This is a genomic window from Pseudomonas sp. RW3S2, assembly GCF_014268955.1.
Classification (GTDB): domain Bacteria; phylum Pseudomonadota; class Gammaproteobacteria; order Pseudomonadales; family Pseudomonadaceae; genus Aquipseudomonas; species Aquipseudomonas wayambapalatensis.
In genome coordinates this window covers 1-57671 of the sequence record NZ_JABWRM010000004.1, presented here as the reverse complement: position 1 = coordinate 57671, position 57671 = coordinate 1, and the positions used below count along the sequence as shown (strand labels likewise).

General features: G+C 61.3%; 45 protein-coding genes and 2 tRNA genes (1 of these 47 running past the window's edge). 12 read left to right on the top strand and 35 right to left on the bottom strand.

What is annotated here, in order from left to right; translation table 11 throughout:
* The 23 genes from HU748_RS07215 to flgB form a co-directional block, all read right to left on the bottom strand.
* Positions 1 to 54, bottom strand: the 5' end (the start) of a protein-coding gene (locus tag HU748_RS07215; RefSeq protein WP_186666434.1) for an ATP-binding protein. It extends 1164 nt beyond the left edge of the window; only the first 54 of its 1218 coding nucleotides appear in the window; it begins with the start codon at positions 52 to 54; its stop codon lies off the left edge, out of view.
* A 143-nt stretch (positions 55 to 197) separates the two neighbouring features.
* A complete protein-coding gene (gene fleQ / locus HU748_RS07210) occupies positions 198 to 1673 on the bottom strand; it encodes a transcriptional regulator FleQ (protein ID WP_186666436.1) in 1476 nt (491 codons plus the stop codon).
* 168 nt (positions 1674 to 1841) lie between these two features.
* Positions 1842 to 2138, bottom strand: a complete 297-nt coding sequence (gene fliT, locus HU748_RS07205) for a flagellar protein FliT (RefSeq protein ID WP_186666437.1) — start codon at positions 2136 to 2138, stop codon at positions 1842 to 1844.
* 15 nt (positions 2139 to 2153) lie between these two features.
* Positions 2154 to 2549 (bottom strand): flagellar export chaperone FliS, encoded by a 396-nt coding sequence (fliS, locus tag HU748_RS07200; protein ID WP_054891888.1) that lies wholly within the window; start codon positions 2547 to 2549, stop codon positions 2154 to 2156.
* Between the two features lie 132 nt (positions 2550 to 2681).
* Positions 2682 to 4088 carry a flagellar filament capping protein FliD gene (gene fliD, locus HU748_RS07195; protein WP_186719845.1) on the bottom strand — a complete coding sequence of 469 codons (1407 nt, stop codon included), beginning with the start codon at positions 4086 to 4088 and terminating at the stop codon, positions 2682 to 2684.
* A 79-nt stretch (positions 4089 to 4167) separates the two neighbouring features.
* Positions 4168 to 4524, bottom strand: a complete 357-nt coding sequence (locus HU748_RS07190; RefSeq protein ID WP_186666439.1) for a flagellar protein FlaG — start codon at positions 4522 to 4524, stop codon at positions 4168 to 4170.
* A gap of 72 nt (positions 4525 to 4596) precedes the next feature.
* A complete protein-coding gene (locus HU748_RS07185; RefSeq protein WP_186666440.1) occupies positions 4597 to 5457 on the bottom strand; it encodes a flagellin domain-containing protein in 861 nt (286 codons plus the stop codon).
* A 280-nt stretch (positions 5458 to 5737) separates the two neighbouring features.
* Positions 5738 to 6673, bottom strand: coding sequence for a ketoacyl-ACP synthase III (locus HU748_RS07180; protein ID WP_186666441.1), 936 nt, complete (start codon positions 6671 to 6673; stop codon positions 5738 to 5740).
* Between the two features lie 220 nt (positions 6674 to 6893).
* Entirely contained in the window at positions 6894 to 10430 is a 3537-nt protein-coding gene (locus tag HU748_RS07175; protein ID WP_186719843.1) for a glycosyltransferase, read from the bottom strand.
* Between the two features lie 123 nt (positions 10431 to 10553).
* Complete coding sequence (locus tag HU748_RS07170) at positions 10554 to 13274, bottom strand: glycosyl transferase (protein WP_186719841.1); 2721 nt, start codon at positions 13272 to 13274, stop codon at positions 10554 to 10556.
* Between the two features lie 56 nt (positions 13275 to 13330).
* Entirely contained in the window at positions 13331 to 16906 is a 3576-nt protein-coding gene (locus HU748_RS07165) for a glycosyltransferase (protein WP_186719839.1), read from the bottom strand.
* A 116-nt stretch (positions 16907 to 17022) separates the two neighbouring features.
* Positions 17023 to 18585 (bottom strand): flagellar hook-associated protein 3, encoded by a 1563-nt coding sequence (locus HU748_RS07160; RefSeq protein ID WP_186666446.1) that lies wholly within the window; start codon positions 18583 to 18585, stop codon positions 17023 to 17025.
* A gap of 13 nt (positions 18586 to 18598) precedes the next feature.
* Positions 18599 to 20644, bottom strand: a complete 2046-nt coding sequence (gene flgK / locus HU748_RS07155) for a flagellar hook-associated protein FlgK (protein ID WP_186711015.1) — start codon at positions 20642 to 20644, stop codon at positions 18599 to 18601.
* 12 nt (positions 20645 to 20656) lie between these two features.
* The gene (gene flgJ, locus HU748_RS07150; protein WP_186719837.1) at positions 20657 to 21850 is read right to left on the bottom strand and encodes a flagellar assembly peptidoglycan hydrolase FlgJ; all 1194 of its coding nucleotides are present in this window, start codon (positions 21848 to 21850) and stop codon (positions 20657 to 20659) included.
* Positions 21851 to 21861: 11 nt separating this feature from the next.
* Positions 21862 to 22977 (bottom strand): flagellar basal body P-ring protein FlgI, encoded by a 1116-nt coding sequence (locus tag HU748_RS07145; protein ID WP_186719835.1) that lies wholly within the window; start codon positions 22975 to 22977, stop codon positions 21862 to 21864.
* Positions 22978 to 22983: 6 nt separating this feature from the next.
* Positions 22984 to 23679, bottom strand: coding sequence for a flagellar basal body L-ring protein FlgH (flgH, locus tag HU748_RS07140; protein WP_054891899.1), 696 nt, complete (start codon positions 23677 to 23679; stop codon positions 22984 to 22986).
* Between the two features lie 60 nt (positions 23680 to 23739).
* Positions 23740 to 24525: a flagellar basal-body rod protein FlgG gene (gene flgG / locus HU748_RS07135; protein WP_063545695.1), complete on the bottom strand. Its 786-nt coding sequence runs from the start codon at positions 24523 to 24525 to the stop codon at positions 23740 to 23742.
* Between the two features lie 48 nt (positions 24526 to 24573).
* Positions 24574 to 25314, bottom strand: a complete 741-nt coding sequence (locus HU748_RS07130; protein ID WP_054891901.1) for a flagellar basal body rod protein FlgF — start codon at positions 25312 to 25314, stop codon at positions 24574 to 24576.
* Between the two features lie 209 nt (positions 25315 to 25523).
* Entirely contained in the window at positions 25524 to 25706 is a 183-nt protein-coding gene (locus HU748_RS07125; protein WP_186666449.1) for a hypothetical protein, read from the bottom strand.
* Positions 25707 to 25778: 72 nt separating this feature from the next.
* Positions 25779 to 27137 carry a flagellar hook protein FlgE gene (flgE, locus tag HU748_RS07120; protein WP_186711013.1) on the bottom strand — a complete coding sequence of 453 codons (1359 nt, stop codon included), beginning with the start codon at positions 27135 to 27137 and terminating at the stop codon, positions 25779 to 25781.
* A gap of 30 nt (positions 27138 to 27167) precedes the next feature.
* A complete protein-coding gene (gene flgD / locus HU748_RS07115) occupies positions 27168 to 27854 on the bottom strand; it encodes a flagellar hook assembly protein FlgD (protein WP_186666453.1) in 687 nt (228 codons plus the stop codon).
* 16 nt (positions 27855 to 27870) lie between these two features.
* Complete coding sequence (flgC, locus tag HU748_RS07110; protein WP_054891905.1) at positions 27871 to 28314, bottom strand: flagellar basal body rod protein FlgC; 444 nt, start codon at positions 28312 to 28314, stop codon at positions 27871 to 27873.
* Between the two features lie 2 nt (positions 28315 to 28316).
* Positions 28317 to 28724, bottom strand: a complete 408-nt coding sequence (flgB, locus tag HU748_RS07105; RefSeq protein WP_186719833.1) for a flagellar basal body rod protein FlgB — start codon at positions 28722 to 28724, stop codon at positions 28317 to 28319.
* Positions 28725 to 29065: 341 nt separating this feature from the next.
* Here flgB and HU748_RS07100 point away from each other — a divergent pair, with 341 nt between their 5' ends.
* Complete coding sequence (locus HU748_RS07100; protein WP_186719831.1) at positions 29066 to 31675, top strand: autotransporter domain-containing protein; 2610 nt, start codon at positions 29066 to 29068, stop codon at positions 31673 to 31675.
* A 109-nt stretch (positions 31676 to 31784) separates the two neighbouring features.
* Here the strand turns inward: HU748_RS07100 and cheR are convergent, their stop codons facing one another.
* Positions 31785 to 32612, bottom strand: a complete 828-nt coding sequence (gene cheR, locus HU748_RS07095) for a protein-glutamate O-methyltransferase CheR (RefSeq protein ID WP_186666457.1) — start codon at positions 32610 to 32612, stop codon at positions 31785 to 31787.
* 49 nt (positions 32613 to 32661) lie between these two features.
* Positions 32662 to 33591 carry a chemotaxis protein CheV gene (locus tag HU748_RS07090; protein ID WP_063545699.1) on the bottom strand — a complete coding sequence of 310 codons (930 nt, stop codon included), beginning with the start codon at positions 33589 to 33591 and terminating at the stop codon, positions 32662 to 32664.
* A 67-nt stretch (positions 33592 to 33658) separates the two neighbouring features.
* Here HU748_RS07090 and flgA point away from each other — a divergent pair, with 67 nt between their 5' ends.
* From flgA to HU748_RS07065, 5 genes are all read left to right on the top strand, one after another.
* Complete coding sequence (flgA, locus tag HU748_RS07085; RefSeq protein WP_186666458.1) at positions 33659 to 34411, top strand: flagellar basal body P-ring formation chaperone FlgA; 753 nt, start codon at positions 33659 to 33661, stop codon at positions 34409 to 34411.
* Positions 34412 to 34617: 206 nt separating this feature from the next.
* The gene (gene flgM, locus HU748_RS07080) at positions 34618 to 34932 is read left to right on the top strand and encodes a flagellar biosynthesis anti-sigma factor FlgM (protein ID WP_186720073.1); all 315 of its coding nucleotides are present in this window, start codon (positions 34618 to 34620) and stop codon (positions 34930 to 34932) included.
* Positions 34933 to 34978: 46 nt separating this feature from the next.
* Complete coding sequence (locus HU748_RS07075; protein ID WP_054891911.1) at positions 34979 to 35446, top strand: flagellar protein FlgN; 468 nt, start codon at positions 34979 to 34981, stop codon at positions 35444 to 35446.
* Positions 35447 to 35527: 81 nt separating this feature from the next.
* The gene (locus HU748_RS07070; RefSeq protein ID WP_186666459.1) at positions 35528 to 36271 is read left to right on the top strand and encodes a flagellar brake protein; all 744 of its coding nucleotides are present in this window, start codon (positions 35528 to 35530) and stop codon (positions 36269 to 36271) included.
* Between the two features lie 159 nt (positions 36272 to 36430).
* Entirely contained in the window at positions 36431 to 36997 is a 567-nt protein-coding gene (locus tag HU748_RS07065) for a hypothetical protein (RefSeq protein ID WP_186666460.1), read from the top strand.
* A gap of 56 nt (positions 36998 to 37053) precedes the next feature.
* On the opposite strand, the gene HU748_RS07060 is transcribed toward HU748_RS07065, so the two are convergent.
* The 3 genes from HU748_RS07060 to bkdR form a co-directional block, all read right to left on the bottom strand.
* Positions 37054 to 38391 carry an MFS transporter gene (locus tag HU748_RS07060; protein WP_186666461.1) on the bottom strand — a complete coding sequence of 446 codons (1338 nt, stop codon included), beginning with the start codon at positions 38389 to 38391 and terminating at the stop codon, positions 37054 to 37056.
* A gap of 126 nt (positions 38392 to 38517) precedes the next feature.
* The gene (locus HU748_RS07055; protein WP_186666674.1) at positions 38518 to 39759 is read right to left on the bottom strand and encodes a glutamine synthetase family protein; all 1242 of its coding nucleotides are present in this window, start codon (positions 39757 to 39759) and stop codon (positions 38518 to 38520) included.
* A 204-nt stretch (positions 39760 to 39963) separates the two neighbouring features.
* Positions 39964 to 40449, bottom strand: a complete 486-nt coding sequence (bkdR, locus tag HU748_RS07050; protein WP_027593063.1) for a Bkd operon transcriptional regulator BkdR — start codon at positions 40447 to 40449, stop codon at positions 39964 to 39966.
* A 197-nt stretch (positions 40450 to 40646) separates the two neighbouring features.
* On the opposite strand from bkdR, the gene HU748_RS07045 reads away from it, so the two are divergent.
* The 5 genes from HU748_RS07045 (at position 40647) to HU748_RS07025 (ending at position 46414) form a co-directional block, all read left to right on the top strand.
* Complete coding sequence (locus HU748_RS07045) at positions 40647 to 41879, top strand: 3-methyl-2-oxobutanoate dehydrogenase (2-methylpropanoyl-transferring) subunit alpha (RefSeq protein WP_186719827.1); 1233 nt, start codon at positions 40647 to 40649, stop codon at positions 41877 to 41879.
* 1 nt (position 41880) lies between these two features.
* Positions 41881 to 42939 carry an alpha-ketoacid dehydrogenase subunit beta gene (locus HU748_RS07040; protein WP_186666465.1) on the top strand — a complete coding sequence of 353 codons (1059 nt, stop codon included), beginning with the start codon at positions 41881 to 41883 and terminating at the stop codon, positions 42937 to 42939.
* Entirely contained in the window at positions 42940 to 44214 is a 1275-nt protein-coding gene (locus HU748_RS07035) for a dihydrolipoamide acetyltransferase family protein (RefSeq protein WP_186666467.1), read from the top strand. It begins immediately after the preceding gene.
* Positions 44215 to 44216: 2 nt separating this feature from the next.
* Positions 44217 to 45596, top strand: coding sequence for a dihydrolipoyl dehydrogenase (gene lpdA / locus HU748_RS07030; RefSeq protein ID WP_186711687.1), 1380 nt, complete (start codon positions 44217 to 44219; stop codon positions 45594 to 45596).
* A 254-nt stretch (positions 45597 to 45850) separates the two neighbouring features.
* Positions 45851 to 46414 carry a hypothetical protein gene (locus HU748_RS07025; protein ID WP_238343306.1) on the top strand — a complete coding sequence of 188 codons (564 nt, stop codon included), beginning with the start codon at positions 45851 to 45853 and terminating at the stop codon, positions 46412 to 46414.
* A 388-nt stretch (positions 46415 to 46802) separates the two neighbouring features.
* Here HU748_RS07025 and HU748_RS07020 read toward each other — a convergent pair whose 3' ends face one another.
* From HU748_RS07020 to HU748_RS07000, 5 genes are all read right to left on the bottom strand, one after another.
* The gene (locus tag HU748_RS07020; RefSeq protein WP_186719826.1) at positions 46803 to 47453 is read right to left on the bottom strand and encodes a hypothetical protein; all 651 of its coding nucleotides are present in this window, start codon (positions 47451 to 47453) and stop codon (positions 46803 to 46805) included.
* A 215-nt stretch (positions 47454 to 47668) separates the two neighbouring features.
* Positions 47669 to 51817 (bottom strand): ATP-binding protein, encoded by a 4149-nt coding sequence (locus HU748_RS07015; RefSeq protein WP_186719825.1) that lies wholly within the window; start codon positions 51815 to 51817, stop codon positions 47669 to 47671.
* A gap of 100 nt (positions 51818 to 51917) precedes the next feature.
* Positions 51918 to 53114 (bottom strand): IS256 family transposase, encoded by a 1197-nt coding sequence (locus HU748_RS07010; RefSeq protein ID WP_186720072.1) that lies wholly within the window; start codon positions 53112 to 53114, stop codon positions 51918 to 51920.
* A 150-nt stretch (positions 53115 to 53264) separates the two neighbouring features.
* Positions 53265 to 54116 (bottom strand): DUF2971 domain-containing protein, encoded by an 852-nt coding sequence (locus tag HU748_RS07005; RefSeq protein ID WP_186719824.1) that lies wholly within the window; start codon positions 54114 to 54116, stop codon positions 53265 to 53267.
* A 256-nt stretch (positions 54117 to 54372) separates the two neighbouring features.
* Positions 54373 to 54447, bottom strand: a tRNA-Arg gene (locus HU748_RS07000).
* Positions 54448 to 55223: 776 nt separating this feature from the next.
* Here HU748_RS07000 and HU748_RS06995 point away from each other — a divergent pair.
* A complete protein-coding gene (locus HU748_RS06995) occupies positions 55224 to 55550 on the top strand; it encodes an Arc family DNA-binding protein (protein WP_029613963.1) in 327 nt (108 codons plus the stop codon).
* An 88-nt stretch (positions 55551 to 55638) separates the two neighbouring features.
* On the opposite strand, the gene mgtE is transcribed toward HU748_RS06995, so the two are convergent.
* Together mgtE and HU748_RS06985 are read right to left on the bottom strand one after the other, a co-directional pair.
* On the bottom strand, positions 55639 to 57081 hold the full coding sequence (gene mgtE, locus HU748_RS06990) for a magnesium transporter (protein WP_186666469.1): 1443 nt from the start codon (positions 57079 to 57081) through the stop codon (positions 55639 to 55641).
* A 364-nt stretch (positions 57082 to 57445) separates the two neighbouring features.
* Positions 57446 to 57522: transfer RNA gene (locus tag HU748_RS06985), tRNA-Arg, on the bottom strand.
* Positions 57523 to 57671: the final 149 nt, after the last annotated feature.

Below are 57671 nucleotides of genomic sequence, written 5' to 3'. Positions count from 1 at the left end.
CGGGGTGCGTCCCTGCTGCTCAGGGGCTCGGGAGATGTGGGCGGCCTGGGGCATCGTGCTCTCTCGCATGGCTGACCGTCATAAAAACGGTACTTTGCCTGCGGTGTAGCAATAGCCGTGCCGGGGATGGGGTTTCTGAACGAACGCCGGCCCCTTGCAGGCGCGACACGAGGTTGCACCTGCAAGGGGCCGGGCCTTCAGTCTTCGGCCTGGTCTTCGCCGCCCTGGCGGCTCATGCCGTACTTGCGCATCTTCTCCACAAGCGTGGTTCGACGGATGCGCAGGCGTTCGGCGGCACGAGCAACGATACCGTTGGCATCGTCCAGGGCTTGCTGGATCAGCCCCTGCTCAAGGCTGCCGAGGTAGTCCTTCAGGTCCAGGCCTTCCGGCGGCAGCATGGCGTGGCTGGAGAAGTTCGGCGCATGACCGTTGATCGCCACGCGCTCTTCGAGATCGCTGCGCAGGCTGTCGACCAACTGCTCGTCTTCGTCATCGACGTAGCGGAATTTCTTCGGCAGCTCGGCAACACCGATCACCCCGTACGGGTGCATGATCGCCATGCGCTCGACCAGGTTGGCCAGCTCACGGACGTTGCCCGGCCAGCCATGCCGGCACAGCGACATGATCGAGGCCGAGTTGAAACGGATAGAGCCGCGCTTCTCGTGCTCCATGCGCGAGATCAGCTCGTTCATCAGCAGCGGGATGTCCTCGACACGCTCGCGCAGCGGTGCCATTTCGATAGGGAAGACGTTCAGGCGATAGTACAGGTCTTCGCGGAAGGTCCCCTCCTCGATCATGCTCTCGAGGTTCTTGTGGGTCGCCGCGATAATGCGCACATCGATGCTCTGGGTCTTGTTGCTGCCAACCCGCTCGAAAGTGCGCTCCTGCAGTACACGCAACAGCTTGACCTGCATCGGCAACGGCATGTCGCCGATCTCGTCGAGGAACAGGGTGCCGCCGTTGGCCAGCTCGAAACGCCCCGCACGGCTGGTGATCGCCCCGGTGAAGGCGCCCTTCTCATGCCCGAACAGCTCGCTTTCGAGCAACTCGGCCGGAATCGCCCCGCAATTGACCGGCACGAACGGCGCTTCACGGCGCTTGGAGTGGTAGTGCAGGTTGCGCGCCACCACTTCCTTGCCCGTGCCGGACTCACCGAGGATCAGCACGCTGGCATCGGTGTCGGCCACCTGCTGCATCATCTGCCGCACATGCTGGATCGCACGACTGGTTCCAACCAGGCTGCGGAAAAGGTTGGGTTCGCGCTGACGACCGCGCTCGCGGGCCTGGTCGTACATTTCACGATAGACCTGGGCGCGGTGCAGCGAGTCGAGCAACTGGCTGTAGCTCGGCGGCATCTCCAGGTTGGACAGCACGCGCCGGCGCAAGTCTTCAGGGAACTCGGCGGAAGAAATTTCGCCCAGAAGCAGAACCGGAAGGAACTCATCCCACGCAGCCACTGTCTTAAGCAGGCCCAGGACACTTGCCGGAGCATTTACCGCCCCGATCAGCACACACAGGACTTCCCTGCTCGAAGACAACGCCTCTACCGACTGCTGCCAGTCCGCACTGGAGCAGGAAAGGTTCTCTTCGCCGAGAAAATTCAGGACCACCGCCAGATCGCGGCGGCGTTCGCTGTCGTCATCGATCAGGAGGATCTTGGTTTCACGCCACATTCAATACTAACTTCCCTAGTCATATCGGCGCCCGAGGGCGTGCTCGACATCATTCCGACTGAATGGTCAGTGTTCGGACGTCTGAAATTTCGAAAACAGCCACTAGTTAAGTCAAAAAACAGCACACAGTCAAATTTATGGCGCGCAGCTTCTTGCATTGCCCAGCGATCAGCTGAACAGATGGTATACCTTTGTCGCGTTTTTTGCCTGACGGATCTGCGCCATCTCGTCGACTATTGATTGACGTTCACCACTTGCAACTTCAATCAATTGGCGATAGACCGTCAGCAATTCATCCAGGCTGCTCCTGACCTGCGCATCGTTTTCCCGCGCTTCGGCCAGGATATCCTCGACGCACACGCGACATGCCAGGTCGAGCTTGCCCACCGCATCCCAGTCGCGTTCAGCGAACGCTGCCAGCAAGGCATCGCGGGTCTCTTCGATACGTGCAATCACTTCGCTCATGTGCGCCTCCTGAAATTACTCTGCCGGCACCTGTTCGCCGATGGCGTCCCAGCCTTCCTTGACCGTGATCAGCAGGCGCGCCACTTCGTCGATGATCGCCGGGTCGCTGTGGACGTTGGCTTCGATCAGGCGACGGCTCATGTACTGGTACAGGTTGTCGAGGTCGGTCAGGCTGTCGGCGTGATTCTCCAGATCCAGCCCTTCGCGCAGGCCACCAATGATGTCGATGGCCTTGCCGATCAGAATGCCCTTCTGGGCGACGTCCTTGCGCGCGATGGCGCCCTTGGCCTGGGCCATCCGGTCAAGACCGCCCTGCATCAGCATCTGCACCAGACGGTGCGGACTGGCTTCGGAAGTCTGTGCAGCACCGTTGACTTTCTGGTACTGCCGAAGGGCCAACATCGGGTTCATGGAACTACCTCATTGCAGCGAAAAGGTTGCGTATACCTGCTGTATCGCCAGCTCGTCAAAAAACTTTAGCCATGAAACACAAAGCCCGGGACACCTGCAAGGTGTCACCGGGCTTTTGTCGCCGCTTAGCGATCAGCCTTTCTTGGCCTGGGCATTCATCGCATCGAAGATCGAGACGATCTGCTCGCCCTGCTTCTTCATCAGGCCCAGGACGGTGTCGAGCGCTGCGTACTTCTTGGTCAGCGAGGTGGTCAGCAGCTCGGTACGGCGGTCCAGCGCAGCCTGCTGATCCTGCAGGTTCTTGGTCACCTTGTCGAGCGCCGTCTTGCGCGAATCCAGCGAACCGCCGGTCTTGACGTAGGGATCGAGGGCCTTGGTCATCCGGTCGAAAACGCCACCGTCGGCAGTGAACAGCCCCTGAATCTCCGAGCCAAGCTTCTTGTCGTTCAGTGCAGCGGTGAACTTGGTGCTGTTGAACTCAAGCGTGCCGTCTTTCTGGGTGTTGATACCCAGCTGGCTGAGGGTATTGAGCTGGGTGCCCGAACCGGCTTCGGCGATCACCTTGCCGATGTCGCTCAACAACGAGCGCGTGGTCGGATCGTTGGTCAACGGGCCCAGGCTGGTCACGTTACCGGAAGAGTCCTTGGTCGGTGTCGTCAGGGCGGTAACAGCCTTGCGCAGGGTGTTGTAAGCATCGACAAACGACTGAACCGATTTTTTCAGGCCATCGTTATCGAGCGTCACACTCACCTTGACCCCGGTCGTGGCAGTGGGCGAAGTGGTGCCGGTAAGCTCGAGGCTCAGGCCACTGACCGCGTTGTCGACGACGTTCTTGGAGCTGGTCAGTTTCAAACCGTCGACGGAGAACTCGGCATCCTGTGCCAGGGCGTCGATAAAGCCGCCCCCCGTACCCACCATCTTCTGCGTGCCATCGATGGTGAGCTCAGGGATACCGCCGACGGAAATGTCACTGCCCTTGCCGGTCGTGGTAGAGCCGAATACCAGCCGCGAACCGCCCGCCTCGTTGACGACGTTGGCGGTGATACCTTCCTTGCCCAGCTCCTTATTGATCTGGTCGCGCACGCTTTGCAGCGTGGAACCGGCAGCAACATTGACCTTGTAGGTCTTGCCGTTCTGGCTGATGGTCAGCTCACCCTCGCTAATCGCAGAGCTTCCCCCCCCGGCGAACTGCTGGCTGGCGACCTTGGAGCCAGTGGCCAGTTGGCTTACACGGATATCGTAGGTACCGGCAACTGCACTGTTGGTGGTCTTGATCTTGACCACGCTTTCGTTGGCGGAAGTACCGGCAAAGGCGTTGAAGGAAGGCGCATCCTTGTCGTTGAGCTTCTTCATGGCATCCTGGAACGCCGTCAGGGCGCTGCGCAGGGAACCAATGCCCGAGAGGATCGCCGAGTTATTGCTCGACTGCCGAGCAATCTGGTTGGACTTGGCGGAAGTATCTGCCTTCACCAATGCATCGACGATCTTGCTGATCTCGAGGCCGTAGCCCACGCCTGTGCTAGGAGTAATTGTCGCCATGTCCTGCCCCTCTCTTCAACGCGCCCGCCCTGCTCCTGCAAGGCCGGCATGATTCGTGTCGCGTAGTGCTCGCCGCCGGTCAGACCTTGGCGTTGAACAGTACACTTTTGACATCGCGCAGGCTTTCGGCGATCCGCAGGGCCTCCTCGGAGGGAATCTGACGGATCAGCTCGCCGGTTTCGCTGGCGATGACCTTGACGACAATCTTGCCGGATTCTTCATCCGTGGAAAACTCAAGATTACGTCGGGTTTCTTTCAGGAATTGCTCGATCTGCGACACGGCGTTCTTGACGTTGTCGGTGTCGTGCACCTTGACTGCGCCCTGCTTGTCGCCCTCAGCGGATGTTTCCAACGGCCGCGAGACCGGCTTGTCGGTAACCTGCTCGGCCGAGCGTGCGGCCGGATAAGACAGGTTCAGCTTGACGCTCATGTCCATGTCCACCACCTCGTAATGAAAAGGCGGGGGAGCGCCGCAAGTGCACTCCCCCGCCAGCAGCTATCAGGCAGATTAGCCCAGCAGCTTCAGAACTGCCGACGGCAGCTGGTTGGCCTGGGCCAGAACCGAGGTCGAAGCTTGCTGCAGGGTCTGCTGCTTGGTCAGCTGGGCAGTTTCGGCAGCGAAGTCGGTGTCCTGTACACGGCCACGAGCAGCTTCGGCGTTCTCGTTGATGTTCTGCAGGTTGTTGATGGTGCTGGTCAGACGGTTCTGGGCGGCACCCAGGTCAGCACGGTTGGTGTTGATTGCCTGCAGGGCCTCGTCGATGGCGCTGATGGCGGCGGTGAAGGTGGCTTCGGCGGCGGTGCTGTTGGCACCGGTGATGCTCTTGCCAGCCAGGGCGGTCAGCGCAGCGCCAGTACCGGTGGTTTTCATCGCGGCACTGAGAGTCACGGTGATCTGGTTGGCGGTGCCGGTGTTGGAGCCGACCTGGAAGGTCATGACGCCAGCAGTACCGTCCAGCAGGTTCTTGCCGTTCAGCTGGGTGGAGTCGGCGATACGGTCGATTTCCGACAGCATCGACTGGAACTCTTTGTCCAGCGCGTCACGGTCTTGCTCGCTGTTGGAGTCGTTTCGGGACTGGACGGCCAGTTCACGCATACGCTGCAGGATGTTGGTCTGCTCTTGCATCGCGCCTTCAGCGGTCTGGGCGATGGAGATACCGTCGTTGGCGTTCTTGATAGCCATGGTCTGACCGCGGATCTGCGAGGTCATGCGGGTAGCGATCTGCAGGCCGGCGGCGTCGTCTTTGGCGCTGTTGATTTTCAGGCCGGACGACAGACGGGTCATCGAGGTGCTCAGAGCGTCGGAAGCACGGCTCAGGTTTTTCTGAACGCCCAGAGAGGTGGTGTTGGTGTTAACGGTCAAAGCCATGACGAATTCCTCGTTGGATTGGGTACTGCGGCTTCCGGCCCTGGCGTTTGCCGGGTGTGTGGCCTAGAGAACCTTCGTAATGGTTATCGTCGTCGTGGCGGTTTGCTTTAGGGGGTTTTGCGAATTTTTTTAGTGGCACGCTGCCACCCCAATGAAATCAAGGGTTTGACGCCAGAAATACAGCGTCCGGCGGCGTGCGCAGAACGGCTGATAGACAGCAGAAATGCAAAAGCGCCGAACGGTCACCCGTTCGGCGCTTTTGCAGATACCGCGACAACGCTCAATCAGTGCGTTCGATGATCGCCGAGCCCCACGACAGGCCGACGCCAAAACCACTGAGGGCAACGCGCTTGTGGGTCGAACCCAGCACATGCTTCTCCAGCAGCAACGGAATGCTGGAAGAAACGGTGTTGCCGGTCTCGACCATGTCCTTGACGAACTTGCCCTTGTGCTCGCCCTCATCGAAGCGCGCCGACACCGCATCGACGATAGCTGCGCTGCCTTGATGCAGGCAATACAGGTCGATGTCGTCAGCCTTCAGCTGGCTGGCTTCGAGCAACTGGTTCAGGTGCGCTGGCACCTTGACCAGGGCGAAGTTGTAGACCTGACGACCGTTCATGAAGAACTTGCCATCGGTGGTGCGCAGGTGCTCAGCCCCGCCACCGTCACTGCCAAACAGCGACTTGCCCAGTTGCCAGGCGGCGTTCTCGCCCATCCAGGTCGCGGTGGCGGCATCGCCGAACAGCATGGTGGTGTTGCGGTCTTCTGGGTCGACGATCTTCGAATACGGATCGGCGGTGATCAGCAGGCCATTCTTCAAGCCCGCAGCTTCCATGAAGCCTTTCATCGCGTACAGGCCGTAGACATAGCCCGAGCACCCCAGCGAAACGTCGAACGCCGCGACATGGGTCGAAAGCCCCAGCTTGTGCTGGACGATCGCTGCGGTGTGCGGCAGCCCCTCGGCGTCGCCATTCTGGGTGACGACGATCACTGCATCGATGCTGGCAGGGTCGAGCGAAGGATTGGCGGCGAACAGATTGCGTGCAGCCTCGACGCACAGGTCGGAGGTTTCCTGCTCGCTGTCCTTGCGCGGCAAGAAGGTGGAACCGATCTTGCCGAAGATGAAATCCTGGTCCTTGCCGAATTTTGCGCCCTGGGCGTAGTTGTCTACCCCTTGAGTCGGCAGGTAACTGGCGATGCTTTTAATGCCAATCATGTGGCTTCCCGTTCAATAACAGCGAAGTAGCCCACGGCGTACGCAACGACGAAACGCCAGGAAACACGGGACGCCCCTGTTCCTGACCACGTTTATGGCTGCGCTACGGCGGCTCCTAGTTCGGACAATATACAGTGAAGATGCGCGAAGTGACTCTCAAGTCACGCGTTTTTTGTCGAATGGACACGACAGCGTCACATCCTCACTGCAGACCACCCCTTCAATCGGGTAACCAGGCCCGGCACCAGCTCTCCAGCCGCGCACCTTCGAGCAGCCACTGCCCACGCACAGCCGCCTGCAGCGCATCGCCCAGTGCCGCCGAAGCGTCACGGTCCGACAGGTGCAGACGGATCGCCTGCAGCCATTCGTCGGGCTGGTTACCCGCGCGCGACAGCGGCAAGGCATCGCCTGCGGCAAAGCCCGGCACTCGGCTGCAGATCACCGGATGAGCACAGGCCGCGTGCTGCAACACGCGCAGGTCACCGGAACAGGCGTTTTCCAGGGAATCGGCCATGGGCACCAGCGCCAGATCGAGGTTCAACGCCGCCAGGGCCTCGCCCAGATGCCCAGGCTCGACCGCTGGGTGCGACTCGCTGACGAACGGCCTCAAGCTACCGGCACACTCACCCAGCACCACCCACTCGACTTCACCCGACAAGGCCGGTACTACCTGCTCGAGCAACTCGTCGTCCTTGCCGGCGATCCAGCCAAGACGTGGCAAGGCCCCTGCCTGCCGCTCGCCCTTAAGGCGGCCCCAGCCGACCGGCAAGGCGTTCTCCAGCACCCGGATATCCTGGTGCAGCCCCTGCAGCCACTCGGCCAACGCAGGCGTCGGCACCAGCACGCGGTCAGCCTGCATCAACGCGGCCTGCAGGCGTTGCAGCAGATCCTCGCCGGACTCGAACTGCGCAGGTTCGGGATAACCGTCAAGCGTCACTACCTTCAGCGCTTGGGAGAATGCACTCAGCCGCCGCAAGGCCAGCAGCCCTGCATCATCCAACGGTCGCTGCAGGATCACGCTGGTCGGGGCAAAACGCTCCAGCTCCACCGGCGACAGCAGCCCCACGGTTGCCGCGCCGTCGAGCAACGCGTTTTCGCACAGCGCCCCCAACGGATGGACCAGACGCGACAATGCCCGGTCATCCTGCTCGGCAATGCAAGCCAATACCCGCGGCACCTTGCCCAGCAAGGGTCGCCAGCTCAGGTCATTGCTTTGCAGCATGAAGCCTTGCCCGTCACGCAGCGAGAAATTGCCGTTGTAGGCCGGGTCGTGCGCCAGACGCGGCAACCAGCGCGCATACAACGCATCGTGCTGCTCTTCGCTGGCCAGCACATCGCGTGGCGCATCCAGCAGCAGGCGCGCATGCGGCGTCCAGACATTCAGATAGCCCGCCTGGTGCAGCTTCAGGCACAGGTCGACATCGGCCCAGGGCGCCAGCAACTCGCTGGCATCGAAGCCGCCGGCCTCGAGGAACAGCGCGCGCCGCAGCATCAGGCACTCGCCACCGACCGCAGCGAAGTTCTGCTCCAGCGCCAGGCGCGCCATGTAGCCTGTCGACTGCGCAGGCAGACCGGCGAACGCCGCGCCCACCGAACCGTCGATCCCCAGCAGCAGGCCAGCCTGGCGTACCGTGCCGTCACCGGCCAGCAACTTGCCGCCGACTGCACCGACTTCAGGGCGCTGGGCGTGATTGAGCAGCGCCGGCAACCAGTGGCCATCGAGTACCGCGGCGCGGCCGTCGAGCCAGAGCAGATAATCACCCCGCGCCTCCTGCGCAGCCGCGTTGCACAACGCAGCCCATGGCTGGCCAGGCATATAGCGCAGCACCTGGAAACGCCCCTCACCGATCTGCCCGACCATGTCCAGCCATTCGAGCAACGCAGGGTCTTCGCTGCCCGCCTCGATCAGCAACACCTCGAACTGCTCATGGGCGGTGTGCGTCAACAGGGTTTCCAGGCAGCGCTGGAAATCGACCAGTTGCCCGCGCAACGGCACCATGATGCTGACCGAAGCGACATGCGCATGACCGTAGTCGATGCGATAACCGCCCGGCACGTCATCAAGGGCAAAGACCTGCGCCTGCTCATAGCCGCGCAGGCGCAGATGATGCGCGATGACCGCCTGCTCGTCGGCACAGGCCGCCAGCGGCCCACCCTTGCCGATCAATAGCGGCTCGGCGACATGCATGACACTGCCCAGCCCGCGTTCGAGCAGCAAGCCCAACTGAAGGCCGAGCTCGAAGGCTCGCCCGCAGTCGCCGGCGAACCCTGCTGCCAGCGCCTCGCGCCGATAGACCCAGTGTCGCGACAGGCTGCCCGGCAGTGCCAGCAGCAGGTCCAGGTTAAGGTCCGGGCGCAGCGCCAGCTCGACATCCCCTCCCTCGCGGCGCAGGCCTTCGTCGGCGTACACCGCCAGGCATTCCTCGGGCGCATCGAGCAAACGCACCGCCAGCGCCAGCAACCCGCTGGCGACGAAAGTCTCGCCAGCCTCGACCAGCAAGTACCAGTCACTTGCGCAATCGCTCAGCAGCGCATTGATCGTCGCCACCGGCTCACGTGGGTCGCACGCCTGCCATTGCACACCGACGCGCTGCGGGTCGCACTCGCCCAGCACATGCACCTGCACCTGCACCTGTCGATACAGGCCACGGTCAACACTCTCCAGGGTCCGCAACAGCGCCTGACGGTCGCCGTGATCGCGCACCAGCACGGCAAGCTTCGGCGCCTGCGGCCCGGACAGCTCCTGCTGCAGACGTTGCACTTGCTTGGGCAATGGATAGCGCTGACGCAACCAGTCGAGCATGCCGTGCCGGTTGCCCGAGGCTTCAGCCACGGCTGCGTCCTGGGTCTTGGCGATGAAGGTGTCCAGTTGCTGCCAGAACGATGCGGTGCGCTGCACATAGCGCTGCAGACCATCGCCAACGGTAGCCCGGGCCTGTTCGAGGGCGCGGGGCTGGTCGGCCATGGCAAAGCCGACGCAACCGAAGAAGCTGTTGTCGAGCACCTGCTGGTCAACGCCATGTCCCGGCATGAACAGCACAGGGCAACCACACAGCACTGCGATCACACAGGTCATCGACCATTCGTAGGTGTACAGCACCTCGGCATGGCGCAACACTTCGGCCAAGTCCGCCAGGCTCAGGGCATTGGCCACGCTGAGCAGGCGAATGCCGGCAGGCAACTGGTCGTAGTCGATCTGCTCCAGCGGGTGACGGTTCTGGTAGAGGCAGGCACCTTCGCGCACGCAATCGGCAGCGCCCGCAGCGAACAGCTCGATGTCGATGGTGGGCAGGCACAGCAGGTCGACGTTGACATCGCCACGGGCCTCGGCAAGGCGCTCGGCGTAGTAGAAGATCAGGTCGGTCGCCGCCGCGTTCATGCTCTTGCCGCTGATGAAACTCTCGAAGTTGAGCATGTAGCGCGCCACCACCGGACACTCCAGCGGGTTGCCGCTGACCACTTCGGGATAGACCGCGATCGGCACCTTGCCCTCGGCCAGGTGGCGACGGGCGATGGCCGGGTCGAACAACGGCGTCTTGAGATCGGGATTGACCACGTCGGTGCCGTAGATGTACGCCTCGCGCCCGTTGAGGTTGAGCATGTGGCAGAGGTAGTGCATCGAAACGATACCGGACGAGGTATCACGGTAGGCAGGTGCCAGCAGGTAGTAGGGATGCCCCGGCTTGGTGAACATCAGGCGCAGGCGCGTCAGCGCCTGTTCGAGCGAAAGAGCATCCAGCTGCGCAGCGGTCGACATTGGGGGGCGAACTCCAGGATCAGGGCAGGCCACTAACCATCGCGGTGGCAGCCTGTCAATAATTTGCCAGCGGGCATGAAAAAGCCGGGCTTAACCCGGCTTTTTTTGCAATTAGCGCGCCAGTCATCCCAGCTGTGCTAGCCACTGCGGTGCACCCGCGGCGCCCTGGGCGTCGAGTCGCGCACGCCCCTGGAACGCGCCAGGCCATTGCTCGGCCAGCGCCTGCACAGCCTGCCCGGCGGGCACCACCAGTTCGTTGCCCATCAGCCTGGCACGCGGCGTCCACACCACCATCAGGCCGTTGCTGCGTACCGCCAGGCACAGGGCCAGGTCTGCCGCACCTGTTGCCGGCAGGCCACCGCACTGCTCGAAGGTTTCGCGGCTGATCATCAGGCAGTCGCCGGACACCGCCGGGCAGTCGCGTACCGACAGCGGCCAGCGCGCCGCAGCGCTGCGTGCCGCCGAGGTGCCGGCCCAGGGTGCATTGACCTGTCCGCCGTCGAGCAGCTCGTAGCCTGCATGCAGCAGGATTTCGCCACGACCCCACAAGCTGGCCCCGACAATCCCCACCTCGGGGCGCTGGGCCTCGTTGAGCAGCGATTCGATCCAGGCCGGCGTAATCACATGGCAGCGCTCGGAGAGCAGCACCAGGTAATCGCCGCGCGCCTGCCCGGCGGCCAGCGCCAGCAGTTGCTCGCGCGAGGCATGGGCCTCACCGGCAATCAGCCGCACGCGCGTGCCGAAGGCCTGGGCAATCGCCGCCTGTCCTGCGCTGTCGTGCCCCGGCAAGGCCACCACCACTTCGAAGCGCGGGTAACGGGTGCGCTGGAAGATCCCGGTCAGCGATACCTGCAACTGTGCGGTATCGCCCTCGCCTGCCAGCAGGATGCTGACCAGCGGCGTGGCGGTATGACGGAAATCGACGGTCAGGCCTGCGCTGCCTTGGTCACTGATCTGGGCGCGGTAGCCCAGTTCGGTCAGGTGACGGTTGAGGACCTTGGCCGCTTCGTCTGTCAGAGCCTGCTCGGGCTGCTGGCCGATGACCAGGTAGTCATCCATGTGCGCCAGGCAGCCAACACCCTGCTGCTGGACCAGGCGCAGCAACAGGTCGTATTCCTGCGCATGACGGTAGGACTCGCTGTAGCCACCCAGATCGAGCACGGCCTGGCGACGTACCAGCCAGTGCCGCGACATCAGCCCCGGCTGGCTACGCAGCAGGTCCAGGTCGCTGCCCGGACGGATCACGTCGAGCAGGCGGCCATCGCTGTCACGCTGCACTTCGTCAGCAGCGATTGCCTGGCACCCCGGCGCCTGGGTCAACTCCACCGCCAGACGCAGCAGGCCACCGGCCAGCAGCACGTCGCCGGCATCGAGCAGCAGCAGCCACTCGCTGGAAAGCTGTTTCACCACCTGGTTCAGGTGGGTCGCCCAGTTGCCGTCGTTGACCTGGATGAAGTGCAGGGTGTCGCGCGCAGTGGTAATCGCCGGAGGCTTGCCGCCCTTGAGCACCACCAGCTTGAAGTTGCGCAGGCCGCTGGCCAGCAGGCTGTCGAAGGTGGCCTGCAGTGCCTGGTCGTCATTCTCCAGGTCCAGCACCACGAAGGCGATCTGCGCAGCCGGGTGGCGCGCCAGGTAGGCCTGCGCGCGGGCGCGGTCGGCCTCGGCCGGGGTCGCGGCGGCAATCGCGGCCAGCAACTTGCCGGACGGCGTCGTCTCGAGCAATGCGCGGGCATCGGGTGCCGGAACGCTGCCCAGGCGGATCAGCCAGTCCTGCATTTCGCGAACATGGTGGACGTCCTTGGCACCGGCCAACAGCGGCATCAGGCGCTGGCATACGTCCCGGTTGAACAGGCCCAGGCCCAGCGCGTGCAGGTAGCGCTGCTGCAGGCTGTCGTTGGTGTCGTTCGGATGTACTTGCAGCAAGTCGTGCTGGCGCACCCAGGCGCCTTCGAGCGCATGCAGGTGACGCTCGCCGGTCGGCCAGGCATGGCAGAGGAACTCGATTTCGCTCAGGCGCTGGAACAGCTTGCCGTTGTAGTACGGCAGCTCGACATACTGGCGCGGCTCGAAGGTCTGCTCAGGGTCGTCAATCACGCTGGCCCAGTCGGAGCTGAACAGCAGCGGCGTCTCGCCCTGATCGTAGCTGCTGCGCACGAAGCGGTTGAGCACCACGAAACCTTCTTCGCCGGCACACACACCCGCCGCCTCATCCCACTGGCGCAGGCTGCGTACGGTCTGGGTCAGGCGCTCCTCGCGGGCGGCTGCGCCCAGGTCGTTGTCCAGCAGTTCGCAGACCACATCGGTCTGCTCGAGGCTGCCGATCTCGCCTTGCAGCAGGATCGCGTAGCCCAGCGCCACACGCCAGCCCGCGGCATCCAGCTCTTGCGGCAGGCCTGCCAACGCGGTCTGCAGGGTAGCCACACGCAGTACGGCACGCCAGGCCTGCTGGCCGCTGTGGCCATAACGACGCAGGCGCGCCAGAGCGTCTTCTGCGGCCTGGGGCGCGACGAATGCACCGAGCTTGTGGTAGCTCAGCTTGCAGTTGCCCGCCGCATAGGCCAGGGCATGCCCCTGCACCCCCTTCACCTGCGGCTGTGCAAGCAGATGGGCGGCAGCCTTGCCCAGCGCATCGGCGAGCACGAAGTCGGCATCCAGCGCCAGGCAGACGAAAGGCGTGTTCACCTGCTCGAGCAGTGCACCGAGTTGGCCTGCCGGCTCCAGCGCCAGGCATGGAACGCCCTGGCTGGCGTAGTAGTGGAGTGCGCGGGCGCGGTGATCCGCCTGGTCATGCCCAAGCAGGACAACGGTCACTTCAGTGTGCGAGCCAGTTGCGGTATCGATCATAAGGCACCTGTTCAAGAGTTCGGTTCTGCGCAGGGCCTGCGCCCTGCGCCTGGATTTCAGTCAGCCAGCCAGGCGTTGGCCCAGTGCTGCAGATGGTGTTCGGTAAGGACATAGTCGCTCAGTACCGCCTCGCGCAACGCATCGCCCTGGCGGTAGCTGGCGGCCGGGTCGTCGAGGTGCATGCGAATCGCTTCCAGCCACTGCGCCGTGGTGTTGTCGGCCACCCGGGTGCACGGCAGGTAGCCGGCATAGGCCTTGGTGTCGGTGCAGATGACCGGGAAGCCGCAGGCGCCATACTCGAGTAGCCGCAGGTTGCTCTTGCAGTCGTTGAACAGGTTCTGCTCCAACGGTGCCAGGGCCAGATCAAGGTTGAGGCTGGCCAGCTTGCGCGGGTAGTCACCGAACGAAATGGCCGGGTGAAACTCCTTCACGTAAGGCAGCAGCATCTCGGGGCACATGCCGAAGAACACCCAGTCGACTTCGTCGGCCAGTGTGCGCACCACCTCCAGCAGCAACTCCAGGTCGCCTCGGTGACTGGTGCCGCCCGCCCAGCCTACACGTGGCCGCGCGCTGGTCTGACGCTCACTGCGAAGGCCCGTCCACAAGGAGGCGGCGAGCATGTTGGGGACCACGCGGATGTCGCTGTGCATGCTCGACAGGGCATCGGCCAGCGGTTCGGTAGAGACCACCACGCGATCGCACAAGCCGATGGCTTCGCTGACCAGCTCGCGCATGTTGCGCGGCAGGTTGCGAGCGTGATCGTTCTTCTTCGGCGGATCGATGATGTAGTCGTCCAGCTCGTAGATGCGCCGGGTGTTGGAGAAGCGCTTGAAGCGGGCGATATCGCGCAGGCTGGCCGGGGTGTAGCGGCACTGCAGGATCACCACATCAGGTTTTTCCCGCTCCAGCTCGATCAGGCTCGGTGCGCTGTAGTCGATGCGCCCCTGGATCCAGCCGGCCTTTTCCAGCTCGGCGAACGGTTGCGATACACGGTAGTGACCGATGGCCGAGGTGCTGCTGGGCAGCCCCATCACCGACGGCATGGCGCGTGCGATGAACGGATCCCAGCCACCGCGCAGGCCCGGCTCAAAGTTGAAGTTCGGCAGCTTCAGGCTGAGGTTGCGATTGTAGGCGGGATCGAAAGCAACCCATGCCAGCCAGCGCTCATACAGCCGCTCCTGATCGGCCAGCAGGCTTTGCGGTGCGGGCTGTTCCTGAGCGAGCACCGGCACCTGGGCGACCCGCGAGAACGGCGTCCACACCGACAGGTAGCCTGCTTCGCGCGCCCGCAGGCAGAAATCGGCATCGAACAGCGACACCTCGAATGCCGCAGTATCCAGCCCACCCAGCTCGGCGAACAGCGCGGCGCGCACCAGCAGGCAGTCAAGGCTCAGCGCGCTCCAGTTCTGTACCAGGCTCAGGCGGTTCATGTAGCCGTCGGCATTCACCGCGCAGCTCAGGAACGGCGTGCCGGCAGTGCCATTCATGCCCATCACCAGGCCGGCCGAGAGCACCGAGCCATTGTTGTCGAACAGCTTGGGGCCAACCAGGCCGACTTCCGGGCGCTGCCCCAGTTGCATCAATTCCTGCAGCCATCGGCCGTCGAACAGCACACAGGCAGCATCGAGCAGCAGCAGGTAGTCGCCACGCGCCTGACGGCTGGCTTCGTTGAAGCTCTGCGCCCGCCCGGTGGCATCCGCCTGGCACACGCGTAACTGGTCACTGCCCAGCCCCTGCAGGCCGCCCAGCCAATCGCGCACCTCGGAGGATGTCTCGCCGCTGGCCACCAGCAGTACTTCGAAATCGGCGTAGGCGGTATGGGCGAACAGCGATTCGACGCAGCGCATCAGCACCGCCAGCTCGCCTGCGGCGTGGATGAGGATCGAGACACTGGCGGCTTGCGGGTGCAGGTAGGTGACTCGCGTCATCATGCTGCCTTCGATACCCGTGACCTGCGCCTGTACGCCCAGACGCTCGAAGTGCGCTTGCAGCACGCGAGGGGCCTGCACATGCGCCTGCGCATCGTTGAGCCAGTCGGCATAGCGGTGGTGACACTGCACCAGCACTTCGGCGATATGCTCGACAACCTGCAGGCCGTGGACCTCGACCATGCGCCAGAGCAGGTCGTGGGGGGCGAGCGTGGCGAAGCTGGCGTCGAAGCCGCCCAGTTCGCGCAGCGCCTTGGCATCGAAGGCGAGCAGCCGACCGACATAGGGCAGGCTGCGCATCAGATCGAGGTTGAAGTCGGGTTTGAAGATCGGACACGACGGCGCCAGGTTGTCGTTGGCGCCTTCGTCGATGTACAGGCACAGGCTATCGCCGCGAAGGGCCACGCGCTCGGCCATGATCACCAGCGCATGAGGGTGCGCGCGATCACCGGCGCGCAGCAGCAACAGCCAGTCGATGTCCTGCGCGGTGGCCAGCCACTGGCCAAGCTCGACAAAGTGATCACCCTGGCTGTGCAGGTGACGGGCCTCGCCCTGTACCTGGGCAGCCAGCGCCGCCGGGCCCAGCACCAAGGTATGGCGGGCTGGATAGGACTGCCCCTGCAGGCTCTGCAAGGTGGTGCGCAAGACCTTCTCATCGCCCGCCTCGGCCAGCACCGCCACCGCGATACGCGGCTGGCGCGGCCACTGCTCGATGCGCTTGGGCAGCAGGCTGACCTGGCCCGCCGACAATTGGCGCGACTCCAACCATTCGGCATACAGCTCGTCGAAGCTGATGCTGTCGGTACCGATCTGCTGGCCGAGGTTGGCCATCTGCCCGGAGTAGAAACGGCGCAGGTCCATTTCCTCCCAGACCTGATCGGCTGCCCCGGTGTATTCGGCCAGCGGCAGCGTACGCACCCAACCATCGGCCGGCGCTGGCTCGCCGGTGGACTCGGCGAGCATCTGCAGCAGCCATTCGGATTCAGTCTTGGCAGCTTCGACCATGCTGCCCTGGTGGCTCAGGCGTCCGGCATGCACGCGCTCGAGGCTCAGCACCTGATCCAGGCTGCACAGGTGGCCACGGCGCAGCAGGCAGGCGTACAAGGCCAGGTCCAGGCGTGCGGCAAAGCCCTGCCCTTCCCCGACCAGCGCCGGCAGGTAGGCCTGCACCTCGTCACGGCGCAGCAGCGCATGGCTGATCCCACCGAACAGATTGGGCACGCCGTCGGCGACGCTTTCGAGCAGGTCGGTGCCATTGATCACGGCACTGTTCAGGGAAATGACGAAGTTCAGCGAACGCGCCGGCAGCAGCACATCGTCGGCAGCGCACAGCAGGCGCTGGCAGATGACCATGCTGACCTGGGAGTGATCGCTGAGTACTCTGGCCTGCTGGCTGATGCAGGTGCCGAACAGCACGTCGTCGTCGCAGAGAAACTTGATCAGCTCGCCCGAAGACTGCTCCAGGCAACGCTGCAGGTTGCGGGCAAACCCCAGGCGCTCGGGGTTGCGCACATGACGCAAGGGCACTGCGCAACCGGCACGCAGCTCGTCGCAGATCGCTGCGATCTGGTCACCGCGACTGTCGTCGCAGACCACGATCTCCAGGTTCGGGTAATCCTGGCCGATGGCGCTGGCCAGCGTGGCGCGAAAGAACTCGGGATTGAACGCGGGGATGGCGATGCTGACGAGGGGATGTGCGTTCACTAGGACTCACTCAAGCGATTGAACCGCGGGACCGGCTGCCACCCAGTCCGGCGCTGACCGGCGGGTGGCGAGGCAGGCTCGTGGGACGATCACCCCGCGATCACCCGCACCTGGGTTCAGATGTAGTTGACCAGCGACAGGCCGGCGATCTTGGCATAGGACTGCAGCGAGGCCTGGAGCATGTTGGTCTGCATTTGCAGGCGCAGCATCACCGTGGCCGGGTCGCTTTCGCGGATCGAGCTCTGGGTCTTGCTGTTTTCATTGCCCAGTGCTTCGTTGGTTTCGGCCTGGACATCCAGCGCCGCGCCGCGACCACCGATGGCGCTGATCGAGGAGCTCACCTGGTTGGTGGCGCTGGCGATGTTGCCGATTGCCGAGTCCAGCGAGGCGAGGAAGTTCTGGCGCGCCTTGGGATCATTGTCCATCGGCACGCTCAACGCGGTGCGCAGTTGGCCAATGGTGTTGAGCATGTTCTGATTCTGGTGGGTGTCGACCTTGATCGCGAACGAGTCACCAGCATTGGGTGCACCGGACAACTGGAAGCTCACGCCCGAGGCCGTGGCAGTGTTGCCCGCCAGGGTGCCGGTGGAGATCGGCCGGCTGTTGTCGGTGAGCGGCGCTGCATACAGCTCGAAGTCGGTAGCGCTGGTGAACTTGAGCACCGCGCCGCCACCTGGGAACGAGGCGTTGTACTGCGCCTGGTTGCTGATGGTGGCGTTGTTGACCTGGGTGCCGGAGGTGTTGCCTGGGCTACGCGAGCCAGCGATGGCATCGGGCTTGGAGCTCAGGTTGAAGGTGTGGCCGGCAATCGCGGTGTCCGGGTTGTCACCCGGCTGCAGGGTGATCTTCAGGCGCAGGTCGACACCGCGGAAGGAGATCGTGCCATTCTCGGCATTCGGGTTATAGGTCCCGCCCTGCGAGGCTTCCAGGGTCACGTCGTTGTTGCCCGAATCGAGGATGCGGTACTGGGTGCTGCTGAGGAACTCGATACGGTACGGCTCGCCACTGCGGAAGCGGTCGTTGAACGTCGCGCTGCCGGATACCTGGCCATTGGACAGGCTGACCCGACCATCGTCCACCGCCGGAGCGGTCAGGGTGGTCTGGCTGCGGCTGGTGTTGAGCGCCTGCTCGAAGGCGTCGAAACCGGTCTCGTTGGCCGCCAGGCTGAGCATGTCGCCCACCTGCAGTTTCAACTGGCCCTGGTCGCCCTGATAGCTGTAGGTGCCGTCGGCGTTGCGCACGTAGGGCGGGGTGTCGCCCTTGGAACCGGAGAACAGGTACTTGCCGTTCTCGTCCTTGCTGTTCATCAGCGAGAACAACTGCTCTTCCAGCGAGCCCAGCTCGTCGGCGTTGGCCTTGCGGTCGGCGTCGGTAAAACCGGCGTTGCCCGAGCTGATCGCCAGCTCGTTGACCCGCTGCAGCACCTTGCCGATGGCATCGAGGGTGCTTTCGGAGGTGCTCAGCGAGTTGCGCACATTGGTGATGTTGCTCTTGTACTGGTCGAGCATGTTCTGTTGCTGCTCGAGCTGCAGCAGGCGCGAGGCGCCCACCGGATCGTCGGCCGCAGTACGCACGCGGATGCCATCGCTGGATTCCTGCTGGGTTTTCACCACGTTGCTGAAGCCGCGCTGATAGTTGGCGCTGCTGGTGTTGTAGAACTGCGAAGTGGAAATGCGCACGGTCTACGGCTCCTTAAAGGCTGTTGATCAAGGTGGCGAAGGTTTCCTGGGCCGCCTTGATGATCTGCGACGACGCGGTGTAGTACTGCTGGAACTTGATGAGGTTGCCGGTCTCTTCGTCGATCGACACCCCGGAGACGGCGTTGCGGCCATCGAGCGCCGACTTCTGCAGGGCATTGGTGGCGTCGGAGTCCATGCTCGCCTGGCCAGCCTTGCCGCCGACGTTGGACACAAGCTTGGCGTAGGCATCGGTCAGGCTGATGCCCTTGCCGTCGGCGCCGACTTCCACGGTGGACTTGGTCTGCAGGTCGATCACCGACTTGGCGTTGCGGTTGTCGGAAGAGCCTGCACCGGTCAGCGAGACGGTGAAGCTGTCACCGTTCTTCGGTGCACCGGCCACTTCCATCTCGAAGGTGAACGAACGCTGGGTGGCGCCATCCATGATCGGGTTGCCGGCGCCATCGACCATCGGCACCGAGAGCTGCAGCTTGTTGCTCTGGCCGGGCACGATGGTGCCGGTGCCGATGGAGTTGCCCTTGGCGTCGTACAGGGTGTAGCCCTGCGGAGACGCGCTGTCGTCGCCGAACACCAGCTTGACCGGGGTCGAATATTTCAGGCCGGTCTGCAACTGAGTGCGATCGGTGGCGTTGTAGATGTCCAGCTTGGAGGTCAGGTTCGGCTGGGTGATCTGCCCGGTGCCCTTGTTGCCCGAGCCGCTCACTGCACCCAACGGCGCGGATAGCGCCAGGCGCTTGGGATCGGTGAGCACCGACTCGATACCGGCAGCGGCGTTGCGGGTCGGGGTGATCTTGAAGCTGTCGCCAGCGGCAACGGCGCCACCATTGAGCGAGAGGCTGAAGCCATCGATCACTTTCGGTGGGTTGTCGTTGAGGTCGAAGTTGCCCATGTCGGTGCCTTCGGGCAGCTTGCGCACGTTGTAGCCGGTGGCACTGGTGAAGGTCACCTGGTAGTCGCTGGTGCCGAGCTTACCGGTGTCCTTGATGGTCACATCGAGGTTGCCGGAGCCTGCACTGTTGCCCTGGCGGGCGATGCTGCGCTCGCTGATGGCCTTGGCGCTGTTGATGTCGCCGAACAGCAGCGCGCCGAATTCACCATTCTTGTCGACGCCCTGGCCGAGCTGGCTGTTGATCGCATCGGACACCACCAGTGCCACCCGGCCCAGCTCGTTGAGCGCAGGATCCAGGGTGTCCTTGCGGTAGCGCAGCAGGCCACCGAGCTCGCCACCGGTGGTGGTGTCGGTGATGTCCATCTTGGTGCTGCCGCGGTTGATCATCAGGCTCATGCGCGTCGGATCGTTGCGGTTTGGCGCGACCTCGAGGGTCTGGGTGGTCTTGCCCAGTACCAGTGCCTGGCCGTTGGGCAGGTAGATGTCGTAGTTGCCTTCGCGCTCCACCACCTGGCTGCCGATCAGCTTGTTCAGTTCGCGCACGGCGCCGTCGCGCTGGTCGAGCAGATCGTTCGGCTGGCCCTGGATCGCCGACACGCGCGCGATCTGGTCGTTGTACTGGGCGATGGTCGAGGTGAGCTGGTTCACCTGGTCGGCGATCGACGCCATGTTGGCGTTGATGTTGCTGTTCTGCTGGTTGAGCTGCGTCGACAGGCTGTTGAAACGCTTGGCCAGCGATTGCGCGCTGGTCAGCAGCAACTGGCGAGAGGCATCTTCGTTGGGCTTGGCCGCCGCGTCCTGCATGGCGGTGAAGAAGCCTTTCAGGGCAGCCGTGATACCGGTGTCAGCGCTCGACAGGGCAGTGTCGAGCGGATTGATCTGGTTCAGGTACGAGTTGGCATCGCTGGACAGCGAGGTGGTGGTGCGCAGTTGGTTCTCGAGGAACGAGTTGTACACTCGACGCACGTCGGCCAGCGTGGTGCCGCTGCCGATGAAGACGTTGCCGTTCTGCTGCGAGCCCTTGGTCTTCTGCACGTTCTGCTGGCGCGAGTAACTGTCCACATCGGCGTTGGCGATGTTGTTACCCAGGGTGTACATCCCCGACTGCGCGGCGCCCAGCCCCGACATGCCAATATTGATCAAGCTCGCCATGATTCGCTGCCCTTAAAGTTGCGTGGTGGTCCCGAGCATTGCGTAGCTCGTGTCCGACTTCATCTGTCTTGCGATCTGCGAGATCTTGCTGGCGTAGTTCGGGTCGGTGGCATACCCGGCCTTCTGCAGCTCTCGCACAAACTGCTCTGGGTTATCGGCAGACTTCACCGCATCTTGATAGCGCGCATTGTTCTGCAGCAGGCTGACCAAGTCGTGGAAGCTGTCCTGGTAGGAGTCGTAGGAACGGAACGCTGCCGTTTCCTTGACGAACTGACCGTTGCGGAACTCGCTGGTGATCGCCCTCGCCTCGCCGCCCTGCCAATTGCCGGTGGCCTTGATGCCGAACAGGTTGTGGCTGCTGCTGCCATCGGTGTTGCGCATGACCGATTTGCCCCATCCGGTTTCGAGGGCAGCCTGGGCGACCAGGTAACGCGGGTCGATACCGATGCGCTTGGCGGCCTGCTCGGCCATCGGCAGCATGGTGGCGACGAACTCGTCGCTGTCGGCGAAGGCTTTCTTCGGCGCCAGCGGCGGCTGGGCCACGGCGCGCCCGAGAATCTGCATGCCATGCCCCGGTGCGGCGAAGGCCTGGGCCGGCTCCCAGTCGCCGGTGGCCACGCCACCGGGCGGAATATCGCCACGACCCGGCAATGCCGAGGTGTTGGTCGCAGCCGGATTGCCGGCCGACGGCACGATGCCGGCGAGCAGACGGTCGGTGAGCTTGCCCGGCAGCGCCAGACGCCGCGCATTGAGCGCTGCAACGTCGTTGCGGGTAGACGCCGATTCGGCGGTCAGGGCCGGTGCGACCACTTTCGTGCCCCACAACGCCGGCGCATTGCCGTCGATACGCGGGAACGGGCTGGTGTTCGGGCGCACGGCCTTATTCTTGGACAACTGGCGCACCAGCACGTCCTGCAGGCCGATACCGCCGCCTTCGCGGGACATGCTCACGGCCAACTGCTGGTCGTACATGTCGCGGTACTGCTTGACCGTCTCGGTGTTCATCGGATCGTCGGCAGCCAGCACATCGCCGGCCTTGCGCGAGGCCTTGAGCATTTCGCCGATGAACAGCGACTCGAACTCCTGGGCCACCTTGCGGATGTTGGCATCGCTGTCGCGATCCCCGTGCTTGAGCGAGCTCAGGCGGTTGAGGTCGGTGTAGGCGCCGCTGTCGGCGGCACTTGAAACCAGGCTCTTCGGATTCATCGCCAGCGTCCTCAGATCACGATCAGGTCGGCCTGCAAGGCGCCGGCCTGTTTCAGGGCTTCGAGGATCGCCATCAGGTCGCCCGGTGCCGCGCCGACCTGGTTCACCGCACGGACGATTTCATCCAGCGTGGTGCCTGGGCCGAACTTGAACATCGGCTTGGCTTCCTGTTGCGCATTGATCCGCGAACGCGGCACCACGGCAGTCTGGCCATTGGAGAACGCCCCCGGCTGGCTGACGATCGGGTCTTCGGTGATGGTCACGGTCAGGCTGCCGTGGGTGACGGCGGCCGGCGATACCTTGACGTTCTGGCCAATGACGATGGTGCCGGTACGCGAGTTGATGATGACCTTGGCCACGGCCTGGCCAGGATCGATCTCCAGGTTCTCGAGGATCGACAGGTAGTCGACCCGCTGGCTCGGGTCCATGGGCGCGGTGACGCGCACCGAACCGCCGTCCAGCGCCTGGGCAACACCCGGGCCGAGCAGTTCGTTGACCTTGTCGACGATGCGCTTGGCGGTGGTGAAGTCCGGGCGATTGAGGTTCAGGGTCAGGCTGTTGCCCTGGTTGAAGCCGCTCGGCACCGCGCGCTCGACCGAAGCACCGCCAGGGATGCGACCGGCCGACGGCACGTTGACGGTGATCTTCGAGCCATCGCGACCTTCGGCATCGAAACCACCGACCACCAGGTTGCCCTGGGCAATGGCGTAGACGTTGCCGTCGATACCCTTGAGCGGGGTCATCAGCAGGCTGCCGCCGCGCAGGCTCTTGGAGTTGCCGATCGAGGACACGGTGATGTCGATCACCTGCCCCGGCTTGGCGAAGGCCGGCAGGTCGGCGTGCACCGACACCGCAGCGACGTTCTTCAACTGCACGTTGCCCGAACCTGGCGGCACCTTGATGCCGAACTGCGACAGCATGTTGTTGAAGGTCTGCAGGGTGAACGGGGTCTGGGTGGTCTGGTCACCCGTCCCGTTGAGCCCCACCACCAGGCCGTAGCCGATCAACTGGTTGGCGCGCACGCCGGAAATGCTGGCGATATCCTTCAGGCGCTCGGCGTGGGCGCCGAACGCGAAGGACAGGAGCAAGGTCGCGGCAATCAACTGCCTGGCGTTGAACATGGTCATCCGTACTCAGAAGGGCCAAAGCGGGCTCATGAAGAAGCGGTCCAGCCACCCGGGCTGGCTGGCATCGGCGAAGGAGCCGGTGCCCGAATAGGTGATGCGCGCGTCGGCCACGCGCGTGGACGGCACGGTGTTGTCGGTGGCGATGTCGTCGGCGCGGATCAGGCCGGCGATGCGTACCAGCTCTTCGCCGGTGTTGAGGGTCATCCACTTCTCGCCGCGCACGGCGATGATGCCGTTGGGCAGCACATCGGCCACGGTAACGGTGATGGAGCCGGTCAAGGTATTGCCCTGGCTGGCCTGGCTGGCACCTTTGGTGGCGCGCTCACCCTTGTACCCGGCGTTGAGCGACAGGTCGCCACCGCCGAACGGGTTGTTGGTGTTGGGCGTCGTCCCGAACAGCGAGGTCAGGCCGATATTGGCGTTGCTGTCCTTCTGGATCTGGGAACCGGCGTTCTTGCTCGCCGAGGTACGCTCGTTGAGGGTGATGGTGATGATGTCACCAACACGAAACGCCTTGCGATCGCCATACATGTTCTGCTCGAAACCGGCCTGGTAGATCGAACCGTTGTTGGCCGCCGACGGCAAAGGTGTACGCGGCAGTACAGGCGCGTAGTACGGGTCGTTGGGCTTTGCCGTCGGCGCAACGCAACCGGCCAGCAACACAGCCCCTCCCAGGGCGACGACGGACAACAGACGATTCATGACGCTTACCTCACGGTGTAACAGGCGCTGCAACAGCGGCCGGGTAGCTAGAGCCAGGACTTACAGTTGCTGGGTGACGAACGACAACATCTGGTCGGCGGTGGAGATGACCTTGGAGTTCATCTCGTAGGCGCGCTGGGTGGTGATCATGTTCACCAGCTCTTCGACGGTGCTGACGTTGGAGTTTTCCAGGGTCTGCTGCAGAGTGGTGCCGAAACCGTTCAGGCCCGGGGTGCCGACCTGCGGCGCACCGCTGGCGGCGGTCTCGAAGAACAGGTTGTTGCCGATCGCCTGCAGGCCGGCCGGGTTGATGAAGTCTGCGGTCTGGATGTTGCCGATGATCTGCGCAGCAGGGTTGCCGGTGGTGGTGATCGACACGGTGCCGTCCTGGCCGACGGTGAAGGTCTGGGCCTCCGGCGGCACGACGATGGCAGGCTCGAGGGCGAAACCATTGGCGGTCACGACCTGGCCATCGGAGTTCAGGTGAAAGGTGCCGTCACGGGTGTAGGAGACAGTGCCGTCTGGCTGCAGGACCTGGAAGAAACCACGACCGTTGACCGCGAGATCCAGCGGGTTTTCGGTGGTCTGCAGGCTGCCAGTCTGGAAGTTCTTCTGGGTGCCGACGATGCGCACACCGGTACCGACCTGCAGGCCCGAAGGCAGCTCGCTGTCCTGGGTCGACTGGGCACCAGGCTGACGCTTGGTCTGGTACAGCAGGTCCTGGAACTCGGCACGGTCGCGCTTGAAGCCGGTGGTCGAGACGTTGGCCAGGTTGTTGGAGATGACCGTCAGGTTGGTGTCCTGTGCGGACAGGCCGGTTTTAGCGACCCAGAGAGCCGGAAGCATTTAGTGTTCTCCTCGTGCGCCTGTTTTACGGCACCCGTTCAAAAGTGATTAGCTGATTTGCAAAACCCGAGCCATGGCTTCGTCGCCCTGCTCGGCGGTCTTCATCATCTTGACGTGCAGCTCGAACTGGCGGGACAGGGCCAGCACCGAAGTCATCTCTTCGACGGCATTGACGTTGCTGCCCTCGAGGAAGCCCGACACCACGCGGACATTGACGTCCGCATCGGCCGGCTGGCCGCTGTTGGTATGGATCAGGCCATCGAGGCCTTTGCTGATGCTCTTGATATCGGGGTTGACCAGCTTGATCCGATCGACCTCGGCCATGACGCGCGGGTCTTCACCCATGGCGCGGATGCTGATGGTGCCATCGTCACCGACCTCGACCTTCTGCTCTGGCGGAATGGCGATCGGGCCACCGTTGCCGATCACCGGCATGCCATTGCCGGCACGCAACACGCCGAGGGCGTCGATGTTCAGGCTGCCGGTGCGCACATAGGCTTCGCTGCCATCCGGGGCCTGCACGGCGATGAAACCGTTGCCGCTGACCGCCACGTCCAGCTCGCGACCGGTCTCGATCATCGGGCCTGCGGTAAAGTCGGTGGCAGGCCGCTCGCTCATGGCGAAGGCACGCGCCGGAAAGCTGTCGCCGAACACCGGCATCGAGCGCGCCTGCTCCAGGTCACGCTGAAAACCGGTGGTGGAAACGTTCGCCAGGTTGTTGGCGTGGGCCTTCTGTGCCACCGCGTTCTGGGCGGCGCCGGTCATGGCCACGTAAAGCATCTTGTCCACAGTCATCCTCCACTGCACTGGCGATCGATTGCCGCTCACCGTTGCTATGCAGGCTGTAAAGCAAGTTCCGAACCAACTTTTCCCGAGGCAAGAAAAAGCCCGTGGATACGGGCCTTTGGTGGTTTTCGTCGAGGGTGCAACGTCGGTTATCCGGCGCTGCTTTGCCGCTGGCGGCAAGGGGGTGCCAAAGTTCAGCAGTGGCGGTATTGCTAATCGCGACACCCACCATTGTTGTAAGGCCCGGCAAACCGCTTCCAGCCCTCCCCCGGCGACCACTGCGAACACACCAGTCGCCCATCCACCTGGCTTTCCCAGCGCCACCACGGCGCAGTACCGGCCTGAGCCTGGAGCAGGCATGCCGCCGCCAACAGCGCGACAGTCAGTTTCCTCATGATCCCTCCTGCAAAAACGACGAACCCCTTCACGGGAAAGGGGTTCGTCCAGACACGCTCAGCCAGCGACCATCAGGTCATCTGGATGATGGTCTGCATGATGGTGCTTTCGGTGGAGATGGTCTTGGCGTTGGCCTGGTAGTTGCTCTGCGCCTTGATCAGCTCGACCAGCTCCTGGGTCAGGTTGACGTTGGACGCTTCCAGCGAGTTGGACTCGACCGAGCCCAGGGTGCCGGTCTTCGGCGCGTCGATGCCTGGAATACCCGAGGAGAAGGTCTCTTTCCAACGCGTACCGCCGATCTGCTGCAGGCCCTGGTCGTTGGCGAAGCTGGCAATCGCAACCTGGCCGATGGCGCGAGACTGCTGGTTGCTGAAGCTTGCGAACATCACCCCGGTCGAGTCGATCGACAGGCTCGACAGGATGCCGGTGGCATAGCCGTCCTGATTCTGCGACATGCGCGCGGTCTCGGTGTTGTACGAGGTGGTGCTGTTCATGGCCAGGCGCATGCCGTCGGCATTGCCATCCGAACCGTTGGCCGCCCAGTTGCCTGCGGCATCCTTCGCGGCCGGGATCCAGCCCTTGAGGCTGAAGGTGTTGTTGGTCACGCTCCAGTTGGCCGCCGGCACCGTGGTGTTGTCGGTGGTCATGGCCTTGATGCTGCCGTCGGAGTTGAAAGTCATGGTGCCGGTCAGCGGCGTGGTGCTACTCGGGTTGAGCGGGTTGCGACCATCGACCAGGGTGTACATGGTCCACTCGTTGGTGCCGGTCTTGCGGTAGAACTGCTCCATGGTGTGCTCGTTACCCTGGCTGTCGTACACCTTGGTCGGGAAGGACTTGGTGTAGGTCGACTGGTCGGCCGGGTCGAACGGCTTGTTCGGCACCATCACCGGTGGGGTCGCGCCGTCGGACACCTCCAGCGGGATGGTGTCGGCGGAGGAGTTCAGGTTGATGCCCTGGTCGATCAGGGTAGTGGCCTTGGGGGCCAGCGCCGAGGTATCGATCTTCAGGTTGGTGAGGATGCCCTTCTGGATCTTGCCGGTGCTGTCGGCGGCATAACCTTGCAGGTTCAGGCCGTCGGAGGTCACCACGTTGTTGTCCTTGTCGGTGCGGAAGGCACCGGCACGGGTGTAGGTCAGCGAGCCGTTGTCGGACAGGACGAAGTAGCCCTGGCCCTGGATCCCCATGTCCAGCACGTTGCCAGTGTTGTTCACGTCACCCTGGGTGAACTGCTGCGACACGGCCGCCAGGCGCACACCGTTACCGACCTGGTTCTGGCCCACGCCCAGGCGGTTGGCGCCGGCGTAGACGTCGGCGAACTCGGCACGCGACGACTTGAAACCGGTGGTATTGACGTTGGCGATGTTGTTGCCGGTAACGTCGAGTTGCTTGTTGGCTGCGTAGAGACCGCTAAGGCCGATATTGAAAGACATGCATTGCTCCTTCTGCCGAACAGGCCGGCCTTAGATTCCGATGGTTTGTACTTTGGAGATGCCGACCTTGCCGATACCGGCCAGGTTGAGCATCATCTCGCCGCCAGTGCCACCCACGGTGACACTGGTGACGGTGGCTGGCAGCAGCGTGTACATCTCCTGAGCCTTGCCATCGACGGTGGTCGTCGCGGTAAAGGTGTAGTTGCCTGCAGCGACCTTCTCGCCCTTGTCGTTGGTGCCATCCCAGATGAAGTCGGCAGTGCCCTTCTTCTGTTCGCCCAACTGGATGGTCTTGACGACGTTGCCATCCTTGTCCTTGATCGTGACCTTGCCGCTCTCGATGTTCTGCGGCACCACGACCTGACCATTGAAGCTCTTGGTCGGATCGACCAACGCCTTGTCGTTCTGCACGATCACCGAGCGGCCGACCAGCGACGACGCCTGCAGTGCCTGGGACGAACCCAGCGAACCGGTAATGGCGTTGACCGACTCGTTGAGGGTCTGGATACCCTCCAGGCTGCTGAACTGCGCAAGCTGGGCAACGAACTCACCGTTGTCCTGCGGATCGAGCGGGTTCTGGTGCTGCATCTGGGTGACCAGCAACTGCAAGAAGGCATCCTTGCCGAGCGCGTTCTTGTCGGTCGGCTCGCTGGCTGGCTTCTTGGTGCCGTTGCTCACACCGGAATTGGCGAGCACATCATTAACATTGACTGCCATGCGTTGCGCTCCTCAATCACTGACCCAGGGTCAGCACCTTCTGCATCATGGTCTTGGCGGTGTTCATCAGCTCGGCGTTGGTCTGGAACGCACGGCTGGCGGAGATCATGTCAGCCATCTCCTCGACCACGTTGACGTTCGGGTAGTAGACGTAGCCGTCCTTGTTCGCCGCCGGATGATTGGGCTCGTAGCGGGCTTCCAGGTTGCTCTGGTCCTCGATGATCCCCTTGACCTGCACACCCTGGCCGGCCTGGCCCTGGTCGTCGAACAGCGACTGACCGGCGCCGTTCTGGGCCTGTTCGAAGGTGGTGGCGAACACCGGGTGGCGAGCGCGGTAGGTCTGGTCGATGCTCGAGGAGACGGTCTCGGCGTTGGCGATGTTCGAGGCGACGGTGTTAAGGCGCGTGTTCTGCGCGCTCATGCCGCTACCGGCGATGTTGAAGACACTGGCAAGGGACATGGTCACTCTCCACGCAGGGCCGATACCAGCCCTTTGAATTTACTGTTGAGCAAGGTGAAGCTGGCCTGGAAGTCGATCGCGTTCTGCGCATAGTTCGACTGCTCGATCTGTGCATCCACGGTGTTCTGGTCGATCGACGGCTGCACCGGCGTGCGGTACTTGAGACTGTCGTCGCCCATGGCCAGGCCTTCGGCCTCGATGTGGTGGCCGTTGGTGCGGGTCAGCGAAATACGCCCATTGCTTTGTTTGTCTGCCTCGGCGGCAAGCACCGAGGAGAAGTCCATGTCACGCGCCTTGTAGTTGGGCGTGTCGGCGTTGGCGATGTTGTTGGCCAGCACCTCGGCGCGCTGGGCGCGGAAACCCAGTGCCTTTTCATGGATGCCGAGGGCCTTGTCGAAGCTGATGCTCATGTCGGGGAACCTTCGAAGGTTGACCAGCGTTGCGTTGGCCAAGCTATAGCAAGGCCTGTGCCAACAGCCGCAGCCCCAGCAATACCGGGCATCATCTGCATCCGCGAGCAACGGCAATGCCAGAAAAGCGGCAAAGTGCTTCCGCTTGATGGCGAGTGAGCGGCAATTGCCGAGCGGCAAAAGCGGCAATCCAAAAAATTGACGTCAACAGGACAGTGTTATTTTGCCATCACTGCGAGTAGCATTCGCGACCGCGCAGAGATGTGGCATGAGGCCACTGGTTACGGTTTCAGGCACAGCATGGATGCGCACTGTCCCTATTGCCTTCCAAGGAAGAAACCGTGTCCCCGCTGACCTACCGCAAGACCCTGCTTGCCCTGGCAATTGCCACCAGCGCCCTGCCCGCCCATGGCCAGACCATCCAACTGACCGATGCCGGCTTCACCTCCAGCCACCAGAGCTACGCGAACGGCCTCGAGTTCGGCGGCAGCTTCACCAATATTTCCCGCAGCGCGATCGTGCTCGACGACGCCAACGTACAGGGCGACCTGACCTTCAACAGCCCGATCAACGACAACGACCGCACCACCGTGGACATGGTCAATCGCAGCGACGCCCTCACCGTGCGCAACAGTCATGTGACCGGCGACCTGATGAACCAGGCCTTCGTCAGGAGCACCAGCCTCGATGGCAACGCGCTGAAAATCAGCAATACCACGGTTGATGGCAACCTGATCAACCAAGGCACGCTCCAGGCCGGCACCGGTATCGGCATCATCAACCGGCGGGAGGCCTACGGCATCAACCTGGCCAGCGCCAACGGACAGTCGACCTTGATCAAGGGCGACCTGATCAACGCCCAGAACGCCAAGGTCCGCGCCTATGGCTACAACGCGATCACCCTCAACCTGGCCGGCGCCACCGTGCAGGGCAAGATCGTCAATCGCGGCGCCATCGAAAGCAGCGGCCCCAATGCCATCAGCGTCAACGCCACGTCGCGCGGCGGCGCCACCGGCATGCCAACCCGCCTGGACAGCATCGAAAACTACGGCAATATCGTCGCCAGCGACACGAACAGCCAGGCCATCGCGCTCGATGGCGCAACCCTGACCAGTAGCCTGGGGCGACACATCGACAACCGTGGCTCGATCTACGCCTTGAGCGGCACCGGCATTCGCATCGGCGATGTCGCATTCGACGCCCCCGGCCAGCAACCCTGGTATCGCGACCACGGCGACCTGAACATCTTCAACAGCGGCATCATCATGGCCCAGGTCGCCATCGACGCCAGCCACAGCAATCGGCCGGTCGAGCTCATCCTGCGCGAGGGCAGCCAGATCACCGGCATGCTCGACGGGCTGAGCAACATCGAGGTCGAAGGTAACAGCGAGTTCCAGGCCCACTACCTGCCCCACAGCACCCCGGACATCCGCCTCAAGCCCGGTGGCTGGATCGAAGTCGGCAACCTGGGTGACGACACCCGCGCAACCCTGTCACTGACCGCTGCCCGCACCGCGATCGACGGCAACCTGTCGATCGCCGGCAACTCGGCGCTGGGCCTGGAATTGTCCAGCGAAACCGACCCGAGCGTGGCGGTACTCAAGGTCAGCGGCACCAGCAAGTTCGAACAAGGCTCGCGCATCGCCCTGCACGCCGACGAAGAGGACTTCCAGCCGTCCGGATCGCGCTACCTGCTGGTCGAGGCCGGCCAGGTACAGCTGGTGGACACCGCCGGCCACAACCTTGACCCCAACGGCATCCAGGTCACCAGTACCTCGGCACTGCTGCGCGTGCAGAGCAGCGCGGTGGAAGACAACAAAGTCTACGCACAGGTTACGACCAAACCGGTGGAAGAAGTCACCGAGATCGTCAAGGAAAGCGGCGGCAACGACAATGCCCAGGGTGCCATCGGCAACGCGATCGGTAACGGCCTGCTGGCTCAGTTGCCCAAAGGCGACCCGTTGCTGGCCTACGCCGCCAACGCCGACCAGGCCCAGGTCGCCAGACTGGCTCGCCAGCTGACCCCGGAGGTCAACGGCGGCGCGCGCCAGGCAGCCACCGGAGCCCAGCGCATGATCGGCAACGCCATCAGCAGTCGCGCCAGCAACCTGCGTGGCGCCTCGTCGGGGGAAGGCTTCAGCCAGGCCGGCGTATGGGTTCAATCGCTGTACAGCGACGCCACCCAGAGCACCCGTGACGGCGTGGCAGGTTACAACGCCTACAGTCGCGGCATTGCCGTCGGTGCCGATGGCAAGCTCAACGACCAGCTCACCCTGGGCCTGGCGTCCAGCTTCCTGGACACTGACGTCAACGGCAGCAGTGGCAACAAGACGTCGGTCGAGAGCCATGCCTTCACCCTGTACAGCGCCTATACGCTGGGCAACTACTTCGTCGACGCCAGCCTGACCTATGGCCGGGGCGACAACCAAGGCAAGCGTGAGATCGCCGACACCCGGGCCAAGGCCGACTACGACAGCAACCAGTTGGCCGCGAACCTGGTGGGTGGCTACACCTGGCACATCAACCCGCAATTGCTGGTCGAACCACGCGTGGCCGCACGCTACAGCCGTGTCGACATCGATGGCTACCGCGAGAAAGGCTCGTCCGCCGCACTCAAGGTCGAAGATGAGCGCTACGAAGCCCTCGAGCTGGGTGCAGGTGTGCGAGTGGCGGGCAGCTATGCCGTTGGTGTCGGGACCCTGGAGCCGCAATTCAAGCTGATGGGCTACCACGACTTCGCCGCCGACCAGACCAACAGCACCTCGACCTTCCTGCTCGGCAACACGCCATTCGTGACCCGCGGCGCAAGTGCGGTGCGCAACAGCTACGAAGCAGGTGTCGGTGCCGACTACAAGCTGGGTGCAGTGACCCTCGGGGTCAATTATGACTACGTGGGCAAGTCGGGCTTCAATGCCGACGTATTCTCGGCGAAGGTGCGATACGACTTCTGATCGCGATCTCGATCGATCCTGACCTTGCCGCCTGAACACGCTGGCAAGGTCCGGTGTTCGCAGGCGCGAAAACGAAAAGGCCGGTATCTCTCGATACCGGCCTTTGCATTCACTTGGCCTGATAGATGATCCCTGGACTGCACTGAACCATCTGGTAATGATCCGGCAAGCCATTGAGCGCCTCCGAAGCCCCCAGGAACAGATATCCCCCTGGCTTGAGCGTTGCATGGATACGCATGAGGATGTCTTTCTTCACCTGCGCGGAGAAGTAGATCAACACATTGCGGCAGAACACGATGTCGAACTTGCCCAACGCCGCATAGCTGTCGAGCAGGTTGAACGAGCGGAACTCCACCCGACTGCGAATTGCCGGCTTAACCGCCCACCGCCCCGGCCCTTTCGGGTCGAAGTAGCGCTGCAGGCGCTCCTGCGACAAGCCGCGGGCAATCGCCAGGCTATCGTACTCACCCGTCTTGCAGTTATTGAGCATGGCACCGGAAAGATCGGTGGCGACGATCTGCGCCCCCATCTTCAACTGGCCCAGGTTGCTGCGCTCGAACTCATCGATAGCCATCGAGATCGAATACGGCTCCTGCCCCGACGAGCAGGCCGCCGACCACATGCGCAGGCGCTGGCCAGGGTTGGCGCGGATGAACTCGGGAATCACCTTGTTCTTCAGCACTTCGAACGGATAGGTGTCGCGAAACCACAAGGTCTCGTTGGTGGTCATGGCGTCGACCACCTGCTCGCGCAGGCCACTGCGGGGCTGGGTCTGGATGCGCTGGACCAGCTCACCCAGGCTCTTGATGCCCTGCTGCTCCATCAGCTTGTTGAGACGGCTGGACACCAGATACTGCTTATTTTCGCCCAGCAGGATGCCACAGGCTTTCTCCAGGAAGACCCGGAACTGTTCGAAATCCAAATTACCCGTAGACAATGCTGCCGCCTCTTTTCAATCACTTGCGCCGGGGCTCGCCCCGGCCGTTTCAATGCGTTGCCTTGATCCGATCGACCACGCGCTGGGCCAGGTCGTCCGGCTTGAACTTGGCCAGGAAGTCGTCAGCGCCGACCTTCTTGACCATCGCCTGGTTGAACACGCCCGACAGCGAAGTATGCAGGACGATGTGCAATTTTTGCATGCGCGGATCGTTACGAATCTCGGCGGTGAGGGTATAGCCGTCCATTTCCGGCATTTCAATGTCGGAGATCATCATCAGGAACTCTTCTTCCGGCCGCTTGCCCTCATCCACCAGCTTGCGCAGGTAGTCCAGCGCCTGGCGGCCGTCGTTGAGCGCCACCACCTCCACGCCCACGGTCTGCAGGCAACGGCTGACCTGCTTGCGCGCCACCGACGAATCGTCGACGGTCAGCACCCGCAGCAACACGGCCTTGTCCTGCACCTCGGCATCGACCACGCCGGCGGAAACCGACTCCGAGGACGGTGCCACTTCCGCGAGCACCTTCTCGACGTCGACGATCTCGACCATGCGGTTGTCTACCCGGGTGACCGCCGTCAGGTAGTGATCGCGCCCAGTACCCTTGGGTGGTGGATGGATCTCTTCCCAGTTCATGTTGACGATGCGCTCGACCGAGTGCACCAGGAAACCCTGGGTCTTGGTGTTGTACTCGGTAATGATCACGAAACTGTTACGGGTCTCTTCTTTCAGGCCCGGTAGCCCCGTCGCCATCGACAGGTCGAGGATGGGGATGGTTGCCCCACGAATGTTCGCTACACCGCGCACCACCGGATGGGACTTGGGCAACAGGGTCAGCTCCGGGCACTGCAGCACCTCACGGACCTTGAACACATTGATGCCATAGAGTTGATCGCCATTGAGACGGAACAACAGCAGCTCGAGGCGATTCTGTCCAACCAGTTGCGTGCGCTGGTTGACCGAATCCATAACGCCAGCCATGCCAGACTCCTTCTATTTTTCTGCTCGCTTGCCAACAAGTCGGCACGGGCTTTGCTTTTTTGAGCGTATGTACACGAAAACGACATTTTTCCGACGACTGACGCGCCTGCTGGCCATCCCCCTGGCCATTGCATGCCTGCTCGCATCCGGCGCTCGCACGCTGGCGGATTCGTTTACCTTGCCTGAACAGCTTATCGGTGTCACCCAAGGGTTTCTTGAATTCACCGTCGAAGACTACATGACGCGCACCCAGACCGTGGGACGTTATGACATCCAGGTCAACAATCTCGACCCACGCCTGCGCATGCCGGTGTGCAGCCAGCAACTGGACGCCTCGCTGGAAAGCCCGGCACAGCCGCTTGGGCGGGTGACGGTGCGGGTACGTTGCGACGGAACCTCGCCCTGGACGGTATTCGTGCCGGCACAGGTGAAACTGTTCCGCGACGTGGTGGTCATGACCCGCCCACTCAAGCGCGAAAGCGTGATCACTGAAGGTGACGTGGCCCTGCGCGAGCGTGACGTCAGCACCCTGGGCCAGGGCTTTCTGAGCGAACTCGACCAGGCCGTGGGCATGAAACTGCTGCGCCCGACCATCCTCGACCAGGTCCTGACGTTGCAGCAACTGGAACAAGCGGACGTGATTCGCAAGGGCGATCACGTGGTGATCACCGCCCGCAGTGGCGGCCTGAGCGTACGAATGCCAGGCGAAGCCCTGAGCAAAGGCGGCCTGACCGAACAGATCCGCGTGCGTAATCTCAACTCCCAGCGCGTGGTCAAGGCCACGGTGGTCGGGCCGGGCCAGGTCGAAGTGGCGATGTAGGAAGGATGTAAAAGGCACCGGCGGTTCATCGCCGACGAAATAATGCAGGACCCCGGGACTGGCGGCGAGGAACCGCTTTTCCTAAACTGTGTCAGAAATCGGGATATGCGGGTTTGCTGACGGACGGCAGAACATTTGTGCCTAAAGTTTGTTTCGGGTTGGCCGAAACAAAGGCAAGCGTCCTATTCACCCAGAGGTTTCTGATCATGGTCATCGACTTCAGTCGTTTGAATAACTCTCCGTCCATCACGGGCGGCGTTCGCGGCAATGCCGCATCGGGCAACACCGAAAAAACCGGTGGTGCCAGCGATGCAGGCAAGCCTGCCAGCATCAGCGGAGAGGCGGTACACCTCAGTCAAGAGGCCCAGCAGTTGCAGAAGATCAGCGACAAGCTGCGCGATCAACCGGCAGTCGACAGCGCCCGCGTGGCCCAGTTGAAGCAGGCGATCGCCGACGGCAGCTACCAGGTCGATGCCGGCCGGATCGCCAGCAAACTGCTTGATTTCGAAGCTCAGCGCTAACCTTACGGTGCGCTGACTTCCAGGACGCCAGAGCCAAGAGCCAGCCATGCACGACACCACACTGCTGCAACTGATCGAAGACGACATCGCGCCGACCCAGGAACTGCTCGACCTCCTCCAGAAGGAAACGGTCGCCCTGCACGGTCGGGACATGCAGGTGCTGGAGACCATCCTCGCCCGCAAGCAATCGCTGATCGTCTTGCTCGAGCAGCAGGGCATGCGGCGCAATCACCTGCTCAACGGGCTCGGCCTCAGCGCCGACCGGGCGGGTGTGCAGGCCGTTGCTGCGCAATCGCCAAACGGCGAGATCATCCTGCAGCAACTCGATGTGCTGACCCAGTTGATGGATACCTGCCAGAAGGTCAACGAGACCAATGGCCGGGTTATCCAGGTGCAGCAGCACGCCACGGCCAACCAGATCAGAATCCTCAACGGCGGCGACTCCCCGTCGCTGTACGACAGCCGTGGTACCACCTCCCCCATGGACAAGCCCCGGGCGATCAGCCAGGTGTGATTATTCCTATTCAAGGCACGGAACATACTGGCAAAATGCCGTTACTTGCGTGTGTCGTTTTTGCCTGGAGATTGATTACCCGTGTTCAATGAGTCCGATGCTCCTCAGCCACCAAAAGTGCTGACCACTCCTCTGGAGATTTCGGCGAACCTGCGCCAGCTGATGGAAAGCCACGATCCGCTGATCATCAGCTTCCATGAACGCAGCCAGCGCTTCCAGAGTTACGTGGTACAGGTGGACCGGGACGCCAACGTTCTGGCACTGGACGAAATGATCCCGCGTGACGGCGAGAAGTTCATCGAGAACGGCGAACCCTTCCGCGTCGAAGGTTTCCACGATGGCGTACGCATTGCCTGGGAGTGCAACACTGCGCTGGCCATCGGCGAAGTCGACGGCCACCGCTGCTACCGCGGCACTCTGCCCACCGAAATGACCTACCATCAGCGTCGCAACGCCTTCCGCGCTGCGCTGAAACTGTCGCAACTGGTCGACATTATCCTCGACGGCACCCACCTCAAGGGCAACGGCGCGCTGCGCGGCAAGCTGCTGGACGTGTCCGCCACGGGCTGCAAGCTGCGCTTCGATGGCAATGTCGAAGAGCGCCTGCAACTGGGCCAGGTGTATGAGCGCTTCAAGGCCGCAAACCCGCTGGGCCTGAGCGACGTGATGGTGGAGCTGCGTCACCTGCACTTCGAAGAGCGCATCAATACCACCTTCGCCGGCGTGCGTTTCCACAACCTCAACGGCCAGAGCCAGCGCAAGATCGAGAGTTTCGTGTACCAGCTGCAGCGTGAAGCGCGGCGGTTCGATAAAGACGACTACTGATCGCCCCTTGAAAGACATCGACGCCACCCCTCGGGTGGCGTTTTCGATTCAGGCGGTCGGTACATTCGCTGAAAATTTTCCTCATGCTCCTTACGCCTTGAACCCACTACGGTGACGGCTATCGCCCCAACAACCCGGGCGCTCAACAGGAGCATCGCCATGATTCACCGCAACTTCACAGCCGAGCTGCATTGCAGGCATGGCCAGGTCGGGACCTCCCGCTGGCTGTCACCGTCCAAGCCGGACGGTGAAACAGAACGGGAGGGATGGCTGCTGACCGAAGCGGCCTATCAACACCCGCTCAGTACCTTCGTGCCACTCACGTTTCATTTCGAGTACCTGAAAGAAAAACAGACCGCCACCCGATCTCATTATCGGATCAGTTGCCTGAATAACTTTACAGTCAGCAGCTTCGAATATGCCGGCGCCAGAATGGAACAGAACTATAAGGGATGGCTCGGCCTGTATGGCACCGGCTTGTTGGGCAAAGCGATCGACAGCATCACCAGGCCCCTGCTCGGCCCTGGCGAAAGCTTGTGGAAGATCGAAACGCTCACAAATTGGGATGGCAATCCGAACAGCGCGCCGAACATTCCGTTCTACCTGCGTGACGCCCTGGGGCACAGGGTTTCCCAAGTGAAGATCTGGGATGGCGCCTACCTCAATGCCGGAGAGTTGAACGGCGAGATTCTCGAGTTTCGACTGCAAAACATTCAGGACGCCTGAGCCATCAAAAAATGAACGATCCCGACCAGGAAGCCTGGCTCCTGGTCGGGCATCACTCAATTCGCCTTGTCGGTTTCCGGCTCGACCTGACTGCCCTGGACCTGCCCTGGCTCATCTTCGGTATCCTCCGCCGCCACCGGCGCCTGCATCACGTCCTGCACGGTCTGCTCATCGACCCGTGGATCGAGCGCCGCAGACAACGGCGAACCTGCCGCAGGCATCGCCACGTGGCCCAGCGGTGCATCCTGAACCTGGTGCAGCCCGGTGACCGCCTTCGGTCGAATACGCCACACCAGCACCAGGGCAAAGAAGGTGAAGAAGGCATAGAGCATCTGTGCGCCCAACGCCTTCATCAGCACGCCCGCCACCAGCGGACCGATGCTCGCACCCACGCCATAGGTGACCAGCAGCATCGCCGTCAACGATACCCGCCGCTCACTTTCCACATGGTCATTGGAGAACGCCACGGCCAATGGATAGAGGCAGAACTGCAGCAACGAAACGATGAAGCCAGCCGCGAACAGCAACTCCAGCGGCACACTGGGCAGCAGCGCCAACGGCAGCGACACCACCGCCAGGCCGATCGACACGCTGCGGATCAGCACCGCTCGATCATAGCGATCCGACAGCCAGCCCAGGGGCCACTGCACTAACAGCCCGGCGAAAATACAACAGCCCATGAACAGACCGACCTGCTCGGTGCTCAGCCCCTGGCGCGCCGCATACAGGGGGGCCAGACCATAGAAGGAACCGACGATCAGTCCCGCGCCAAGCACGGTACTCAGCGACTGCGGCACCCGCTTGATGAAGAATTTCGGCTCCATCGGCGCCGGCCGCAGCGGTGCCGGGTGAATGCGCCGAGTCATCGCCACCGGCACCAGGCACAGGGCAAAGCACATGGCGACCAGCATCAGCAGCTCAGGCCCCAGTGCCGGATGCACCACCAGGATCAACTGACCCAGCACCAACCCAAGATAGGACGCGATCATGTAGCCGCTGAATACCGCACCGCGCTGCTTGGCGTCGGCCTGCTCGTTGAGCCAGCTCTCGATGACCATGTACTGGCACATCATGCCCAGGCCGACGATCATGCGCAGGCCGATCCAGGCCGGTACGTAATCGGTCAGCCCATGCCCCAGCACCGCCGCACCGACGATACCGGCGCAGGTGGCATACGCACGAATGTGCCCGACCCGAGCGATCAATCGGTGACCGACCTTGCCGCCCACGGCCAGACCGAAATAGTTGGCTGCCATCAGCGCACCGACCCACAGGCTGTCGACATGGTCGGCAGCCAGGCGCAACGCCAGGTAGGTACTCAACAGGCCTGAGCCGATCAGCATCATCAGGGCGGCGAAGTACAACGAGCGAAATGACTTCCAGATCTGGCGCATGCGTCCCCGCGGGCTCCTTGGGCAGGTGTGGTGCTGCTGGCAAGCATAAGGGCAATTTCCCGGACGCGGGCCCCTGGCAATGAAAAAAAGCCAGGAGCGGCGCGCCGGGCAAAGCTTCTGTCGCGATCAGGCCTGCGCGGCCAGCACCCTACGCTCCCACGGCGTGATCTCATCGAAGAAATCCGTCAATTCCAGGGTCTTGGTGGCGACGTATCCTTCGATGAACTCCTCGCCAAACAGTTCCCGCGCCAACGTGCTGCGACGCAGGCGCTCGATGCCCGCGTGCAGCGTGCACGGCAGGCTCAGGTGCTCGGGCACCACGAACTCGCCCTGGATCGCCGCAGTGGGCTGCAGCTTGCGCTCGATGCCATGCAGCCCGGCCGCAAGGCTTGCGGCAATCGCCAGGTAGGGGTTGGTGTCGGCGCCCGGCAGACGATTTTCCACACGCCGCGCTACCGGTGAACTGGCCGGGATGCGCAGGCCAGCCGCGCGATTGTCCTCTGACCAGCAAGCATTGTTCGGCGAGGCGTAAGGGTGGCACAGACGCTGGTAGGAGTTGACGTTGGGCGCGAACAGCGCGGTGAAGTCGGCCATGCACGCCTGCAAGCCGCCGATGAAGTGATGGAAGGTGTCGGTTGCCCTGCCCTGCTCGTCACTGAACACGTTACGACCGGTGCCGATCTCCACCAGGCTCTGGTGGATGTGCATCGAACTGCCGGGGGTATGCGCCAGCGGCTTGGCCATGCACACCACGGTCAAGCCGTGTTTGAGTGCAACTTCCTTGAGCAGATGCTTGAACAGGAAGGTCTGGTCGGCCAGCAGCAGCGGATCACCGTGCAACAGGTTGATCTCGAACTGGCTGACGCCCATCTCGTGCATGAACGTGTCGCGTGGCAAGCCCAGTGCTGCCATGCACCGGTAGACCTCGCTGAAGAAAGGCCGCAGGCCATTGTTGGAACTGACGCTGAAGGCCGAGTGGCCCAGCTCGCGGCGCCCGTCCCTGCCCAGCGGTGGCTGGAACGGTTGGCCCGGATCACTGTTCGGGGCGAAGACGAAGAACTCCAGTTCGGTGGCCACCACCGGCGCAAGCCCCAGCGCCGCATAACGAGCGATCACCGCCTTGAGCAGACCACGGGTGGAGAGCCCCGAGGGCGTGCCATCGAGCTCGACCGCATCGCAGATCGCCAAGGCCCGTGGGCTGTCGCTCCACGGCAGGACATGAGTTTGCGCAGGATCAGCGACCAGTGCCAGGTCGCCGTCATCACTGCCATAGAACCTTGCCGGCGGATAGCCGCCCATGATGCATTGCAGCAGCACCCCACGCGCCATCTGCAGGCGCCGGCCTTCGAGGAAGCCCTCGGCGGTCATCACCTTGCCGCGTGGGACGCCATTGAGGTCAGGGGTGACGCATTCGATTTCGTCGATGCCGGTCAGGCGCTCGGTCGTCATGACGCTGGTCCTTGTTGTTGTAGGCATGCCGCAAAGGGCGACAGCCACAACATAGGCCGGGGGTGTTTAAAATATCAAGCACCCTGTCGGGCGGTGGCGACACGATAGGGCCTGAACTGACAACTACTCGCGCAAGGTCATGCCATTGGCCGGTAACGGCAACGCGGTCTTGTAGCGCACCTGCTTCAGCGCAAAGCTGGAGCGGATATTCGCCACCCCCGGCAGCCGCGTCAGGTAATCGAGAAATCGCTCCAGCGCCTGGATGCTCGGCAACAGCACGCGCAGCAGGTAATCCGGATCGCCTGTCATCAGGTAGCACTCCATCACCTCGGGCCGCTCGGCGATCTCCTCCTCGAAGCGATGCAACGACTGCTCCACCTGCTTCTCCAGGCTGACATGGATGAACACGTTGACATCCAGGCCCAGCGCTTCGGGCGACAGCAAGGTCACTTGCTGGCGGATCACCCCTAGTTCCTCCATCGCCTTGACCCGGTTGAAACAGGGGGTCGGCGAGAGGTTCACCGAACGCGCAAGCTCCGCGTTGGTGATCCGGGCGTTCTCCTGGAGGCTGTTGAGAATACCGATATCCGTACGATCAAGTTTACGCATGAGGCAAATTCACCTGATTCTTGTGTTTATTCAGAATGTTTATCTGCGCCGCGCGATAAAGGCAATGAACTTGAGAGAAAAATTCTCCGGCCCAGCCTCTAAGATGTAAATGACGCTGACCTACCAGTCACAAGCCGGTAGTCAGCGGCGGCCGCTTCAGAGCTCACAAAAACAACATTCGAGCGAGCGTAAAAAGCATGAACGAGTACGCCCCCCTGCGTTTGCATGTGCCCGAGCCCACAGGCCGGCCAGGCTGCCAGACCGATTTCTCCTACCTGCGTCTGAACGACGCCGGTCAAGTCCGTAAGCCACCTATCGACGTAGAGCCCGCCGACACTGCGGACCTCTCCTATAGCCTCGTGCGTGTGCTCGACGAGCACGGCAATGCTGTCGGCCCCTGGGCCGAGGGCATCGACCCGCAGGTGCTGCGCCAAGGCATGCGCGCAATGCTCAAGACGCGCATCTTCGACAGCCGCATGGTGGTCGCCCAACGCCAGAAGAAGATGTCCTTCTACATGCAGAGCCTGGGCGAGGAAGCCATTGGCAGTGGTCAGGCATTGGCCCTGAACCGCACCGACATGTGCTTCCCCACCTACCGCCAGCAGAGCATCCTGATGGCCCGCGACGTGTCGCTGGTGGAGATGATCTGCCAGCTGCTGTCCAACACCCGCGACCCGCTCAAGGGCCGTCAGCTGCCGATCATGTACTCGGTGCGCGAGGCGGGCTTCTTCACCATCAGCGGCAACCTGGCGACCCAGTTCGTGCAGGCGGTCGGCTGGGCCATGGCGTCGGCGATCAAGGGTGATACCAAGATCGCCTCGGCCTGGATCGGTGACGGTGCCACTGCCGAATCCGACTTCCACACTGCCCTGACCTTTGCCCACGTCTACCGCGCCCCGGTGATCCTCAACGTGGTCAACAACCAGTGGGCAATTTCCACCTTCCAGGCCATCGCCGGTGGTGAGTCGACCACCTTTGCCGGCCGTGGCGTGGGCTGCGGCATCGCCTCGCTGCGGGTCGACGGCAACGACTTCGTCGCCGTGTACGCCGCTTCGCGCTGGGCCGCCGAACGTGCCCGCCGTGGCCTGGGCCCGACACTGATCGAATGGGTCACCTACCGTGCCGGCCCGCACTCCACCTCGGACGATCCGTCCAAATACCGCCCGGCCGACGACTGGAGCCACTTCCCGCTGGGCGACCCGATCCTTCGTCTCAAGCAGCACCTGATCAAGGCCGGCCACTGGTCCGAAGAAGAGCACCAGGCCGTCAGTGCCGAGCTCGAGGCCGAGGTGATCAAGGCACAGAAGGATGCCGAACAGTTCGGCACCCTCGCCAATGGCCATATCCCCAGCGCCGCCTCGATGTTCGAGGACGTGTACAAGGAAATGCCCGATCACCTGCGCCGTCAACGCCAGGAACTGGGGGTTTGAGATGAACGATCACAACAACAGCATCAACCCGGAAACCGCCATGGCCACCACTACCATGACCATGATCCAGGCCCTGCGCTCGGCCATGGATGTCATGCTCGAGCGCGACGACGACGTGGTGATCTACGGCCAGGACGTCGGCTACTTCGGCGGCGTGTTCCGCTGCACCGAAGGCCTGCAGACCAAGTACGGCAAGTCGCGGGTGTTCGATGCACCGATCTCCGAGAGCGGCATCGTCGGCACCGCCGTGGGCATGGGTGCCTACGGCCTGCGCCCGGTGGTGGAAATCCAGTTCGCCGACTACTTCTACCCCGCCTCCGACCAGATCGTCTCGGAGATGGCTCGCCTGCGGTATCGTTCGGCCGGCGAATTCATCTCGCCGCTGACCCTGCGCATGCCCTGCGGCGGCGGCATCTACGGCGGCCAGACCCACAGCCAGAGCCCCGAAGCGATGTTCACCCAGGTCTGTGGCCTGCGCACGGTGATGCCATCCAACCCCTATGACGCCAAGGGCCTGCTGATCGCGTCGATCGAATGCGACGACCCAGTGATCTTCCTCGAGCCCAAGCGCTTGTACAACGGCCCGTTCGACGGCCACCACGACCGCCCGGTAACACCCTGGTCGAAGCACCCGCACAGTGCCGTGCCCGACGGCTACTACAAGGTGCCGCTGGACAAGGCGGCGATCACCCGCCCCGGCAACGATGTCACCGTGCTGACCTACGGCACCACGGTCTACGTGGCCCAAGTGGCCGCCGAGGAGAGCGGCGTCGACGCCGAGGTCATCGACCTGCGCAGCCTCTGGCCGCTGGATCTGGAAACCATCGTCGCCTCGGTGAAGAAGACCGGGCGTTGCGTGGTGGTCCACGAGGCCACTCGTACGTGCGGCTTCGGCGCCGAGCTGGTGTCGCTGGTCCAGGAGCATTGCTTCCATCACCTCGAAGCGCCGATCGAGCGCGTCACCGGCTGGGACACCCCCTACCCCCACGCACAGGAATGGGCTTACTTCCCAGGTCCTTCGCGGGTAGGTGCGGCATTGAAACGGGTCATGGAGGTCTGAATGGGCACGCACGTCATCAAGATGCCGGATATCGGTGAAGGCATCGCGCAGGTCGAACTGGTGGAATGGTTCGTCAAGGTCGGCGATGTGATCGCAGAAGACCAGGTGGTGGCCGATGTCATGACCGACAAGGCCACGGTAGAAATTCCCTCGCCGGTCAGCGGCAAGGTCTTGGCCCTGGGAGGCCAGCCCGGCGAGGTCATGGCGGTCGGCAGCGAGCTGATCCGTATCGAAGTCGAAGGCAGCGGCAACCACGTCGACGCGCCGCAGGCCAAGCCGGCCGAGCCGCACGTCGCGCCGGCCCCTGCGCCAGCCCAGACAAGGAGCGAGCCGCAGCCCGAAAGCCGTCCGCAGCCGGCCACAAGCCACGCCGTCGCGCCCATCGTCCCGCGCGAGGCGCATGACAAACCACTGGCCTCACCCGCCGTGCGCAAGCGTGCGCTGGATGCCGGTATCGAGTTGCGTTACGTGCATGGCAGCGGCCCGGCCGGGCGCATCCTGCACGAAGACCTCGACGCCTTCATCAGCAAGCCGCAGACCGCCCTCGGCCAGGCGCCAGCCGGCTACGGCAAGCGCACCGACAGCGAGCAGGTGCCGGTGATCGGCCTGCGCCGCAAGATCGCCCAGCGCATGCAGGATGCCAAGCGCCGCGTCGCGCACTTCAGCTATGTCGAGGAAATCGACGTCACCCAGCTCGAAGCCCTGCGCCAACAGCTCAACGCCAAGCATGGCGAGAGCCGTGGCAAGCTCACGCTGCTGCCGTTCCTGGTACGCGCCATGGTCGTCGCCCTGCGCGATTTCCCGCAGATCAACGCCACCTACGACGACGAGGCCCAGGTCATCACCCGCCACGGCGCCGTACATGTGGGCATCGCCACCCAAGGTGACAACGGCCTGATGGTGCCGGTACTGCGCCATGCCGAAGCCGGCAGCCTGTGGAGCAACGCCAGCGAGATCGCCCGCGTGGCCCATGCCGCGCGCAACAACAAGGCCAGCCGCGAAGAGCTGTCCGGCTCGACCATCACCCTGACCAGCCTCGGTGCCCTGGGCGGTATCGTCAGCACGCCGGTGGTCAACACCCCGGAGGTGGCGATCGTCGGCGTCAACCGCATGGTCGAGCGCCCGGTGGTGATCGATGGCCAGATCGTGGTGCGCAAGATGATGAACCTGTCCAGTTCGTTCGACCATCGCGTGGTCGACGGAATGGACGCCGCCCTGTTCATTCAGGCCGTGCGCGGCCTGCTGGAACAGCCCGCCTGCCTGTTCGTGGAGTGAGCATGCAACAGATTCTTGATACCACCCTGCTGATTGTCGGTGGTGGCCCCGGCGGCTACGTGGCCGCCATCCGCGCCGGGCAACTGGGCATTCCCACCGTGCTGGTCGAAGGGCAGGCGCTGGGTGGCACCTGCCTGAACATCGGCTGCATCCCATCCAAGGCGCTGATCCACGTGGCCGAGCAGTTCCACCAGACCCGCCGCTACGCCGAAGGTTCGGCGCTGGGCATCAGCGTCTCGGCACCGCACCTGGACATCACGCGCAGCGTCGAATGGAAGGACGGCATCGTCGACCGCCTCACCAGCGGTGTGGCTGCCCTGCTGAAGAAACATGGCGTGAAGGTGCTCCATGGCTGGGCGAAGATCCTCGACGGCAAGAACGTCGAGGTCGACGGCCAGCGCATCCAGTGCGAACACCTGTTGCTGGCGACCGGCTCGAGCAGCGTCGAGCTGCCGATGCTGCCGCTGGGCGGGCCGGTGATCTCCTCTACCGAGGCCCTGGCACCGAAAAGCCTGCCGCAACACCTGGTGGTGGTCGGCGGCGGCTATATCGGCCTGGAGCTGGGCATCGCCTACCGCAAGCTCGGTGCGCGCGTGAGCGTGGTAGAAGCGCGTGATCGCATCCTGCCCACTTACGACGCCGAGCTGACCGCACCGGTGGCCGAGTCGCTGAAAAAGCTCGGCATCGCACTGCACCTGGGACACAGCGTGGAAGGCTACGAACAGGGCTGCCTGCTGGCGCGCGACGGCGCAGGCGAACAGTTGCGCCTGGAGGCCGATCAGGTACTGGTCGCCGTTGGCCGTCGGCCACGCACCCAGGGCTTCGGCCTGGAGAGCCTGGCACTGAAGATGAACGGTGCGGCGATCGCCATCGACGAGCGCTGCCAGACCAGCATGCGCAACGTCTGGGCGATCGGTGACGTGGCCGGCGAACCGATGCTCGCACACCGGGCCATGGCCCAGGGCGAGATGGTCGCCGAACTTGTCGCTGGCAAGACTCGGCGCTTCGAGCCCACTGCGATTGCCGCAGTCTGCTTCACCGATCCGGAAGTCGTGGTGGCCGGCAAGACCCCGGACCAAGCCGCCGCGCTGGGCCTGGACTGCATCGTTGCGCAGTTCCCCTTCGCCGCCAATGGCCGGGCGATGAGCCTTGAGTCGAAAAGCGGTTTCGTGCGTGTCGTCGCGCGTCGCGACAACCACCTGATCCTTGGCTGGCAAGCAGTCGGCGTAGCGGTTTCCGAACTCTCCACTGCCTTTGCCCAATCCCTGGAAATGGGCGCGCGGCTGGAAGACGTGGCCGGCACCATCCATGCCCATCCGACCCTGGGCGAGGCCGTGCAGGAGGCTGCATTGCGGGCATTGGGGCACGCACTGCATATCTGAACAGCACTGAAGCGGCGAAAGCCGACTTGACCCGTCGCACCTTGGGTGCGGTGGGTCTTTTTTTTCCTGCGGCAAGGCACGGGTGTTGCCACCAGCCTGTTTGCCGATAGCGGCAAGCCACTTCCTCCTGCGGGCAATCCGCTGCCCTGGCGCTCAGCGCAATCCAGCTACAGCCCTCGCCGCTTCTGGCTTCGGTAGTCTGGCACAGGTTTTGCCGCTAGCTCTGCGCGTTTTACCATCCAAGGAGGAAACACATGATGATCAGCCTCAATGGGCTGGGCTGGCAGACTGCGGTGCAACAACCGCACCGGTTCAACCATGACACTGTCCAGGCCGATATCCTGCCGCAGCGTCAGGCCCTGTCCACCAGCAACACGACAGCCCAACAGAACAGCCAAGGCAACACCTCGCAGCAGAACGCCGAAGACGCCCGCCAGGAAGCCTTCGCCAAGCTCAAGGTCGCCCTGCAGAACCCCGATATCGCCGCGCGCCAGCAAGCCAGTGCATCTAAGCAGCCGGCCAGCAACGCCCTGCAGGAGTTCCGCGACTACATGTCCAAGTCGCCGGAGGAAAAGATCAAGGAGAAAATCCTGCAGGAGCTTGGCATGACCGAGGAAGACTACAACGCCCTGCCTCCGGAGAAGAAACAGAAGATCGACGAACAGATCGCCCAGCGCATGAAGGAAGACGTCGAACTCAAGACCCAGGCCAAGCTGCAGCAGCAGGCTGAACGTGCAGCCGCCAACACGGCCGACATGGCACAGGCCAGCGAGACCAGCAAGCAGCAGGAAGACAAGGAAAAGGCACTGTCGGTCTGAACGACATGATCACGGTGGCCGGTGTAATACCGGTCGTCGTGCGTCGTCGCGAATCTCTGCGATTCGTACAGCGCTGGAAAGAAGTGGTAGGCGGAATCGCGAAGGATGTGTCCCCTGCTGGAATCGAACCAGCATCTAGCCCTTAGGAGGGGTTAGGCTGTGAAAGTCACTGAAGGACACAAAAACAGCTGTGCCATCAAATAATCGTGCTAAGCCCTTGAGACTCCTGATTTTGGCCCTAAAAGGAGTAGTAGAGACACAGCACTGGCACTCGGCTAACGGACGATGAATGATTGCCAGCATTAATAATAACATAAAAACTATAACCATTAAATCTCAATAGAACCTCAATAGAACCTCAAAGCTTTTAGCTTAGACGCTGGCAATATCAATCAAATCGACGCGACAGACGATTGCTTTCACGTACAATTCTTTTATAGAGGTCATACTCAGCGTCAGTAAAAGAGCTTTCGCAAGTAGCATCTTCATATCTAGAGCGATTTGCTCTCTGAATCGCATTGATCAAATCGTTTTCGGCATACTGCCTATTACTTAAAACAAGATCTGAAATCTTCTTTAACGGGAAGCTACCAAACTCAACTTCCACGCCAGAAGAAATCTTCTTGTCAAATAATGCTCGAAAAGCCATTTTCAAACACGTCTTCTTTCGCTTATACCACCAAAGCTCACCCCAGGCATTCCTAATTCTTTGACTTACATATGGCGCACCACGTCCGACCGCTACTGTTACGTGGCAATCAATCAGAAGCACTCTAGCCGGTCTATAAACATGCTCATGCCTGAGCATCTCTCGGCTTCGTATCTCCTTATTGCGAGATGCCACTAGCAACAGCAGCTTGCTTGATAACAAGCACGCCAGTATTACCACAGAAAAAAGGACAGCCAAAGGCAGCCAATTTTTTTGATCCGGTGGGACAAAGGCATTTAAAGCTGGTATCCAGCACACCATTGCTAACGTGATTGCCACCCCACTCACCAACCACACAGGAATATTTTTAATAACATCTACCATCTTCATTGACGCCTCAACAGAATCTGTCACATACAACCTCGACCAGTTAAACATAGGCAAAGACATTTCTACCTGAAAGAAGAACCATAAGCATATATCGTCCTCCTAGCCTACCGACCCGCCCCCTGCGCTAAGGGCCAACACAACTATCGCATTCCGACTGTCACACAACAGTGCAGCCACCTCTAAAGTGCCTGCACTGCCCACCTAGCCGGGAAACATCAACAGTTGTAAGGCTCAGATATCTCGTGAATTAAGCTCAACCCTTTTATCGGCAAATACTGCAAATAGGAAAACTTGTCTATCTGTGCCCCGGAGCCTCCCCTTGAATCAAAAAATCCACGATTCATAAATCTTCGGTAAAACATCTTTTGCCCTGTCTTATCCAGGTATTTTTCTAAATCAATCTTACGTACGTATAAGGCATTATTTCTATAGCCACCTGAAGAAAACGCAATAAGCTCCCCAGCCTTATCCAGCCATCCTCGATGCTGATCCCAACGAAGCTCAAGTGCTTTCACCAAATCCTGACAGGGCACATACAGTGAGTCCTGCTCACTTTCAGACGTACATTCATATTCCCACTCTCCCCCTCTTCTGAGAGCTACTACGGAGCGCGCAAGACCATCACAATGAGTCGTGGTTGTTCCCTCCTCCACCAACTGATCAAAGGCGGCCCCGTGAGGGTACTCTGCCAGATAGCTCCTATAACAGCTTGCGGAATCTGAGAACGCGGAGTCTCGACGTTTGGCTAAACTGGAGCCCGACATCTCTTTCCTAGCGAACGCAGAGGTGTAGAACACGTCGAAACCAAGGTAAGGGTTAATCCAAGCCTCCTCCTCTTCGGTCCGATCATTCGCACTCATACTGAACGATAAGGCAACCCACTCGCCTCCATTTGCATCGTTGCGTACTAATGAAGACTCATGACTGGGAAAGTCATCCAGTCTAACCCATTTTTTGATATCACTTGTGCGAGATGGAAATACATATTCTACACGCCGCAGATTGCAATTAGGGTATGAAGGTTCAGGAATCACATCACGCATATCAGTGAGGTCACGCTTACGAACATCAACTGACCAGTAAAAGTCGGCCCCAGGCACAAATCCGTCATAAGATGAAACAGGCGGAACATGATCCGCCAAGACACCCAGGAGCCTGTTGAGTGAGATCCAGTAGTATTTCTTCCCCAACCTTTCTGCGTACTTCTCACGACCTCGCCCAGATCCAAACTGGCTATTGATGGCCAGATCATAGTCCAGACCAAGATCAGCGTGACCCGGATATCCGATCCGGAGTGTTTCAGCCATAATCCAACAAGCGATATTCTCCTGAGTTATTCCCGCTCCTTTCAGATTGAAGGCTGACACCTTGCCTTGAACCTGATATCGCCAGAAGTCCGGGCCGATTTGTGATCCCCATAGCTCCATATCCGATGGCAGGTGCTTAAGATCGAGTAGAGGCTGCACATCAACCAACGTAGGCCAGTTGACGACGCGGGTACATTTTCTGGGGTAGTTCGAGATCCGATCTCGGAGATTTTGATCGATACCATGAGTGGACAAGATGCCAGCAAGCATTCGTATCGAGTCGCGAACGATTACATTCGGACGATCATATCCCCGCGATACCAGCACGGATAGCGCCGGCAGGAATGCAGGCCTATCGTCTTGGGCAATAAGACACGCACTATAGATAGCCTCGGCAACGCTCTCTAGGATGTAGTCATCGTCCGAACGTGCAAACCACTCTGCTACCTCTGCGGCCAGGGTAGGATCAGCGACCATGATACGCACGAGCCCCTTTGATGCCCTATCTCGTACCCGGCGGTCAGCGCAGGAGGTCAGCCAGCCAAGGACTACCATAGCCAAACGCCGGCTCTCCCTGGGCCACCGGACGATATCGGCTTTCAAAGATGCATCCAGTAGGGCGCGAACTGCCCCTCTGCTGTCATAGGATCTGAAAGCGGCAGTGGATAGATAAGCGTCTCGATTTACCAACTGCTGGCCAGCTAGGAACCCGTCCAGCCAGTACTCGGCATTGAGGCGGTGATCAGGTACCAGGCTGACTTTGATAAACACTTCATACAAGTCCTCCCATAAGCCGGGGATGCCCAGGGCTCCGAGAATTTCAGCCTCGATGTCCTTATTTTCGAAGCTCTGCCGTGAGCGCCAAGCCAGGCCGGAGACGAACAACTGATATGCGTTCTCCTGATCCAACCCGAGGACAGGGTCAACGATCTCGATGCTGGTTCTCTCGGGGAGGACCGCTGCGAGCACTTCTAGCAGCCCCCTGTCACTTTGCGGCAAAGAACGTAAGCATGAGCCTAATGCTTTTGCATCTAGCTTGCCCAATTCGTCGCTGAAGCGGTCAATCAACGCCACGGCTCGTAGAACGTCGCCGTAGCGTTCATATCCAAGTCTGATAGTCCAGTTGTCGTTGGCCTCCTCAGTAAGGATCACCAATCCTTCGCGCTGAAGCTCTCGGATGAAAGTCTCAGCACTGATTTCCGGTCCCAATACATCTCGAAGCCCTGCTGCACACGACTCCCACTCTCTGTCAGATACAGACGTACTCGTAAGCAGTTCCGCCAGACTGATCATCGCCTGGCGCACCAAGTTTTTCGGCGTCGCAAAACCTAACCGATTCCTCACGACAGCATTAGTGTGTTTAAGATGCCGTTCCAAGAGAGATGAGAATCCTGGCAATGAAACGTCCAGAGTCTCACACCCCTCTTCCTTCAGAGTTTTGCATGCAAGATGCAAGAATAGTGGGTTACTCAACTCCTCAGAAAATAGAGGTGTGATCTCGGCATTCAACCCATAAAAAGCTGCAAAGGCTTGCAGTGCCTCAACACCTTGACCATTAAAACCTCGGTGCTCGAATGCATAACCCGGAAATCTAGAATCTGTGACTAAGTCCTGGTAAGTATCTCTGGTGGACACGCAAACTTTAAGCCCTTGGAATGGCTTGCATTGATGTAACAGCTCAGGCAGCTTCGATATCCAACGTGCATCAGAGCGACTTTCATTCAGAGCGTCAATGAAAATTACGAACGGCAACCCACTGTGCTCAGCGCATGCGCTCATACACTGGAGAAGTCCTTCCCGACCAATCTGGCTACCCAATCCAAGCTTGCTGCGAATAATCTCCCAAGGCTCGGCGCTTCCAAAATCATCCCCAAACATTACCAACGACAACCCACCTGCCGCAAAACGACGGAATGCAGCGCTCACGATTGCATGAGTCTTACCTACGCCAGCTGGCCCGATCAGCAGAAGTGAGCGGCTCCCTGTTGCGTTGAAACTCGGGGAGACCAACAGTTGCTCAAGAGAAACGGCAAGCTCATATAGGTTGCGTGCTGCATCCATCGCGCCAGCCGGGAAAGTACACAGGTATTCAGCGCTAAACTGCCGAAAGCTGGGCGTGTCCTTATCTGGACCATATTTATTATTGAATGCGAACTCCTGCTTTTCTTTTGCAGCATTCAAAATCGGTTGCAAACTTGCGATGGTTGACAAGGAGTGCTGTAGAGCTGGCTCAGGATTCGAAGCTCTTCGAACAACATCTATGGATTGCTGCAAGCTCTCAAGAAGCGCCTCAGCGTCAACCCTTTCAGTCGCCTCGACCAAGTTGAAGATCTCATCCGTGCGACGACGCAGTGATCTCAGCTCACTAGCAATTGGAGAAAGGGTCGAGTCCCGCCAAACTGCGAAATTGACAGTTTGGCCGAAAAAATCCAATACGTTGTGTGCATCGGTGACCACATCCAGGTCACCCGAATACCGAGGCCCCGCAAATTCGCGCGATTGCTCAAGACATTGGTGGATATGGCTAGGCGTCAGGATGCTCTCGTCGAACCAGTAGCGCCGGATCCCACCGTGCGTATCGATGCGCTGGAGCTGCTCTCGCATAACCGAACTGCTACACAAAACAATGTTGAGACTTTTACCTTCGGCTTTCGCTTGAACCTCGGCTCCAACCTTCCACTCCTCAAATCGCTCAACCTCACCCTTCCCTCGGGTTCCGGCTGCGACCCTACCGGTTAGATCAAATGGAATGTAGATCCAGTACTCAATCAGCTCTGGGTGATTTGAACGGGCCGATTCCAGCGATTTAGATATCTGCAACAGCTCCTTTGAGCCCAAGTTGAAAAAGTACTTGGCTTGTACACCCAGGACCTCTCCACTAGGCGTCCGGAAAAACGCCTCAACTCCACCGTCACCCCCGTCCCCTCTCAAGCTGTAGAAGCTTGAGTATTCGGGCACCTTGCAGTGATGCTGAAACAACTGGACAGCCAAGGCTTCAAAGCTGTCATTTTTGCTTTTGGGGGAGCTGCGGATAGCGGAAAAATCGATCGTTGGCATGGGTAAGGACACTCATCGAAAATTGGATCCGAAGGTATCTTACCGATCGTGTCCCGGGAAGTGGTGTACTCATCATGGCTCTGGCCATTGAGTTCGCCGTTTAGTTGATCACGGCCGACAGCTTGGCCTGTGGATTATCGCTGACGGCCTCAAAGGCCTCCAACTGCATGTAACGCCGTTGCAGGCACCACTCGTCGTTCTGCTCCAGCAGCATCGCGCCTACCAGTCGTGTGATCGCCGGATCGTTGGGAAAGATACCCACGACATCGGTGCGGCGCTTGATCTCGGCGTTGAGCCGTTCCAGTGGATTGGTGCTGTGCAGCTGCTGGCGATGCGCTTTTGGAAACCCCATGTGTGCCAGCACTTCATCCTCGCAGCCGTCCATGAGCGTCGCGATCTTGGGGTACTTTTCGCGCAACTGATCGGCGACCAGGCGCCACTGCTGATGACATTCGGCACGGCTGTCCTGGGCGAAAACCGTGCGCAGAAGCGCCGCCACCATGGTGCGCTGGCCCTTGCCGACATGGGCCATGGCGTTACGCATGAAATGCACGCGGCAGCGCTGCCAGGTCGCGTTGAAGACCTTGGAAACAGCCGCCTTGAGCCCTTCGTGGGCATCGGAGATGACCAACTTCACTCCACGTAAGCCACGTCGCATCAGGCTTCGCAGGAAGTCCGTCCAGAACGGCTCGGCTTCTGACGGGCCAACCCGCATGCCCAGGACTTCACGGCCACCGTCGGTGTTCACGGCCACAGCGATTATTACAGCGATCGAGACGATGCGCCCGGCCTCCCGCACTTTGACGTAGGTGGCATCTATCCAGAGATAGGGCCAGTCGCCTTCAAGCGGTCGGTCAAGGAAGGCGTGAACGCGCTCATCGATCTCACCAGCCAGCCGTGACACTTGGCTTTTGGAGATACCGGTCATGCCCATGGCCTTGACCAGCTCGTCCACCGAACGCGTTGAAACGCCTTGGATGTAGGCTTCCTGGATCACCGCCGCCATGGCCTTCTCGGCGGTACGTCGAGGTTCAAGAAAACCAGGAAAGTAGCTGCCTTGGCGCAGCTTCGGGATCTTCAGGTCAACGTCACCGGCGCGGGTTTGCCAGAGGCGATCCCGGTAGCCATTGCGGCTGTTTGTCCGGTCTGGGCTTTTGACATCGAAGCCGGCGCCGCACAGGCCTTCGACATCGAACTCCATCATGCGCTGGGCAACGAACTGGATCATTTGCTTGAGCAGATCAGCGTCTGCCCCTTTCTCAACCAACTCGGTCAATGCGATAGTGGGCTTGGTCATCGTGGTTTCTCTGGTGAAGGTTAAGTCCGCAAACTCAACGTTAGCCAAGAACCACGATGACCATCCTCTTTCGCCCGCAGGGCGCCTTCGGCTGGTTCAGTTACACCACTTCCTGGGACACGATCTGAGCATTTCGTAACCGCCCGGAAATCACAACGGGGCTAGTAGCTGAGGCTCGAAGCTCCAAGACGCCTGATTGATTTCTAGTTTGTATATCTGACGACCAGGTTGGAAAATCTCAGGAAAATCGGGCTCGCCCATGAAACTGCTACGGGCCCCGAGGTAGACCTCACGAATTGGCACCTTGTGGTGGTAAAGGTACAACCCTTCGGCATTCGCATTCAGTGTGGCGACATGATAGCCAGGCTCGGTGTTGGTCCCAGCCATTTCATGCGACCCTAGAGGTCGTGTAAGCATGTAATTGGACCGAAGCGGATCTTCTTGGTCTTCCTCCACCGTTCGCGCCCAATCAATCACCTTTTTGACAATGCGGACCTCTTCTTCGTACACCCAACTCGCATGCTTGGTCAGGAACAAGCGTCTGGCTAATGCACGATCAGCGGCAACTGGCTCGAACCCCATGGCGTGCTGGTACACCCCGTTAAGTGCCTCCATGCTCTCAGGGTTCAAAGCGAATGGCGTCTTTGTACTGGTGTACAAGACATCTCCAGAGTCAACGGTGATCAGGTTGTAGTCGGGAGAGTTAAGAAATGGCCCGGACACATCGTATCCAATCACCAAGCCCTGATGCTGATCTGCATAATGAGCCCACATGAGGGGGTTCAACGCGCTACGCGTCATGCAGAGAATAGCGACCTGATCCTTGAGCTGATCAATTCTTGCCTTGAGCGTTTCCTGCTTGCCTTCCGGGCCAACGCTGTTTGACAGGGCTGTTAGCTCGAAAGGATCGTTGAAATACTCGGGCTTGCGGAAGCCCAGGTGCTGGCTCCTGAGGGCAGCCTTACCACCAGCGCAGCTGTAGTACTTGTAAAGGATAGTCACGCGAAGCTCCTGTCTCGGCGAATCGCGAAATCTTAACGGCTCTGCCTGCTGTCGTCTCGCTGAGAGCCACTTGGCGCAGCCCCCCCTACTGAACGATCTTGCGGTCATAGAATCCTGACACATCGCGTTGAGAGGGCTTCCTCACTAGAGAGGAGGAATTGTGCTGAAGACAGCATAGGAGGCGCCTGAGGCGCCCAGCCGAACTGGTCGTTTTTTAACCAGAAAAGAAGTAGTTACCATAGTAGTAACTAAGTGATGGCGTCCCCGGCGGGAGTCGAACCCACATCAAGGCCTTAGGAGGGCCCCGTTCTATCCATTAAACTACAGGGACGTTGCGCTTTAGCCCAGGTTTCATAAGGGTTCACACCCTCTGAGCGACGCAGATACTACCGCTCGTCGCTCCCCATTGCCAGCCCAAAACAAATAGCTTGCGCATGCCCTTAGGAGGGGCTTGTTCTATCCGTTGAACTAAGGGGACATCACGGCGCGCATTCTACGCAAATTCAGTGGCTTGGAGAAGCCACCCGAAACGGCGCAGGCGGTCAGCGGCGAGCATGGTAACCAGCGCTCGACCGTTTGTCATGCCCGAGGCTGGCATTTCGATGTAGTCCCTTTCTGTGATTTTCCGCCACATCCACGCTTCACGGCGATTCAATTGCATATTAATGGCATCGTCAGGGAATTTTTTGCGTAGGCGCGGTCAAAACGTGAACGTCGGGCGCTTCGGCCTGATGGGGAACGCTTGCGTCATGTTGCATAGCCACTATGCTCAAGGATAGGGAAATCTTGCGAGTTTGATGATTTTCCCCAGGCCTTTGCCAAGTTTTACAAGATTTTGACAGCAAAGGCCTGACAGAGGGTCGAGATGGGAAAGAGTAAAACTTTTCAAACCAGTACTCATTTCTGATAATTGGTACTGGCAGAAAGCCTTTACCCGGATCACTATTTGTCACAGAATTGACGCCAAGGAAACGGCGACCATGAGGCAAGATGAGCATCCAAAATCACATCACGGTTGAACATTTTGTCGTCGCGACGGTCGTACCGACTACCGTGCGGCCAATTTGAGAACCGCTTCCCCTGAACCAGAACAACCGGTCAATTTATATGCGCCCAATGAAACAGGCTATCTACTCCAGCCGCACCGCTGACAAATTCGTCGTCCGCCTGCCTGACGGGATGCGTGAGCGCATTGCCGAGGTAGCGCGCAACCATCACCGCAGCATGAACTCCGAAATCATCGCCCGCTTGGAGCAAAGCCTCATCCAGGAAGGTGCACTGGGCGACGAGTTGAGCATGCGCCTGGACAGCCCTGAACTGTCCCTGCACGAACGCGAGTTGCTGCAACGCTTCCGTCAACTCACCCACCGCCAGCAGAACGCGCTGGTCGCCCTCATCGCTCACGATGTGGAAATGGCAGCCGACGCCTCCTGAGGTTTCCAACGCCCACGAAAAAAGCCAGCGCAAGCTGGCTTTTTTCGTTTGAGCCGAATCAGCCCTTCCTGGCGCTGCACACTGCCCATCAGAGCAGGAACAGTGTCGCCAGGCCGAGGAAGATGAAGAAGCCGCCGCTGTCGGTTACGGCGGTAATCATCACGCTCGACCCCATCGCAGGGTCGCGCCCGAGGCGTGCCAGGGTCATGGGGATCAACACCCCCATCAACGCCGCCAACAGCAGGTTCAAGGTCATGGCTGCGGTCATCACAACACCCAACGACCAGCTGCCGTAGAGCAGGAACGCGACCATCCCGATCACCCCACCCCAGATCAAGCCATTGAGCAAGGATACCGCCAGCTCCTTGCGCATCAGGCGACGCGTATTGCCTGGCGAGACCTGGTCCAACGCCATGGCGCGCACGATCATGGTGATGGTCTGGTTACCCGAGTTGCCACCAATACCGGCCACGATGGGCATCAATGCCGCCAACGCCACCAGCTTCTCGATCGAACCTTCGAACAGGCCGATCACCCGCGAGGCGACGAAGGCGGTGATCAGGTTGATCGCCAGCCAAGCCCAACGGTTGCGCAGCGAGCGCCAGACCGAGGCGAAGATATCTTCTTCTTCGCGCAGACCGGCCATGTTGAGCACTTCGCTCTCGCTCTCCTCACGAATCAGGTCGACCATCTCGTCAATGGTCAGACGACCAATGAGCCGATCGCTCTTGTCGACCACTGGTGCGGAAACCAGGTCGTAACGCTCGAAAGCCTGGGCAGCATCGTAGGCATCTTCCTCGGGCTTGAAGCTGACAGGGTCGGTCGCCATGACCTCCGCCACCTTCTTGTCCGGGTCGTTGACCAGCAGACGCTTGATCGGCAGCACACCCTTCAGAATGCCGTCGTAATCGACCACGAACAGCTTGTCGGTGTGCCCCGGCAGCTCCTTGAGCCGACGCAGGTAACGCAGTACCACTTCCAGGCTGACGTCTTCGCGGATGGTGACCATCTCGAAGTCCATCAGTGCACCGACCTGCTCCTCGTCGTAGCTCAGGGCAGAACGCACGCGTTCGCGCTGCTGGGCATCGAGGCTTTCCATCAGCTCGTGGACGACGTCACGCGGCAGCTCAGGCGCCAGGTCAGCCAGTTCGTCCGCGTCCATTTCCTTGGCCGCAGCCAGCAGCTCGTGATCGTCCATGTCGGCGATCAACGTCTGACGCACGGCGTCGGAGACTTCGAGGAGGATGTCGCCGTCGCGATCCGAGCGCACCAGTTGCCAGACCGTCAGGCGATCTTCCAGGGGCAAGGCTTCGAGGATGTAGGCGATGTCGGCGGGGTGCAGATCATCGAGCTTGCGCTGCAGCTCGACCAGGTTCTGGCGGTGGACGAGGTTTTCCACCAGGTCGTTGTGCTGACCTTCCTGACGATGAGTCAGGTCTTCAACGACGCGCTGGCGCTGCAGCAGTTCGATCACCTGGGCGAGGCGATCCTGCAGGCTCTCTTGGACTTTCTTTACTTCGACTTCGGTCATAGGCGAACTCCACTCCCAGCAGCGGAGCACGCCGGGAGAATCAATCGGTCAGATCTGGCTTGATAACGCGTATTAAGGGGTAACTACTGGGTAAGTCCATGGTGGTATTCCACAAGCCCCGGCGGGGCTGACGGGCGCAATCATACACTGCTCAAGCTGTCAGATCGCTTAAATTTTTGGCCGGAACAATCGTTTGCGCGATAAAGCTGTGACAACGCTCGAAGCCAACAGTGCGACGGCAGGCAGCAGCGAAAAAGCACATCGATGTGCAGTGGTGTTCATACGGAGTCTAGCCGTGTGGCATTGACAAATCCGTGAAACGGCAGAAAAGAAAAAGCCCGCTACAGGAGCGGGCTTTTTGGTGTGGCGGACTCAGGAGGATTCGAACCTCCGACCGCTCGGTTCGTAGCCGAGTACTCTATCCAGCTGAGCTATGAGTCCGTGGTTGGTAGTTTTAGACCAGATTACCACTGGTTTTTGAAGCTGCCTTGACAAGCAAAACCACTTCAGAAAGTGGCGGACTCAGGAGGATTCGAACCTCCGACCGCTCGGTTCGTAGCCGAGTACTCTATCCAGCTGAGCTATGAGTC

What these genes read in the sequence shown, in the direction of transcription:
- HU748_RS07015 (WP_186719825.1), bottom strand. Translation starts at nt 51,817, where the DNA reads ATGCCAACGATCGATTTTTCCGCTATCCGCAGCTCCCCCAAAAGCAAA.
- bkdR (WP_027593063.1), bottom strand. Translation starts at nt 40,449, where the DNA reads ATGCGTAAACTTGATCGTACGGATATCGGTATTCTCAACAGCCTCCAG.
- fliD (WP_186719845.1), bottom strand. Translation starts at nt 4,088, where the DNA reads ATGGCGACAATTACTCCTAGCACAGGCGTGGGCTACGGCCTCGAGATC.
- HU748_RS07125 (WP_186666449.1), bottom strand. Translation starts at nt 25,706, where the DNA reads ATGAGGAAACTGACTGTCGCGCTGTTGGCGGCGGCATGCCTGCTCCAG.
- HU748_RS07185 (WP_186666440.1), bottom strand. Translation starts at nt 5,457, where the DNA reads ATGGCTTTGACCGTTAACACCAACACCACCTCTCTGGGCGTTCAGAAA.
- flgB (WP_186719833.1), bottom strand. Translation starts at nt 28,724, where the DNA reads ATGAGCATCAGCTTCGACAAGGCCCTCGGCATCCATGAAAAGGCACTG.
- flgG (WP_063545695.1), bottom strand. Translation starts at nt 24,525, where the DNA reads ATGCTTCCGGCTCTCTGGGTCGCTAAAACCGGCCTGTCCGCACAGGAC.
- HU748_RS07010 (WP_186720072.1), bottom strand. Translation starts at nt 53,114, where the DNA reads ATGACCAAGCCCACTATCGCATTGACCGAGTTGGTTGAGAAAGGGGCA.
- flgD (WP_186666453.1), bottom strand. Translation starts at nt 27,854, where the DNA reads ATGGCAGTCAATGTTAATGATGTGCTCGCCAATTCCGGTGTGAGCAAC.
- HU748_RS07180 (WP_186666441.1), bottom strand. Translation starts at nt 6,673, where the DNA reads ATGATTGGCATTAAAAGCATCGCCAGTTACCTGCCGACTCAAGGGGTA.
- flgE (WP_186711013.1), bottom strand. Translation starts at nt 27,137, where the DNA reads ATGTCTTTCAATATCGGCCTTAGCGGTCTCTACGCAGCCAACAAGCAA.
- HU748_RS07145 (WP_186719835.1), bottom strand. Translation starts at nt 22,977, where the DNA reads ATGACCATGTTCAACGCCAGGCAGTTGATTGCCGCGACCTTGCTCCTG.
- fliT (WP_186666437.1), bottom strand. Translation starts at nt 2,138, where the DNA reads ATGAGCGAAGTGATTGCACGTATCGAAGAGACCCGCGATGCCTTGCTG.
- HU748_RS07035 (WP_186666467.1), top strand. Translation starts at nt 42,940, where the DNA reads ATGGGCACGCACGTCATCAAGATGCCGGATATCGGTGAAGGCATCGCG.
- flgM (WP_186720073.1), top strand. Translation starts at nt 34,618, where the DNA reads ATGGTCATCGACTTCAGTCGTTTGAATAACTCTCCGTCCATCACGGGC.
- HU748_RS07170 (WP_186719841.1), bottom strand. Translation starts at nt 13,274, where the DNA reads ATGATCGATACCGCAACTGGCTCGCACACTGAAGTGACCGTTGTCCTG.
- HU748_RS07090 (WP_063545699.1), bottom strand. Translation starts at nt 33,591, where the DNA reads ATGGCTGGCGTTATGGATTCGGTCAACCAGCGCACGCAACTGGTTGGA.
- HU748_RS07045 (WP_186719827.1), top strand. Translation starts at nt 40,647, where the DNA reads ATGAACGAGTACGCCCCCCTGCGTTTGCATGTGCCCGAGCCCACAGGC.
- HU748_RS07190 (WP_186666439.1), bottom strand. Translation starts at nt 4,524, where the DNA reads ATGGACATGAGCGTCAAGCTGAACCTGTCTTATCCGGCCGCACGCTCG.
- flgJ (WP_186719837.1), bottom strand. Translation starts at nt 21,850, where the DNA reads ATGAATCCGAAGAGCCTGGTTTCAAGTGCCGCCGACAGCGGCGCCTAC.
- HU748_RS07175 (WP_186719843.1), bottom strand. Translation starts at nt 10,430, where the DNA reads ATGTCGACCGCTGCGCAGCTGGATGCTCTTTCGCTCGAACAGGCGCTG.
- HU748_RS07060 (WP_186666461.1), bottom strand. Translation starts at nt 38,391, where the DNA reads ATGCGCCAGATCTGGAAGTCATTTCGCTCGTTGTACTTCGCCGCCCTG.
- HU748_RS06995 (WP_029613963.1), top strand. Translation starts at nt 55,224, where the DNA reads ATGCGCCCAATGAAACAGGCTATCTACTCCAGCCGCACCGCTGACAAA.
- HU748_RS07040 (WP_186666465.1), top strand. Translation starts at nt 41,881, where the DNA reads ATGAACGATCACAACAACAGCATCAACCCGGAAACCGCCATGGCCACC.
- HU748_RS07075 (WP_054891911.1), top strand. Translation starts at nt 34,979, where the DNA reads ATGCACGACACCACACTGCTGCAACTGATCGAAGACGACATCGCGCCG.
- HU748_RS07055 (WP_186666674.1), bottom strand. Translation starts at nt 39,759, where the DNA reads ATGACCGCCGAGGGCTTCCTCGAAGGCCGGCGCCTGCAGATGGCGCGT.
- HU748_RS07020 (WP_186719826.1), bottom strand. Translation starts at nt 47,453, where the DNA reads ATGAAGATGGTAGATGTTATTAAAAATATTCCTGTGTGGTTGGTGAGT.
- fliS (WP_054891888.1), bottom strand. Translation starts at nt 2,549, where the DNA reads ATGAACCCGATGTTGGCCCTTCGGCAGTACCAGAAAGTCAACGGTGCT.
- flgA (WP_186666458.1), top strand. Translation starts at nt 33,659, where the DNA reads ATGTACACGAAAACGACATTTTTCCGACGACTGACGCGCCTGCTGGCC.
- HU748_RS07065 (WP_186666460.1), top strand. Translation starts at nt 36,431, where the DNA reads ATGATTCACCGCAACTTCACAGCCGAGCTGCATTGCAGGCATGGCCAG.
- flgH (WP_054891899.1), bottom strand. Translation starts at nt 23,679, where the DNA reads ATGAATCGTCTGTTGTCCGTCGTCGCCCTGGGAGGGGCTGTGTTGCTG.
- lpdA (WP_186711687.1), top strand. Translation starts at nt 44,217, where the DNA reads ATGCAACAGATTCTTGATACCACCCTGCTGATTGTCGGTGGTGGCCCC.
- mgtE (WP_186666469.1), bottom strand. Translation starts at nt 57,081, where the DNA reads ATGACCGAAGTCGAAGTAAAGAAAGTCCAAGAGAGCCTGCAGGATCGC.
- flgC (WP_054891905.1), bottom strand. Translation starts at nt 28,314, where the DNA reads ATGTCCCTTGCCAGTGTCTTCAACATCGCCGGTAGCGGCATGAGCGCG.
- HU748_RS07025 (WP_238343306.1), top strand. Translation starts at nt 45,851, where the DNA reads ATGATGATCAGCCTCAATGGGCTGGGCTGGCAGACTGCGGTGCAACAA.
- fleQ (WP_186666436.1), bottom strand. Translation starts at nt 1,673, where the DNA reads ATGTGGCGTGAAACCAAGATCCTCCTGATCGATGACGACAGCGAACGC.
- flgK (WP_186711015.1), bottom strand. Translation starts at nt 20,644, where the DNA reads ATGGCGAGCTTGATCAATATTGGCATGTCGGGGCTGGGCGCCGCGCAG.